Source organism: Streptomyces sp. NPDC056160, from assembly GCF_042268205.1.
Lineage (GTDB): Bacteria > Actinomycetota > Actinomycetes > Streptomycetales > Streptomycetaceae > Streptomyces.
Genome location: NZ_JBHJUW010000019.1, coordinates 1 through 57,671, shown reverse-complemented (window position 1 = coordinate 57,671; position 57,671 = coordinate 1). Strand labels below are relative to the sequence as shown.

The window sequence follows — 57,671 nt, the reverse complement described above, 5'->3', positions numbered from 1 at the left end:
AGGCCCTCGACAGCGACGGCGGCCGCAGCAGCGCGACGCCGCCCAGCACGAGGACCATCGCCGCCACCAGGGCGATGCCGGTCATACCCTGCTCGTTGTAGACGGCCAGCCAGCTGTCGTCGATGGGCAGCCCGCCGAACGACTTGTCGCCCAGACCCGTGCCGAACAGGTACTCCGAGGTCGTCCGGGGTGCTGCCAGCAAGGCGTCCCAGACCTTGGCCCGGCCGGTGAGGCTGCTGAAGTTCTCCTTGCTCTGACCGCGCAGGAACCACGCCTGCAGCGCGGGACCGAGCACCACCGCGGCCACCGCGGCGCACAGCACCGCCCAGGCGAAGAACCGGCGGGCGGCGGCGCTGGTCAGGACGAGCGAGCCGATGGCCAGCGTCAGCCCGATGAGCAGACCGAGCGTGGCCGTGCGGGTATGGGTCAGGGCGAGCAGGACGAGCGAGGGCACGATGACCACCGCCGCGCTGGTCCGGTCGGTCCGGCGGCCCAGAAGGAGCAGCACGGTGAGCCCGATGATCACCGCGGCGTACTGTCCGATCTGCGGCGGGGTGAGCGGCCACAACGCGCCGACCAGCCGCCCGCCGTAGAGGTCGGGCAGGGCGGCGCCCGGTGAGAGGACCGCGCCCGCGGCCACCGACCCGAGCACCACGAAGTACAGCCGGATGTGGTGCCGGACGAACGTCAGGCCGCCGTCCCACCAGCGGCTGAGCAGCCACAGCGTGCCGATGAAGAGAGCCAGCCTGGCGCAGCGGAACAGCGCGCCGAACCCGGACTCCAGGTGCACGCTGGAGATCACGCTCGGCACCAGCAGCAGGGTGAGCAGGAGCAGGAAGGCGCTGGCCCGGATGCGCAGCCGGGAATTGAGCGCGAGCGCCAGCGCGAACGCGGCGACCAGCGCGCCCATGGTGACCATCTGGATGAGGGAGCGCGGCAGCGGGACGATGGTCTTCGCCCCGGCCGAGCCGAGCGTGTTGAGGACCAGCAGCCCCCAGACCGCGCCGACGATCCTCGACGAGTGGTCCGTGCCCATCTCAACCACCGTCCTGCGCGCCGAAGGTGCTGCCCGCGTCCTGCTGGTAGGGCGCGCCCTGCCACTGCGCGGAGTCGAGCACCCGGCTCGGGTCGTGGGCGACGAACACCCACGGTCCGACGTACACGTTGTCGTGCCAGCGGTTGTGCTGCTCACGGGTGATCGCCTCGGCCACCCGCTCGCCCTGGTACGGCGACCAGTCCGGATACGTGCCGTAGTTGGCCAGCACCGCCATCCGGTCGCACTTCACCGTGCAGCCGACGACGGACTTGTCCAGCACGAAGCGGTTGCCGTGGATGTCCACCCGCTGGGTCTTCCACCGGCAGTCGGCGTACAGCGGCGCGGTGGCGATCGCCGGCCGGACGCAGCGGCGCGCGTCCTTCACCAGCAACGTGCAGTCACCGGAGGAGGTGTTGGCCGGGCTGTTGCAGAACCGGTCGGCGTTCTCCCACAGGGTGATCCCGGACCAGTTGTCCTCCAGCACGTTCCCGTAGATCTCCACCTTGTCCGTGCGGGCCCGGATCCGTGGTTCGCCGCCGGACTCGGACACGTAGACCGCCGCGAACGGGAAGGTGTCCCCGCGGTCGGCGTACCTGCGGCCCTCCACCCAGTTGTTCCGCCGGATCGTGTTCCTGCGGATGACCGCGTTGTAGCTGGTCTCGTAGATCAGCGCGGCGCCGTCGTTGGCCTCCAGCACGTTGTTCTCGATCCGGAAGTCGTTGTTGTCGGTGTCCGCCCACAGCCCGGCTCCGCGGTTGTCGTGCACCCAGTTGCCGCGTACGTCGGCGCCGTCGACGGCCCAGAACTTGACGCCGCCGGTGCAGCCGCAGCCCGGCCGCCGCCGCTCCCAGTCGTCCTTGTCGTTGCCCACGATCTCGTTGCCCTCGACCACCAGGGCGCTGATGCGGCCGGAGGCCTTGTACGCGTTCATGCCGTACTGACCGTTGCCGCGCAGGCAGCTGGCGGTGACCCGCTGGCGGGCGCCGGCCATCAGACCGGCGCCGGAGTTGTTCTGGACCGTCGCGTGCTCGATCACCCACCCGTCGGCCGAGTCGTGGTTGACCACACCCTCGTCCTGCGGCGCGACGAAACCCTGCACGGTCAGGAAGCGGATGGTGACATCGCGGGCGGTGCCGCCGAACGCGTACTGGTTGGTCCGGCGGCCGTCGAGCACCGCGCCCGGCGCGCCGAGGTAGCTGTCCCCCTCCTTGGGGATGACCTGGGCGTAGCGGTCCGGTTCGAGCACGTGCGTGCCCGGGCGGAGCCAGAACGTGGTGTGCGGAGGGCTGCTCCTGGTCTTCGCGGCCAGGTCACCGGCGACCGCCGGGTCGACCGGCACCGCGCCCGGCGGCGCCTTCGCCGGCCCGGCCGCGGGCTCTGCGCACACCCGGGCCACGGACGTGGACGGCGCAGCGGTCGGCTTCGGCCGCGCGTCCGGCGTGCTCTCGCAGCCGGTCACCGCCAGCAGGGCCAGCGCCGGCACAGCCGCCGGCACCACCCAGCGCCGCCACTTGATCCCCACTCGCCCCCCTAGCCCCGGAACCTGAGTACGGTCGTGAACCCCTGCGCGCCCTCGGCGAAACCGGTGCCGACCAGCGTGGTGCTGGGTTCTTTGCGGCCGAAGCCCGCGGAGTACCAGCCCAGCGGCGGGTCGCTCTCGCCGCGGTGCGCCCGCCAGGACAGCTGTCCTGGCAGGTCGAGCGCGGCGGAACGGTCCTCGCCGTCCCGGGCCCAGGTGAGCACCGCCCGGTTCCCCGTCAGGTCCGCGGCGATCGCCGGGCCTAGGTGGAACGCCAGGCGCACGGCCCGGCGCGGGCCGCGCACCTCGTCGATCACCCTCAACTCCTGGCTCGCCTCGGTCAGTTCCACCCGGCGGCGGTGCACGGAGGGCCGGTAGCCGTCGTGCTCGGCGCACCAGCGGGCCACCCCCTGGCCGGACGTGTCCGCGACCAGGATGCGGGTGCGGGCATGCCGGGTCCACAGGAACGGCCCGCCGGAGACCGACTGGTCACCGCCGTCCAGTTGCAGGGTGTTGTGGCCGAGGGTCGAGCGGAAGTACCGCCGCCACTCGGGCTGCCCGTGATAGCAGAACGTCCCCGGGTCGGCGAGCACGTCGACCCCGTCGTGCCGCACCTCCACGGACAGCGCGTCCGCGTGCGCGTGCGCGGCGATGGACAGGAAACCGTGCGGACCACCGTCGCAGCGGCACCAGATCCCCGCCGGACCCCGCAGGATGGTCATGCCCGCGTCGGCGAAACGGGCCGGTCGGCTCGCCGGCCGGGACACGGCCGGGGCGGTGCCCTTTTTCGGGTACGGCCGGATGAGCGCGGCCAGCAGCGGGGTGCGCGCATCGGTGCCGGTCACCGCCGGCCACCAGGGCAGAGACCCGAACACGGCGTCCCCGGTGGCCAGCAGCGAGGCCCAGCGGTCGGTTCCCTCGCCGTCCACGACCAGACCGTGCCCGTCGTCCGCGTCCCCCTGGCGCGGCGGCCGCAGCCTGTCGTCCACGACGGCCGCGAGTGCGTCGGTCATCCGCAGCAGTACCAGCCGGATCGTCGCGGGGACCGGCACACCGGCGGCGTCCGCCTCGGCCACCGCGGCCAGGCCCAGCTCCAGCACCAGGCCGTGGTACTCGGTGGCCAGCTCGCGGTTGAGGCCGGAACCGAAGGTGTTGCTGCGCAGGTGTCGCTCCAGCGACCGCAGCGCGTCGGCTCGCCAGCGCGCCGAGGAGGGGAACCAGCCGAACGCGCAGGCCGCGGCGAACTGCCCGGCGGCCTCGGCGATGACGTGGTTGTTCGCCGAAGAGCCCCGGCTGGGGAAGGCGGCCAGCCAGCGCTGGTGGTGCCAGATCTGCCGCAGCGCCACCGGGTTGCCCTCGAACAGGGCGGCCGCGCCCGGCCAGCCGTCGAGCAGCCGGCGGATCCACACCCACGACAGCAGCCGGATGCCCAGTTCGATGCCGCTGGTCCAGTGCACCCCGCGCAGCGGTGCGTTGGCCGTCCACCACGACCGCAGGTGCTCGGCCACCCGCTCGGCGTACCGCTCGTTCCCGGTGAGCGCGTAGGCGGCGGCGAGCACGGTGAGGTACTGGTGCCGGGACAGCTCCCAGATCTGCTTGACGTCCCCGACCGCGTCCTCGTCGCGGTACGGCACGTCGAAGGCGTAGCCCCACGGGGCCCGGCGCCCGGTCTTCGGGTCGTAGCACCAGTCCGGATCGGCCAGGTCGTCGCGTTCCACCCCGAAGAACCCGGCGTGCCCGGCCATCAGCCGGTCCGCCTCGGCGACGAGCCGTTTCGCGGCGTCCGGCGGCACCGCGGCGATCGCCCCCGCCGGCAGCGCCGCGGTGAACCGGGCGCCGGCCACGTCCGGGCAGCCGGGCCGCACCGTCCGCCAGCGCCGCCTGCGTACCGCGTCGCCCACCCGGCCGCCGACCTCCCGCGGCCCCATCCGGGACAGCCGCCGCAGGTACCAGCCCGCGCTCATGGTCATCGAGCCCCCGCCAACGTCACCGGCGCGCCGCCGGCCAGGCTGGCCTGCACGGCGAGGGTGGCCGCCGTGGTGGCGACCAGAGACTCCAGCGGCACCGGCATCGGCCCGCCGCCGCGCACGGCCCTGACGAACGCGGCCAGCTCGGCGTGCTGGCCCTTGTCCCGCGCCTTGGGCAGCCGGGAACTGACCCACCGCTCAGGGCCGTGGACCGAGGCACGGACGAAGTCGTCGAGCCGCAGCGCGCGGCCGTCCGCGACCAGGTCCAGCGTCTCCTTGGGGAAACCGGCCGGGCCGGTGGTGACGTAGCTGAGGGTGGCCGTGGACCCGCCCGGGTAACCCAGTACTACCTGAAGGTCCTCGTTGCCGGGCGTGGTGAGCGCGTAGACCGACACCGGGTCGGCGCCCAGCAGCCAGCTCGCCGTGTCGATGAAGTGACCGCCCTCGCCGGCGAACCGCGAACCCTCGGTGCCCTGCTGGAGGTACCAGCTGCCGTGGTCGAGGCGGCCCGCGTTGACCAGGTAGCGCAGGCTCGCCGGCCCGGTCCGGGTGCCGAACCGCTTCCTGGCCTCCCGCAGCAGCGGCGCGAAGCGGCGGTTGAAGCCCACCTGCAGCCGGTCGTTGCCGGACTCCTCCACCGCGGCGAGCACGCCGGCCAGCTCGTCCCCGGTCAGCGCCAACGGCTTCTCCACGAACACCGCCTTGCCGGCCAGCAGTGCCCTGCGGGTCAGGTCGGCGTGCGAGCTGTGCCGGGTGACCACGAACACCGCGTCGATGGACGGGTCGCCGAGCACGGCGTCGAGATCGGTGGTCGCCTGCGCGAAGCCGAACTTCCGCTGCGCGTTGGCCGCGGACAACGCCGTCGTGGTGACGACCGTGGACAGCTCGACGCCGTCGCGCCGGGTCAGGTGCGGCAGCAGCATCGACGTCGCGTAGTTCCCCGCGCCGACGAACGCCAGCCGCACCGCCCCCCTGGGCGAGCGGGCCGGGGCGGACACCGTGCCACCGCGGCGCACCGCGGGCACGGCGACCACTGCCGGAGCCTCGGCCTCCCCGGCTTCCGCGGCGGGTTCCGGGTACCGGAACAGCACGGCCACGGCCTTCAGGTCGCCGTCCTTCAGGCGTCGGTAGGTCTCGACGGCGTCGTCGAACTCGGCGACGTGGGAGATCAAGGGCTCCACGTCGACGCGACCGCGGGCGAGGAGATCGAGGAAGCAGGCCAGGTTGCGGCGCTCGGTCCAGCGCACGTGGCCGATCGGGTAGTCCCGTCCCTCCAGCTCGTACTCCGGGTCGTAGCGCCCGGGGCCGTAGGAGCGCGAGAACCGGACGTCCAGCTCCTTCTCGTAGTACGCGTTCCACGGCAGGTCCAGGCGGCACTTGCCGATGTCGACGACCCGGCCGCGGTCCCGGCTGAGCCGGGCCGCCAGCTCGACGGGCTGGTTGCTGCCGCCGCCGGCGGCCAGGTACACCTGGTCCACTCCGTGCCCGCCGGTGAGTTCGGCGACCGCGCTCTCCACGGCCGCGGAGCCGGGGTCGCCGCACGCCGCCGCGCCCAGGCGCTCGGCCAGCTCGCAGCGCGCCGGGTCGGGGTCGGCCCCGATGACGCGTACTCCCGAGGCGGTCAGCAACTGCGCCACCAGCTGTCCGATCAGGCCGAGGCCGATGACCAGGGCCACTTCGCCGAGGCGTGACTCGCCCTGGCGGACGCCCTGCAGCGCGATCGACCCGACGGTGCCGAAGGCCGCGTACCGCGGCGCGAGGCCGTCGGGCACCGGGGTGCAGAGGTTCTTCGGGACCCAGTTCAGCTCGGCGTGCAGCGCGTGCTCGTTGCCCGCGCAGGCCACGAGGTCGCCGGCCTTCACGTCGTCGATCCCGGCGCCGACCTGCTCGACCACCCCGCACAGCGAATAGCCGAGCGGCGTGTAGGAGTCGAGCTTGCCCATCACCTTGCGGTAGGTGGCGGGCACCCCGTTGGTGGCCACGCTCTGTACGACCTTGGCCACCTGGTCCGGCCGGGAACGGGCCTTGCCCAGCATCGACATGCCGGCCTCGGACACCTTCATCAGCTCGGTGCCGGTGGATATCAGCGAACAGACGCTGCGCACCAGCACTCCGCCCGGCTTGCACCCGGGCACCGGCACGTCGAGCAGTGCCAGCTCGCCGCTCTTGTAGTTCTGAACAACCTGTTTCACCCGAAGTCCTCTTGTCCCTACGCCGTCAACGAAGAGTTCTGGCCGGCCCCGGAGGTCGCGCCGCGGTACCAGTACTCGAGGGTCAGCACATGCCACAGATGCTTGGAGAAGTCCCGTTGCCCGGCGGCGTCCTCGGCGACCATCCGCGCCAGCGCCTCCCGGCGCAGGAACCCGGAACGGACCAGCACACCGTCGTGCACCACCTCGCGCACCAGCGGCGCCAGATCGCGGCTCATCCAGGCGCGCAGCGGGGCACTGAACAGGCCCTTGGGCCGGTACACGATCTCCCGGGGCAGGACCGAGACGGCCGCCTCCTTCAGGACCGCCTTGCCCTGCCGTCCGGCGATCTTGCGATCACCGGGCACGGCGAACGCCGCCTTGACCACCTCGACGTCCACGTACGGCACCCGCACCTCGGTCGACGCGGCCATGCTCGACCGGTCCGTGTAGGCGAGGTTCAGGCCCGGCAGGAACATCCGGGCGTCGCCCAGGCACATGCGGTTCACGAAGTCGTCCAGGTCGTTGTCCTGGTAGACGTCCGCGTGCTCGGTCAGCACGTCCTCGACCGTCCCCGCCAGGTCCGGGTCGATCAGGGCGAGCAGTTCGTCCTGGTCGTACAGGGTGTAGCTGCGCCGGAAGGCGGTCTCCTCCGGCAGGTCGGCGAAGGACAGGAACCGCTTCGCGAAGCGCACCGACCGGTAGCCCCGGCGGGCCGAGGCGACGGGCAGCCGGTCCACGGCCGCGGACAGACCGCGCCGCAGGGGCCGCGGGACGCGCTGGTAGCGCAGTGCGATCAGGTTGGCCAGGTGCTTGCGGTAACCGGCGAACAGCTCGTCGGCGCCCATCCCCGAGAGCATCACCTTGACCCCGGCCTCCCGGGCGGCCGAGCAGATCAGGAACGTGTTGATCGCGGCGGGATCGCCGATCGGCTCGTCCAGGTGGTACGTCATCCGCGGCAGCAGGTCGAGCACGTCCGGAGCGATCTCGATCTCGTGCAGGTCGACACCGAACCGCTCGGCCACCCGCCGGGCGTGGCGCAGGTCGTCGGGCATCGCCTCGAACCTGGCGTCCTCGGCGCGGAACCCGATCGTGTACGCGGAGATCCCGGGCTGCTCGCGGGCCGCCAGCGCGGTCAGGTAACTGGAGTCGAGCCCGCCGGAGAGGAAGGCCGCCACGGGTACGTCGGAGAGCAGGTGGCGCCGGGTCGACTCCTCGACGACGGCGGCGACATCCGGTACGTCACCGCCCAGGGCCCGCTCCCGGGCCTCGGCGGCGACGTCCCGCAGCTGCCAGAACCGGCCGCGCTCCACCCGGCCGTCGGAACGGCACCGCAGCCAGCTGCCCGGCGGCAGCTTCTCCGCCTCGCGGAACGCGCACCGCGAGTCCGGCACCCAGTAGTACAGCAGCGAGGCCACAAGGGCCGCGTGGTCCACCTGGAGCGACGCGCCGGTCACGGCGGCGAGCGCCTTCAGCTCGGAGGCGAACACCAGGCCCTCGCCGCGCCGGAGCAGGAACAGGGGTTTGACGCCGAGCTGGTCGCGGGCGAGCACCAGGTCACCGGTCCGCTCGTCGAAGACCGCGAACGCGAACATGCCGCGCAGCCGGGGCAGGCAGTCCGTGCCCCAGCGCCGCCAGGCCTCCAGCAGCACCTCGGTGTCGGAGGTCCCGCGAAAGCGCACCCCGGCCGCTGCCAGCTCGCCGCGCAGCTCGGGCGCGTTGTACAGCTCGCCGTTGTACGTCAGGGCCAGGCCGCCCGAGACCATCGGCTGGGCGCCGGTCCCGGACAGGTCGATGATGGCCAGCCGGCGGTGCCCGAGGTGCACTTCGCCGTCACCGGCCCGGTGGCTGTAGCGGCCCGCCCCGTCCGGACCGCGGTGGGCGAGGGTGTCGGTGAGCCGGTCGGTCACGGCCTTCCCGTCCGGCCACCGGTAAGTACCTGCGATGCCACACATGTCCTACCGTGCCTCCTGGTTGCTGTCCGGGACCCGTGCCGCCCCCAGCGGCAGCCGCTCCGCCCGCCGTCGGCCCTCTCCCACTGCCTGGACGGCGTGGGAGGTACCCCCACCGTTTCGCCGGGCCAGGCGCTCGTCGTGGGCGCGCAGCGCCGTGTGCAGCCCGTCCCACAGCGTGCCGTCGGTCCGGTCCCGCGGGTCGGGGCCGATCAGCACCAGGCCGATCACCGCGATCCGCTGGTCCGCGAGCTGCCGTGCCACGGTGTGCAGCCATGCGGCGCTGCCGTGCCCGGCACGCACGACGAGCACGGTCTGCGTCCCGAGGTACTGCAGGTCGGTCCACGCCGCGCCGGGCGCCACGGAGCCGACGCCGAGCCGGCGCTCCTGATGCGAAACGGCCGCGGCACGCTCGCCACTGACCACGGCCGGGTCCCCCGGCTCGGGGCGGCGGCCGGCGAGGTGCGGGCCGGGCAGACCGTCGATGACGACCACCGGCTCCTCGGCCGCCAGTGCCCGGGCGACGTCCAGGGCGAGCACGCTCGTGGCGCGCGCACAGCCCAGTTCCAGCAGCGACACCGGTTCGGCGGCGCCGCGCACGGTGCGGGCCAGGGACGTGACGAGCCGTTCGCGTGCCCTGCGCACCCGCCGGCGCCGCCATGGGCCGAAGGAGCGGCGGGGCAGCTCCGCGGTGACCGAGGCGCCGAGGTTCGCCGCGATCTCCCGGCGCAGCACGGGACGGTCCGCCACCACTGTGCCGACCGCGGCCACCGCGAGTCCGAGGACGAGTCCGAGGACGAGCCCGATCGCGGCGTCGGTGGCGGCGGTCTTGGGCAGGGAGTGCCGCACCACACGGGGGGCGTCCACGATCTGTGTGCCGGCGACGAGTTGGGGCGTGCCGACCCGCGCGTCCGCGGCGCGCTGGCTGAAATCGGTGATCCGCGAGGTGAGTTCGGCCCGGCGGGCGAAGAGCGACTCCATGTCCGCCGACGCCTTCGGCCCGCTCTGCGCCGATCCGTCCCCGATCGCCTTGTTGACCTGGGCGAGTTCGCCCCGCATGCGGTCACGCTGGTCGAGCAGGGCCTTGGCCTCGGCGTTCGCGGCGTCCCGGATCCGCCTCACGTGGTCCGCGACGAACGCGTCGGCCAGCGCCCTGGCACGGGCCAGGGCTTCCGCTTCGCTGCCGCCCGTCACCGTGATCTGCAGCATGTTGTTGGTCAGGCCGGCACCCTCGTAGTCCGGCAGGAAGTCCTCCGGCTTCTGGGAGGACCTGAGCGACCGCAGGGCGTCACCGGCGATCCGTGTGGTGTGCAGCACCGCGACGTCGGTACGGATCAGTGTCCCGGGATCGTTCGGCTGGTCCTCCTGGTGCGCGACCAGCACCTCGGTCACCGCGGTCGGGGGCGGCGGCAGCAGGACGGCCACCGCCACGCCGACGAGCAGGCCCAGCAGCGCCATGGAGCACCACAGACGGCGCCGCCTGCGCACCGCCACCACCAGAGCGTGCAGGTCCAGCAGGGGCGCGGCGGCCGGCGGCTCCGCAGTCGTACTCGTCGTCACCGTGAACCTCCCGTCGCGTACTCGCCGACCGTGAGCGCCGGCGTCGCGGCGTCGCGAGGACGGCCGGCCGAGCGCGTCGGACGCCGGACCGGGCCGGCGAGGACGATCCCGACGACCTCGTGCCCGGCGTCCGCACAGGCCTCGGCGATGCCGGCGAGTTCCCCCGCGGTCCAGCTGCCCGCGCTGAGCACGACCACGACACCGGACTCGTCACCGCTGTCCGGCACCAGCGGCCGGGACACCGGGACCCCCACCACCCGCAGCGTGGGACATCTCCTGCCCGACGGGCTCGCGGAAGGAGCGCTCCCGGCCTCGGCGACGAGCTGCTCGGCGGCCCGGCGGGCGATCGCGTCGCCGTCCGGTACGACGACCAGCAGCCGTCGGGGAGAGGGCAGCCGGTCGCGGAGGCGGGCGCACACCCGCCGGTAGCGGACCTGCCGGCCCGCCTCGTCGCCGGATGTCCGGGGGGTCGGTACGTCCCACCGCACGTCGATGCCCAGCAGCCGGCGGAGCCCGGCCCGCGTGCTGCGGCCCTCCGGCCGGTGCGCACGCCGTTCACCGGGCACGTCGACACTGCCCAGCAGCACCGAGCCCAGCGCAGCGGCGATCTCCGGTTCGGTGCGCAGCCGACGGCTCATCCGTGCGGCGGTCAGATGGCCGACGACCGCCAACAGGAAGAACAGCAGCGCCCCCGCGGCGACGAGTTGCGTCCTCGTCGGCGGCGCCTCGCCGGTCGGCCGGGCCGCCGGGCCCATGACGACCATGTTGGCCCTGCCGGCAGCGGGGTCTGCCTGCTTCAGCTTGGTGATGGCCTCCTGCAGCATGGTGCGCAGCTTCGCCAGCTCGGTGCGCGTCTGCACGCTCTCCACGCTCTGCCCCCGGCCGGCCGCGTCGGCCAGCTCGGTGATGCGGCGGCTGGTCTGTGCCACCGTCTGCTGCAACGTCTCGGTCTCCGCCGCCGCGTCGGGGTCGGCGGTGTCGCCCGCGATCCGCCCGGCGAAGGCGACGAACTGCTGGGCCACCTGGTCGGCGAGTCGCTGCGCGCGCTGCGGGGTCTCGGCCGTGCCCGAGATCTTGATGATGTTCCCGTCGGCGGCCGTGGCGCTCACCCGGCCCCGCAGCTCGCTGCCACTGACCCCGGACCAGCCGAGCGTGGCGGCCGCGCGGTCGACCACCACCGAACTGGTCGCGATCTCCGACTGGGTCAGCAGCTCGCGCTCCTCCCACGCCCCCGGCAGCAGCACCGATGCCGACGTGGTGTAGCGCGGCGGGAACAACACCGAGGCGCCGTAGCCGAGGAGCGCGCCCACCAGGGCGAGGATGATGAGAAACCGCCGCCGGCGGCGGATGATCCGTCCGATCGTGGCCAGGCGTATCGTGTCATCGCTCAACGGCGGGGCCTCCTTGCCGCCCGGCCCCGGTCTCCCGCAGCCGTCCGAGGGCGGTCACGGCAGGCGGCGGCGTAGGCGGCGAGCAGCGACGCCTGCGAGTTCCGCCAGGACAGCGGCCCGCTGATCCGCTCCTGGCCGATCTTGCCCATCCGGGCCCGCTGCTCCGGATCGTCCAGCAGCAGTGCGACGAGCCGGGCGAACTCGGCCTCGTCGTCGGCGGGGGCGTAGACGGCGCAGTCGCCGGCGGAGACGCGCGCCTCCCGGAGGTCGAACGAGACGATCGGCCGGCCCATCACCATGTACTCCAGGACCTTGTTCATGGTCGACACGTCGTTGAGCGGATTGCGCGGGTCGGGGGAGAGGCACACGTCCGCGGTGGACAGGTAGCGCACCAGGTCGTCGTCAGGGATGCGCCCGGTGAACTCCACCTGTTCCGAGAGCCCGAGCCGCCGCGACAGCGCCACCATCTCGTCGTAGGTGTCGCCGGCGCCGACGAACACCGCGTGCCAGTCGGTCCGCCCGAGCCGGTCGCGCAGCTGCGCAAGGGCCCGCAAGGCGTAGTCGACGCCGTCCTGCGGGCCCATGACGCCGAGATAGCACAGCAGATGAGGCTTGCCGCGCTTCAACTCAGGCTCGGGCGGGACGGGACGGAAACGGTCGGTGTCGGGCGCGCTGCGCACCACGAAGACGTCCGCCGGCCGCCGGCCGCCACGGCGCACCGCGACGTCCCGGTAGCTCTCGTTCGTGGCGAGCACGACGTCCGCGGCCCGGTAGGTCAGCCGTTCCAGCGCGCACACCCCGCGGTAGAGCAGGTCCTCGCCGCGGCCGAACCGGGAGAGGTACAGCTCGGGCACCAGGTCGTGCTGGTCGAAGACGAACCGCGCTCCGCGCCGCTTCAGCCACAGCGCCGGCAGGAACAACAGGTCGGGCGGGTTGCAGGCGTGGACCACGTCGACCGGGCCGACCTTCCGGGCCAGCCGGAGCGTGTGCCACAACGCCGATCCGTACTCCCGCAGGTAGCCGGCCGGCCCTCCGGTGGCCGCGCGCAACGGGTAGCGGTGGATCCGCACCCCGTCGATCAACGCCTCCGGCTCCGTGTCCCGCTTGCTGCCTCGGGGACAGATGACGTGCACCGTCCAGCCCGCGTCGCGCAGGGTCGTGCACTCCTGCCACACCCGCCGGTCGAACGGCACGGACAGGTTCTCCACCAGGATCAGCGCGCGCCGGCCGTGCCGGTCGCCCCCGGTCGCGTCACCAGGCAAGGCCCACGTACCCCGGTTCGGCCCGGCGCGTCTCGGCGTCGGGGAGGCGGACGAGGTCGACGATCACGGGCCCTTCGCCATGGGGAAGCGCCGACAGCACGGCCGGGTCCTTGGTCCCGACCAGGCACACCTCGGCGTGGTCGAGCACCCCCTCGACGGAGTCCGCGAGCAGGTGCGCGAGGTGCGGCAGCCGCGTCTCGATGTACTCGCGGTTCGCGCCGAGCAGCCGGGACAGGCTCACGTTGGCGTCGTAGATCCGCAGGTCGTACCCCTTGCCGAAGAGCCTCTCCGCCAGCTCGACGAGCGGGCTCTCACGGAGGTCGTCGGTGCCGGGCTTGAAGGACAGCCCGAACAGGCCCACCCGGCGCTTGCCGGTGCGCTCCACCAGCTCCACCGCGCGCTGCAGGTGGTCGGAGTTGGAGGGCAGCACGTGGGCGAGGATGGGCACCGAGACGTCGGCCCGCTGCGCCGCGTGGACCAGACTGCGCAGGTCCTTCGGCAGGCAGGAGCCACCGAAGGCGAAGCCGGGCCGCAGGTAGGCCGGGCTGATGTTCAGCTTGCGGTCGGCCAGGAACACGTCCATCACCTGGTGCGAGTCCACCCCGAGCGCCTGGCACACCGCGCCCAGCTCGTTCGCGAAGCCGATCTTGAGTCCGTGGAACGCGTTGTCCGCGTACTTGATGGCCTCGGCCGTGGGGACCGGCACCCGGAACACCTCGCCGGGCAGGCCCTCGTAGAGCGCCGTCACCGCGTCGCCGCTCGCCGGGTCGAGCTCGCCGATGACGGTCTTGGGCGGGTCGAAGAAGTCCCGTACGCTCGTGCCCTCGCGCAGGAACTCCGGGTTGACCGCGACCCCGACGTCCACTCCGGCCGTCCCGCCGACGTACTTCTCCAGGATCGGCACCAGCAGGTTCAGGCAGGTGCCCGGGAGCATGGTGCTGCGGAACACGACGGTGTGCCGCCCGCCGCGCCCACGACGGTCCGCCAGCGCGGCGCCGATCTGCTCGGTGACCCGCTCCAAGTACGTCGTGCACAGGCTGCCGTTGGGCGCCGACGGCGTGCCCACGCAGACCAGCGACACCTCGCTGCCCATGATCGCCTCGCGGACGTCACCGGTGGCGCGCAGGGCTCCGCTGCGCACGACCTCGGCCGTCAGCTCGCCGATCCGCTCCTCGACCACCGGGGCCTTGCCGTCGTTGACGAGGTCGACCTTCACGGGGTTCACATCCACCCCGATGACTTCGTGACCCCTGTCGGCCAGGCACGCGGCCGACACGCAGCCCACGTAGCCGAGCCCGAAAACGCTGACTCTCACGACCTGTTCCTCCCCCCAGGCAGGCCCTCCCGGCCTGCGTTTCGCGCGCCGGCCGGACGACCTCCGCGCATCAATAGGCCCCCTGCCCGTAGAGCACCGCACGCAGCGTCTTCCACAAGATCACGGTGTCCAGGGCGAGCGACCAGTCCTCCACGTACCGCAGGTCCAGCCGGACCGCCTCCTCCCACGGCAGGTCGCTGCGTCCGCTGATCTGCCACAGGCCGGTGAGCCCGGGCTTGACCAGCAGCCGGCGCCGGATGTCCGGGCCGTACGCGGCGGACTCCTCCGGCAAGGGAGGCCGCGGACCGACGAGCGACATCGACCCGGTGAGCACGTTGAAGAGCTGCGGGAGCTCGTCGATCGAGTACCGGCGCAGCACCGCTCCCACCCGGGTCACCCGCGGGTCCCGGCGGAGCTTGAACAGCAGCCCGGCGCCCTCGTTGCGGTCGGCCAGCGCGGCACGTGCCCGGTCGGCCCCGGCGACCATGGTGCGGAACTTGAGGATGGTGAACTCGCGGCCGTCCTTGCCGACCCTGCGCTGGCGGTAGAACGCCCCGCCCCGGCTCTCCGCCAGCACGAGCAGCCCGACGCACACCATCAGCGGCGCGAACAGCATCAGCAGGAGCGCCGCGCCCAGCCGGTCCACGGCCTCCTTGACCGCCCGGCGCCCCCCGGTGAAGGTCGGCATGCTGACCCGCAGCAGCGGGATCCCGAGCACCGCGTCCACGTGCAGTCGCGGGCCGGCCACCTCCATCAGTACGGGGGCCACGACCATCTCCGCGTCGCTGCCTTCGAGGTTCCACGCCAGCCGCTGGAGCCGGTCCGGCGACCAGTGCGGGTCCGGGGTGACCGCGACGACACGGTAGCCGTCGCGCCGGATGTGGCTGGCGACGTCCGCCAGCGGGCCTACGACCGGTACTCCGTCCAGTTGGTCTGCGCCGAGCCCGAAGCCGTCCGTCGTGCACACCGCGTCCACCCGCCAGCCCAGGTGCGGGAACTTGCGGGTCCGGCTGATCAGGTCCCGCACGGTTGCCGGACTGCCGGCGGCGAGCACCGGTCTCAGACACCTGCCTTCCTTCCGCTGTTTGTGCAGCCAAAGGCGCAGCAGATACCGCGCGGTCATGATGACGAGCGCGATCGCGGGGATCGCGACGAAGATCCAGAGTTTGATGTTGCGTGAGGTGAGCGCTATCCCGCCGAGCGCCAGGACGACGGTCGCCGTGAACAGTGAGCGCCCCAGCCGGCGGAATTCCTCGGCACCCTGACCGAGCACGGCCGGAGCCCACGCCCGGTTCACCGCGAGCGCCCCCAGCACCAACAGCTCGGTGCCGAATGCGAGAATGCCCCATTTCTCGTGCCAGTTGGCCGCGTCCCGCGCCCCGAAGAATTCGCCGATCGCCCCCACCACGACGGCTGTCGCCAGGGTATCGCTGGTGATCACGGTACGGCGGTACCGCTGCTCCCACTCGATCGCGGGCCGGCTGACCGCCCCGTCCGCCAGACGCCCGCGCGCCGACGGAAACGGGCTGACTAATCCCCCTTGCCGCACAGAACCCCCCAGGTCCGCAGTGGTTCGACGTGTTCGCCTAGCACTGTCCCTCGCCCCCCGGGAGGCCCCCGCCCCCCGCACCGTCCTCCCCCGGGAGGCGCCCCTGCCCCCCCGCGTCGCGCTGTTCCTCCCCGCGAGAGGCCCCCGCCTCCCGCGCACGACGTCCCAGCTGTTTCGGAGCTACTCGGACAACCCGCCCTGACGGCAGCTGACCCGCATGCGCTGCCGCCTTCTGCAAGTGCGCGGAACCCGCCGAAACCCCCGGGTGCTCCCCGCACCCGAGGCCCCCCCGCCGGGCCCGATGAATTGATCATTCCCCGGCACACGGCCGGGTAGAAGATGATCAGTGCTGGCTTTCCGTGGCGCTGGACCTAAAGATCATTTTTGGTGATCACTGTTGACGGCCGTCTCGTGTCCGAAGAGCTGAAGCAACGTCAATCTAGACCATCGGGACCGCTATGGAGAGGGGATGTGTGGAATTTGTGCTGAAGCTTTTTGAGACAGGTTCCACCGATCCCTGACCTCCCCGGACGCCTCACCGCCCCTGCCCCTTCCGGCGGCTCACCCGACCCCCGTCCCGCGGGTGCGGCTCCTCCGCAGTGGTGTTCGACTAGGCGCAACGTGCCTGCCAGGAAGCGCAGTTCGGCAACGACGCCTCGCTGCCGGGGGAGCGCAGTGCCGCATTGCTTCCGTTCCGGGTGCGCGCGGCCCGACACGGAGTCAGGAGACTCGGCCGGACGGCAAAAGGTGCGCGGGCCAGGTGCGTCCGGTCGCCGGATCTGGCCGGCATGAGCCCTTCCTGCATGAGCTTCCACGGCAGAAGGTGGCCGAGCGGGAGCCGAACGGGCCGAGCGGAAGGGTCCCCTCCGCCGTGATGACCGGCCCGCGATCACAGGGCCGGCTCCTGCCGCAGCTCGTCGTAGTGCTCCTCGTGGTGGTCGTCGTGGCGCTTCGCCGAGCGCGCGGCCGAGTCCGCTCTCATGGCCGGGGGACCGGCCGCGGCAGGCTTCTCGCGGTGGCCCGGCGAGCAGGCGGACGAAGTGTGCGCCTTGCGGTGACCGGTAATGTGTTTGACGCGACGCGATCCTCGCCGCGGAGAATCGGCTCATGACACTCCTCGTGCACACCTTCGTCTATGACTCCGACGGCGGCCACCATTTCCTGGAAGACCCCGAGCACGGCGACACCCTGGCCGGTTTCGAGAGCACGCGGACCCGGTTGTGGGGATCCGAGGCGTTCCGGGACCTGGGCTCCCGCTTCTTCCCCCAGCTCGACGGCAGTGACCTCTATGTGGAGCGGGAGGAGATCGACGACTTCTTGGCCGAGTGCGAGGCGATCCGTCCGCACCTCGGGCACCTCGCCGGACAGACTGGTTACGACACCGAATATGTCACGAAGCGCTTCGACAACATCGTCGCCGCCGCATTGCGAGCCAAGGCAGAAAGCGGCGGGATCGTCGTCTGGTAGCGCCGCCTTACGGTGCTCTTTTGAATCCGGCTCGGGCCGATCCCGTGAACCGTCGGCGCATGCGTGCCGGCAGAGGACGCCTGAAGATCAGAGAGCGGCCGGCTCCGCGACACCCCTCGGACCGGAGTACCCGCCCCCGGCCGCCGACGTTCGGCTGAGCCGGTCGCACTGAGCCGGTTCCGCGTCGCGAGCAGGTGACGGTGCGGCGCCGTCAGTCCAGGAAGGCCATCACCCTGTCGTTCAGCTGCTTCGGGTCGGTGAGGGGCAGGGAGTGATGGGTGGCTCCGGGGAGCAGCGTCACCTGTGCCCGCGGGAGCGTCCGACGGGCCCGGTCGGCGACCTTGGCGGCGTGGTGGGTGCGGCTGCGCTCCGCGAGCAGCACCAGCACCGGCATGGCGAGGTCGGCGGTCCGGGGGCGGCCGCCGGTGATGAGCTGCCGGCCGGGGACGGTGGTGGCCAGCGCGTAGAGGCGCTGCCACGTCTCGTCCGGGTGGGTGCCTGCCGTCTCCCAGGCCAGGAAGGCGCGGCCGCGGGCCTCGCTCGGGCGGACCAGCATGGGCAGCGCCCGCAGCAGGTAGCCCGGGCGGAACCCGGCGAAGAGCTGGGTGGGGTCGAGGAGGGCGAGGCGGTCGATCCGCTGCGGCGCGTGCAGTGCGTACCTGACGGCCGGCCAGGCGCCGTAGGAGTGAGCGCACACATGTGTGCGGGCGAGGCCCAGTCCGTCCAGGAGCGCGTCCAGCCAGGCCGTCTGATCGGCGGCGCTCTTCCACGGTGCGCCCCGGCGTTCGGTGCGGCCGGCGTCGCCCATCAGATCGACCGCATGCACGCGGTAACGCTCGCCGAAAACAGCTGCGTTGGCGAACCAGACCAGACCGGTGGCGGCACCGCCGGGCAGCAGGAGCAGGGGGCTGCCGTCCTTCGGGCCGTACGTATGGACCCGGGTGCGCCCGTACGGTGTGGCGACGTCGCGCTCCTCGGTGGTCTCGGGCCAGCGGGCGCGAAGCTCGTCATAGACGAGGTCGAAAGCGGAGGGGGGCACCGGCATTCCTCTCGCTGAGCGATAATCTCGGTCAGCGAGATATTATCAACCCTCTGAGGACGTGTGCATGGAAGAGCAGAGTCCGGAGATGCGGCTGGTTCACCTGCTGCGCGCCGTCACCGTGGAACTCGACCTGCTCGGCGCCGAGTTCGCGGCGCGCCACGGGCTGCATCCCACCGATGTACGCGCGCTGATCCACCTGCTGGACGCCGCTCGGGCCGGTACCCGGGCCACCCCCGGATGGCTCGGCGGGCAACTGCGCCTGAACTCCGCCGGGACCACCGCTCTGGTGGACCGGTTGGAACGGCTCGGGCTGCTGCGGCGCGGCCGGGACACGGCCGATCGGCGGCGGGTGCTGCTGGAGGTGGAGGAGAAGGCCACGGAACTGGGGTGGTCCTTCTTCGGGCCGGTGATCGGCGAAGTGGTCGGGGCCGCGGAAGGCTTCGAGGCGGACGAACTGGAGACGGTGCGTCGTTTCCTCACCGCGGTACTGGAGTCCACCGGACGGGCGCGTCCCCGATGACGGGGCTGTGACGCGGCTGCTTCCCGGTCCCGGCGAGGAGGGGCGCGACGGCGATGTCCCGCCGCCCCTCGCCCACGCCGTCCGGCACGTCCGGCTGTCCGGCACCGGCCGTTGTGCCGGTGGCCGCCCCGGCGCAGTTTTGCGGGGCAGGGTGAACCGCGTGACGAGCGTGGCTGTGCAGCCTGTGCACAGCCGCTGTGCTCCCTGCACAGGCACCGGTTAGCCTGCGCGGAAACGAACGGATCACGCGGCAGCGGAGGTGCTGACATGCCGGACGTGGAGGCGCTGTGCCTGGGGGAGACGATGGTGCTCGTGGCGCCCGGGGCCGGGCAGCCCCTTGCCACCGCGCGTGAGGCGGTCCTCTCCGTCGCCGGCGCCGAGTCCACCGTCGCCCGGTACCTGGCGGACCTGGGACACCGGGTCGCCTGGGCGGGCCGGGTCGGCCTCGACCCGCACGGCGAACGGATCCTGTCGGCCGTGGGCGGCGGCGGAGTCGACGTACGGCTGGTGGAGCGGGACCCGACCGCGCCGACCGGCGTGTTCTTCAAGGACCCGGCCGCCGACGGAACGCGGGTGCACTACTACCGGGCGGGCTCCGCTGCCTCGCGCATGACCCCCGCCTACCTGGACCGGCTGCCGGTCTCCTCGGCACGGGTGGTGCACCAGTCGGGCGTCACACCGGCGCTCTCCCCCCAGTGCGCGGAGACCGCCACGGCCCTGTTCACCCGGGCGCGGGAGGCCGGCGTACTCTGCTCCTTCGACGTCAACCACCGGCCCGGGCTGTGGGACGCCCGCCGGGCCGCCGGACCGCTGCTGTCCCTCGCGCGCCAGGCGGACCTCGTCTTCGTCGGCCTCGACGAGGCCGAACGGGTCTGGAGGACCGCTGCACCCGAAGAGGTCCGTGACCTCATCGGGCCCGGCGTGAGCGTCGTCGTCAAGGACGGGGCCGTCGGCGCCACGCTGTTCGCCCCGCACGCCGCCCCCGTGTTCGTGCCGGCCCGGCCGGTCGACGTGGTGGAGCCCGTCGGCGCGGGCGACGCCTTCGCCGCGGGCTACCTCTCGGCGTGGCTGCACGACGCCGACCCCGCCGCGCGGCTCGCCCTCGGCCACCGCACCGCGGCGCTCGCCCTCGGCTCGGTGGAGGACCACGCCGACGCCCGCGCCCTGCGGCCCGCGCCGGAGTCGGTGCGATGAGCCAGGCCGTGGAACGAGCGGTACGGCTGCTGGAGATGCTCAGCGAAGGACCACAGCACCCCGCGGCCGTGGCCGAGCGGTTCGGCGTCCACCGCACCACCGCGCTGCGCCTGCTGCGCGACCTGTGCGAGGGCGGTCTCGCACGGCGCCGGCCGGACGGCACGTACGCCGTCGGCTACCGTCTGGCCGGCCTGGCACAGGCGGCCGTCGAGCAGTTCGACCTGCGTTCTGTGGCGCACCCCTTCCTCCTCGAACTGTGCCGCAGGGTCCGGCTCACCGTGCACCTCGCCGCGCTCGACGACGGCCGGGTGATCTACGCCGACAAGGTCGAGCCGCCCGGCACCGTACGCCTGTACGCGCAGATCGGCAGACCGGTCGTGCTGCGCACATCCGGCGTCGGCAAGGCGATCCTCGCCTTCCTGCCGGACCCGGAACGCGCCTCGATGCTGGAGGGACACACCTTCGAGAGGTTCACCGACACCACGATCACCGACGCCGAGACCCTCGCCGCGCGCCTCGACACCATCAGATCCGCCGGCTGGGCGGAGGACGACGGCGAGTACGAGCCGTTCGTCAACTGCGTGGCCGTACCCGTACGGGACGGCACCGGCGCCGTACGCGCCGCCGTGTCCCTCGCCGCGCTGCGCGCCCAGATGGATCTGCCCGCCCTGCGCGCCCACCTGCCTGCCCTGCGACAGGCCGCGCGCGGTGTCTCACGAGAACTGGGATGGACCCGATGACCCCGCAGAACCCGCCTTCTTCGACGACGACCGCGCCCGGCCGGCTCTTCGAGCAGGCGTTCACGGCTCTCCCGCTCATGGTCATCCTGCGCGGCCTCGACACCGAAGCCACGGTGGCGATGAGCCGTCGCGCCTGGGACCACGGCATCCCGCTCGTCGAGGTCCCCGTCCAGGACGAGAGCGCCGTCGCGGCGCTCGCCGCGGCAGCCGCCGCCGGGCGGGAGCGGGGCGCCGTGGTGGGCGCGGGTACGGTGACGTCGACCGAGCGCCTGGCCCGGGCCGTGCGCGCCGGGGCCGCGTTCACCGTCGCGCCGGGCTTCAGCGCGGAGGTCGCCGAGGCCTCGGTCCGAGCGGGGCTGCCGCACCTTCCCGGCGTCTCCACCCCCTCCGAGATCCAGCAGGCGCTGGCCTGTGGCTTCACCTGGCTCAAGGCGTTCCCGGCCGCCGAACTGGGAGCGGGCTGGCTGCGCGCGATGCGCGGTCCGTTCCCCGAGGCCCGACTCGTCGCCACCGGCGGGATGACCGTGGCCAACGCCCAGGAGTTCCTGAGCGCGGGCGCGGACGCGGTGTCGCTGGGTTCCGCACTGTCCGACCCGGCGCAGGTGCGGCGGCTGCCCCGCCTCGTCACGGAGCTGACGGAAGGCGCCGCCCGGTGAGGCCCACGGCGGCGGTCAGTTCCTCACGTGGAACTCGTTGCCGCCCGCGTCGAGGAACTCGCCGCGCTCCCGCTCTCGATGGGTGACTTCCAGCCGCAGCCTGTTCCGCTCCACCTTCGGAGCGGCCGGCGGTCCCATGACCAGTGAGACCGTGCTGGTGGCCTGCCGGCGCAGCCGGACGCCCCCGCCGTGGGTCTCGACCACGTGCCAGTCGGCCTGGGACTGCCAGAAGGTCTCCTGAGCGCGAAGGTCATCCGCGGTGACGTCGAGGCAGAGCGCGACGAGGCCGGAGTCAGCGAGCACTCCGGGGTGTCCGGGACGCAGTACGCAGAACTCGTTGCCCTCCGGGTCGGCCAGCACGTCCCAAGGGACGTCGCCCTGGCCTATGTCGATGCGCGTCGCACCGAGCGAGAGCAGGCGTTCCACTTCGGCCTTCCAGTGCGGACCTGCGGCCAGGTCGAGGTGGAGCCGGTTCTTCGGGGCCGCCTTGGCCTTCGCGGTGGGCTCGAACCGCAACCGCAGGCCACCGGTCAGCCCTCGCGTCGCGTCCAGCCAGAATCGCTCCATGAGGGCGACGTCCCGCGCATCGATCACAATGCCGCTCAGCATCCCGTTTCCTCAACTCGTCCACTGCGTTCGCTTGTTCATTGTCGCTGCCGCCGCCGTGGGTGTCAGTGCCGCGTGAGGCGTCCCCATGGGTGTGGACACACCTGACAATGGATCTTGATGGTCCGAGGAAGAGGTGTCCTGGTGGGACGTAGGTCTCCGTATCCGCTGGAGTTCAGGAACGATGCGGTCGCGCTGTGGCGCGCGGCGGACGGGAAGCGCACGTACGCGTCGGTCGCGGCGGACGTCGGGGCGACCGGCGAGACGCTGCGGTCCTGGCTGCGTCAGGCCGACGAGGCGGCGGGACGGGTGCGCGGCGACGAACAGACGCCCAGTGGGCCGGGATGAGGAACTCGCGGTGCTGCGTGCGGAGAACGCCCGGCTGCGCGAGGCGGAGAAGGAGGGGGAGTTCGAGCGGGAGATCCAGCGAAGGGCGGCCCAGTATTTGGCGAAGGAGATGAGGCATGTCCGGTCGCTGGGACTTCGTCTCCGTCCACCGCGCCGACTTCGGTGTCCAGCGGATATGTCGGGTCCTCGGGGTTTCGCGCGCCGGTTTCTACCGGTGGCTTGCCGGTGCGGCCACCCGTGCCGAACGCCGGGCGGCCGACGACGCCCTGGTCGCGGAGATCCGTGAGATCCACACCGAGCACAAGGGGACGTACGGGGTACGCCGGGTCCACGCCGAACTGCGGGGCTTCGGTCATACCGTCAACCGCAAGCGGGTCGAGCGCCTGATGCGCGTCAACGGCATCGAGTCTTGAAGCCCTGAGCGTCCGGCCCGTCACCCGTTCGGCCGAGTGTCGTTGGTGGTGATGTTGACCATTGTCTGGCGCCTGGGGTGGGTTGTGACCTCGATCGAGCGGACCGCGTATCCGCGATTCAAGCCTTGGGCAGGCACAGACGAGGCTGCGGTCTTCCCGGATAAGGCAGGGCCCAGGCCGGTGCTGCGTCCGGGGCCCTGCCTCAGCCGACCGCTTGGCGGGAGCGGCCGCGATCAGCGCTGTTCGGGCGAGCCGGACGCCGGCATGGATTCGTTGAGCGGTACGACGTTGAAGTATTCCTCGATGCGGTCGATGAGGCCACCGTCGAACCGGAAGTACATCGCCGCGTGTACGTCACTGCGGGACCCGTCGGTCATGGTCAGGTGGAGTACTTGCTGCTGGAGCACTTCGTCGCCGTCCTGGAACTGCCGCACGATGTCGTACCGAAGTGTGTCGACGTCTGCGGCCAGCTTCTTCAGCAGTTCCATGTTCTCGTCGATCGGCTGGTCACCGCTTCCGTCGTTGTGCCACACGGTGGCGGTGTCGGTGCACAGGGATCGCATCGTGGCGTAGTCCCGCACCTCCCACTGCCGGAGGTAGTGCACCGCTGCTGCGCGAAGGTCCTGGTCGGGTGTCATTGTTTCTTCCTTTCGGGGTGTGCCGGTTGCGGCGGGTGTCAGACGGCGGGGCCGGTTGTGGTGCCGGGGGCCGCTTCTTCTTCGAAGACGGGGGCGCGCTCTCCCGCTTCGATGCGTAGAGGGAGGTGGTTCTCCCGGGGCGGCAGGGGGCAGGGGAAGGCCGCCGAGAACACGTGGTGGGGAATCAAGGCCCGGTTGAAGTCGATACGGACCGTATCCGTGGTGTGCCGGGGCCGAGGCAGGATCAGCCACCGGCCCATGCCGGGCGTGTCCGTGCCGCTGGTGTCGTCGGTGAACGTGATCAGCAGGGTGTCGCTGCCCACACCGAACGCCCGGAGCGTGTGCCGCTCGCCTTGCAGATCGAAGACGAAGTCGCCAGGGGCCGGGAGGGTGTCCCGCACGCTCGGGCTGGTCACCCGGGTCGCCTCCAGGAGGCGTCCGGCGTCCGCCGGGCGGTACTCCGCCTCGACGGCCCAGGCGGGGTCCCACGGCCACGCCTCGATTCCGCGCAGGCCGACGAGGGTGGGCGCGGCCGGATCCCACACGGCCAGGGCATGGGCTCCCTGCAGTTCCTCGATGGTGCCGCGCCGCCCGCCGGGGAAGGACAGGCGGCTGGCGCTGGTCAGTTCCACCGTGCCGTCCACGGCGTGGCCATCGACGGATACGTCCTGCGCACGGGCCGCGGTCAGCGTCAGGCTTCCCGAGAAGCCGGTGGACGTCCACCGTCCCGGAACCTCGGGGACTTCCTGCCCCGGTTCCGTGATCGGCCGATGGGCGATCAGGCTCGCTTTCCCTTCCGGGCCCGCAATCTCCTCCCATCGGCTCTGGCGCCACTTGTCGTACTCGGTCAACGCGCCGTCGCTACCGAAGCAATCGCTGGACACTGTGTTCTCCTCTGTAGGCGGCGGTCACCCGCGACCGCCGTCAGGACTTACCGCCGGCCGGGAACCTTGACCGGTTCGACGGCCGGTCGATGGTCTGGATGGTTCGCTCGCCCGGGAACATAAGCAAAGCTGTTTGCTGTTATGGCAAATATGGGAAGGGCGCCGTGCTGGTGATCGTGCTCTGACATCACCCTGGAGAACACGATCTCCGGGGGCCGCGCGATGTGCCGAACTGGCCCGGGAACTCGCGGAGAACGGGGTGCCTCGGCTACCTCGGCCCCATCGAGTTCGAAGAGAAGCACTACGTCAACCAGACAACTGCCGAACCAGTGAGCCTGAAACCACGTGAACCTGTCCTGAACGGCTAGGACTTGTCCGGGCGATCTCTGAGCAACGGCGCCTGACGCCGCGAATCTTGTTGTCGAAGGTGGTGCCGAGTGAGGTAGAAGGGCGGCATGGACACCGCCGTACTTGAACAGATGCTGGACGAGACCTTCGATCACGCTGTCGTGCACCACGGATACACCAACTACATGCGCGACTACGGGGTCATCGTCCACGCGACGGCTGATCCCAGTACCGGCATCACGCCGTCCCACCTGCGCCACCTCTTCAGATACTGCGTTGAGGCGCGATGCGAGACATCACTGCCGGCCGAGCCCTGGCGGGTCTCTTCGGACGACCGGCTCATCGACCACGAAACCGTCGCTCGCGCGGCGGGTTCACCACCAGGCTCCACCTGAGCGCGGACTGCCGGTGCCGCCCCCTGTCCCTGATCGTCACGCCCGGTCAGCGGGCGGACTGCACCCGGTTCGAACCGGTGCTGGAGAAGATCCGAGTCCCGAAACCCGGGCCGGGCAGGCGCCGCAAAAGGCCCGCCGGCGTCGCCGCCGACAAGGCCTGCAGCAATCGGCCCTGTCGTGAGTACCTGCGGCGTCGGGGCGTCCGGCACACGATCCCGGAGAAGACCGACAGCCAGGCCGCCCGCCTGCCCAGGGGCTCACGCGGCGGACGGCCACCCGGCTTCGACGAAGAGCGGTACAAGAAGCGCAACACTGTGGAACGGGCCATCCACCGGCTGAAGCAGCACCGGGCTGTGGCGACTCGCTACGACAAGCGCGGCTACGTGTTTCTCGGAACCGCGACCGCAGCAGCTCTCACCATCTGGCTCCGGACATGATCGACCGGACAAGTCCTAGGCGTCGCGCCGACCCGCCTCACGGCCGACGCGTCGGCTCACCCCGCCTGCGGCCGGGCCAGGCCGTGGTCATAGGCGAAGATCACCGCCTGGACGCGGTCGCGGGCGCCGATCTTGGCCAGGACGCGGCCGACGTGCGTCTTCACCGTGGACTCCGACAGGACGAAACGCGCGGCGATCTCACCGTTGGTCCAGCCCTTGCCGATGGCGACGAGGATCTCGCGTTCGCGGTCGGTGAGGGCGCTCAGGCGTGGGTCCTCGGCGGCGCCGTCACCGGCGGGCGGGACGAGGCGGGCGAACTCGTGCAGCAGGCGGCGGGTGAGCGCGGGAGCGATCACCGCGTCACCGGTGGCCACGGCACGGATGCCCGCGAGGAGTTCCTCGGGGCGGGCGTCCTTGAGCAGGAAGCCGCTGGCCCCGGCGCGCAAGGCCGCGTAGACGTACTCGTCGAGGTCGAAGGTGGTCAGGACGAGGACGCGGGAACGCTCTCCTGCGGCGACGATGCGGCGGGTGGCCTCGATGCCGTCCATGCCCGGCATGCGTACGTCCATCAGGACGACGTCGGGGCGGAGCTCGGCGGTCTTGCGCACGGCTTCGGCCCCGTGTCCGGCCTCGCCGACCACATCCGTCTCGGGGACGGAGTCCAGGAGCATGCGGAAGCCGTACCGCTGCAGCGGCTGGTCGTCCACGACGAGCACGGTGGTCATCGGGTACCGTCCTGCGGAGTCAGGTCGAGGGTGGCGCGCACCGTCCACCCCGCGCCGGCGGGACCGGCTTGGACGTGTCCGCCGTAGAGCGCCGCTCGTTCTCGCATGCCCACCAGGCCGTGCCCTTCCTCGTTCGTCGTGCCGGGGCCGTCGGCCGGGGTGGGGGAGCCGGAGTCCTGGACGGCGATGGTCAGCAGGGTGTCCTCGACCACGACCGCCAGGTTCGCACGCGCTCCGGCGCCGGCGTGTTTGAGGGTGTTCGTCAGCGCCTCCTGCACGATGCGGTAGACGGTCAGCTGCACCCCGCTGTCGAGGGCCTCGACATCCCCGGCCGTACGATAGACGACCTCCAGGCCGGCGGCGCGCACGCCCTCGCACAGCGCGTCGATGTCCGCGAGTCTGGGCTGCGGGCTCAGTTCGGGCTCGCCGCGCGAGTCGTCGGCCTCACGGAGCACGCCGAGCACCCGCCGCAGTTCACTCAGGGCCTGCCGCCCGGTGTCGCCGATGAGGTGCAGGGCCTCCTTGCCGCGCTCCGGCGCGCCGGCCGTGGCGTAGGCGCCCGCGTCGGCGAGCGTGATGATGACGGACAGGTTGTGGCCGACGATGTCGTGCATCTCGCGCGCCACTCGGGTCCGCTCCGCCGCGACGGCGAGTCTGTCGCGCTGGTCGCGTTCGATCTCCAGCCGGGTCGCGCGGTCCCGCAGCCCGGCCAGCTGGGCCCGCCGGATGCGGACCATCAGGCCGAGGGCGAGAGCCGCGGTCGCCGTGCTGAGCAGGAAGAACAGCGCGTCCCAGACCGACATCGCCGCCGAGACGCGCACCGCGACCAGGCTCAACGCACCCGCCATCGCCACGCAGGCCCACGGCAGCTGCCGTAGCCGCCCGTGCAGGGTGAGGCTGTACAGGGCGACGAAGAGCGCGATGTCCGCACGGAGCGCGGCGCCGATGGACCACTGGAGGACGAACACGGCCGTGACGGTGCCGAAGGCCGCGGCGGGGGCCCGGCGCCGCCACAGCAGCGGCAGCACCAGCCCGGCCTGCAGGGCCAGCATGCCCGCCACGGGCAGCCGGGTGAACAGCAGGCGGAGGCGGCGCGGGCCGTCGCCGTCGCCGTCCCCGTTGATCACGCCGAGCGCGTGCAGCAGGTCCGGCAGACAGAACAGCAGGAAGACCAGCACCACCACCGCGGTGTCCAGCACCCAGGGACGGGCCCGGTCGGCGTGCCGGAGCCGCTGGCCGGCCCGGCCGAGCCGGGCGACCAGCGGCCCCATCCCGCCGAGGTCATCAGGGGTCACGGTAGTCACGGATGTCACCAGCCCATGATGCGGGCTGCCACCGCTCACACGTCGCTGCGCACCAGCCGGTACGCCGCACCGGCCAGCGCCAGTGCCGTCCAGCCGAGGAAGACGAGCAGCCCGGCAAAGGGGGACAGGGCGGTCGAGTCATGGGTCAGCGCGAAGATCGACTCGCCCGCGTGGCTGGGCAGGTAGGGGTTGATGTCGCCCTGCCACGAGGTGGGCAGGAGGGAGACCAGCCCGGGTACCAGCATCAGGGCGCCGACCAGGACGGAGATGCCGCCGGCGACCGACCGCAGCAGGGCCCCGAGGGCGGTGCCGATCACACAGACCAGGCCGAGGTAGAGCCCGGCGCCCAGCAGACTGCGGACGACACCGGCGTGGCCCAGGCCCATGGCGGCGGGTGTGCCGGACACGATCCCGCTGCCGACGAGGAAGGCGACGAACGCGCCTGCGGTGGCGACCACCAGGGCGACCAGCCCGTACACCGCCGCCTTGGACCACAGCACGGGCAGCCGTCGCGGCACCGCGGCCAGGGTGGAGCGGATCATGCCGGTGGAGTACTCGCCGGCGGTGACCAGCACACCGAGCACGCCGAGCGCGAGCTGGGCGAAGTTCGTGCCGAAGAGGGACAGGCTCGCCGCCGTCGCGGTGGCGAAGTCGCGGTCCAGGTGGCGGCCGGAGCCGACATTGGACTTGTAGTGGCTCGCGGCGATGACGCCGAAGGCGATGAGGAACAGCAGCCCGAGACCGAGGGTGATCCAGGTGGAGCGCAGGGACCAGAGCTTGGCCCACTCGGCGGCCAGCACGCGCCGGCCGGTCACCCGGTAGGCGGGCCGGGCCCGGGTGGCCGGGGCGGACTCGGGGGTTCGAGGTGTGGCCGTGAGGGTGCTCATGCCGCGCTCCCGGAGGTCTCGATGCGGGTCGTGGAGCCGTGGTACTCCACGGCGTCCCGGGTCAGTTCCATGAATGCCTCCTCCAGCGACACCGCCTTCGTGGTCAGCTCGAACAGGGGGATGCCGTACTCGGCCGCCTTCAGCCCGATCTCGCGGGCGGACACCCCGGTGACCTGCAGTTCCTCGGAGCCGATACGGCCGGTGATGTCGACGCCGGGCCCGGCCAGCACGTCCCGCAGCCGCGCCGGGTCGTCCGTCGCCACCTTCACGGTGTCGCCGCCCGCCTCGCGCACCAGGTCCTGCACGGTCGTGTCGGCCAGCAGCCGGCCGCGTCCGACGACGATCAGGTGGTCCGCGACCAGGGCGACCTCGCTCATCAGGTGCGAGGAGACGAACACCGTGCGCCCCTCGCCCGCGAGGGAGGTGAGCAGGTTCCGGATCCACAGGACGCCCTCGGGATCCAGCCCGTTGACGGGCTCGTCCAGCATCACGGTCTGCGGGTCGCCGAGCAGGGCGGCCGCGATGCCGAGCCGCTGGCCCATGCCGAGGGAGAAGGCACCGGCCCGCTTCTTCGCGACGCTGCCGAGACCGGCGAGTTCGACGACCTCGTCGACCCGGCGGCGCGGGATGCCGTGGGTGAGCGCGAGGGCGCGGAGGTGGTTGTAGGCCGACCGGCCCGGGTGGATCGACTTCGCCTCCAGCAGCGCCCCGACTTCCTGAAGCGGTGCCTGGTGGCGTGCGTAGTGCTGTCCGTTCACCGTGACGGAGCCGTGCGTCGGCGCGTCGAGTCCGACGATCATGCGCATCGTCGTGGACTTGCCCGCGCCGTTGGGCCCCAGGAAACCGGTGACGGTGCCCGGCTTCACGGTGAAGTCCAGGCCGTCGACGGCGGTCTTCTCCCCGTACCTCTTGGTGAGCTGCTGTGCTTCGATCATCAGCGTTCCCTCTTCCGGACTCCGGCGCCCGAAACGCCTGACGCCTCTTCCGTCACGCTAAGCCCGCGATCAGCCCGATCCGGTGGTACCGGGGACCGAAGCCTGTGGCGCGGGTGGTACCGGGGTACTACGGCCGGGCGTGCTGTGGCCCGGTGCTCGTGCGGGGGGAACGCGCGCGGTCCGTGTCAGCGGGTGCGCGGGCGCCGCCGGCTCAGGGCCACAGCAGCTCGTGGCACCGGCCGGTGCCCTCGGCGCGGTACGCGACCCGATGGTGGACCCGGTCGGCGCTCTCCCAGAACTCCACCTAGGCCGGGGTGACGGCGTACGGCGTCCAAACTCGGCGGGCCCGGCACTTCACCCGCGTGGACGGTGCCGAGGCGGTCGGCGGGCACACCGGCGCGGTCGGCGGGTTGACCCGGCGGGTCAGGAACGGGGTCTGGGAGCTGGTGCGCACGGTGAGGCTGCCGTCGCCGTCGATCCAGGCGACGGCCCCGTGCGTCTCCAAGCCGGCGTGCTGGGCGCGCTGGGTGCGGAAGGTGTCCTCGAAGACGAGGTCGGCCTCGGCCCAATCCGGCCTCGGCGTCGCCGGTCTCGCCGTGCGCCTCGCCGACCGCGTCGGCGCGGGGGCGGGCGATCCGCGCGGTCTTCGCGCCCTTGTCGTGCACGACCGGCGCGCCCGGCCACATCGCTTCCTCCGGGTCCAGGACCGCGGGCAGGACGTCGTACGTCACCTGGACGCGCCGGCAGCCGTCCTCGGCCGCGGCCTCGCTGTCGGCCACGACGGCGGCGACGCGCTGGCCGATGCAGCGGACCGTGTCGTCCAGGACGCGGGTGTCGTCCGGGTCCTCCTCGGGGTGCTCGTGGCGGGAGGTGGAGAAGTGCCGTTCCGGGGCGTCGTGGTGGGTGAGCACGGCGTGGACGCCCGGCACGCGCAGGGCGGCGGAGGTGTCGATCGTGACGATGCGGGCGTGGGCGTGCGGGGAGCGCAGCAGTTTCATGTGCAGCAGGCCGGGCACGTCGAGGCCGAAGGTGTAGCGGGCGGTGCCGGTGACGACCTGCGGACCGGCCGGCGCGGGCAGGCTGCGGCCCACGGAGCGGCCCGGCTCGGGCTCCTCGACGTTCTTCACCCCGCGTACGGCGTCCTCGACCGCCCGGTAGCCCGTGCAGCGGCACAGGTTGCCCTTGAACGCCCTGGGCAGGTCGGTCAGCTTGTCCTCGTCGAGGGCCGCCGTGGTCATCAGGAAGCCGGCCGTGCGGAAACCGCACTGGAACCCTGGGCGTCCAAAGACTTCTGCTGGACGGGATGGAGTTCGCCCACCGGCGAGGCCAGACCCTCGACGGTGGTGACCGGGCGGCCGTCGGCCCGGAAGACAGCTGTGGACCGGCTTGCCGTCCACGTGGACCGTGCAGGCCCCTGCTGCTCGTGGTGCTGCTGCGCGACCGAGGACGCGGTGGGCCGAGCAGGCGAGCGGCACGGCGGTCACGGGGTGCGGTCTGGCGTCAGCGCGGTGACGTGCGACAGGAGGGGCGGACCGGGACCGTCGCCGGGTCCGGTTCGGCCCCCTGCGCGGGCAGTCCCACCTCGCCGAGCAAGTCCTCGGCCGCACAGGCGAGTTCACGCCCGACGGCCGACCGCAGCGACGGATACGCGTGGCCGTGTCCCACGAGCACGGCACCGAGCAGCACCCGCGCCTCGGAGTCCAGGACCAGCTTCGCGTAGCAGTCCCCGAGGCCGCCGTCCCCGGCCCCGCGGGTACGGCTGAACGTCACCGCTCCCGGAGTCCGGGCGTGGACGTCGCCGAGACTGGCCACCTCCACGCCGGGCACCTTCAGGACGGTCCCGGCCCCGTCCACGGCGGGCCCGGGACCGTCCTGCGCCCGGGCGCCCAGGAGCTGCCCGGCGACCGCCTCGGCCATGCGGTATCCGGGGGCCACCGTGCCGTGGCACCGCCCGTGCACCGCCGCGCAGTCCCCGATGGCCCACACGTCCGCGATGCTGGTCCGGCCCAGGTCGTCCACCAGGAAACCGCCCCGCTCGCCACGGGCCGGCCCGCCGGCCCGGGCCAGCTCGTCGCGCGGGCGGGTCCCCGCGGAGAAGACGACCAGCCCCGCCGGGATCCGCGACCCGTCCTCCAGCGTCACCCCGCACACCCGGCCGTCCGCCCCCGCGTCGACGGACCGCAGCGGGACCCCGCAGGACAGCCGCAGCCCGGCGCGCCGCAGCCACCCGGCGAGCAGCCGCGCCGCGGTGCTGTCGAGCTGGGCGGGCATCAGACGTGCGGCCGCCTCCACGACGTGCGGCCGCATGCGCAGACGGCGGCGCAGCGCCTCGGCGGTCTCCAGGCCCAGCAGGCCGCCGCCGACCACCACGACCGGCGCCCCGTCCGCGGCGGCGCCGCGGATCGCGTCCACGTCCGCGAGCGTCCGGTACGGGAAGCAGCCGGGCAGGTCGGCGCCGGGAACCGGCGGACGGAAGGCCGCCGCCCCCGTGGCCAGCACCAGCGCGTCGTAGGGGATGCGGGTACCGTCCGCGGTCAGGACGGTCCGCGAGGCTCGTTCGATGCCCACCACCGGGGCGGCCGTCCGTGCTTCCACGAGGGGATCGCGGCGTGTGCGGGGCCCGGCCAGTTCGAGGTCCGCCTCCGTGGCACCGGCGAGCCGGTCCGCCAGCGCGACGCGGTTGTACGCCGGCCTGGGCTCGTCACCGAGGACAAGAATGCGCCAGGCGCCCTCCCGGTCCCGGGACCGCAGCTCCTCGGTCAGCCGGTGCGCGGTCATGCCGTAGCCGACGATCACCAGGGTGCGGGGTGGCGTCATGGGCGTCATCGGCTCCTTCGTCCTCGTCGGTGGACGGCCCGCGACCGGGTGCCGGCTCCTCGGCGGCGAGCTGGGCGCAGAGCCGGCGGATCTCGTCCGCGCAGCCACCGCACCCGGTGGTGGCCCGGGTGGCGCCGGAGAGGGCGCGCAGGGTGCGGGCGCCGTCGTGCCAGGCGCGCGCGAGGGCTCCCCGGGACACGTCGTTGCAGCGGCAGACCACGTCCGAGGGCTCGGCGGACGTAGCCGGCGCCCGCCGGACGGCGGGCGCCCGGCCCAGCAGCAGGGACAGCCGGTCGGCGGGCAGCGGGCGGTGCGCGTCGTGGAGCTGGGTGAGCGCCGCCAGGGCCTCGGGCAGACCGACCACGACCGCCGACGCCAGCCGCCCCGCGGCGTCGACCGTCACGGTCGCGTACCGGCCCCGTGCGGGATCGCGGAAGGTCACGGTCTCGCGCTCGGCGGTGTTGCCGGCCGAGCCGGGCGCCGCCCCCAGCACACCGAGCGGCAGCCCGGCCAGGCGGAGGCGGAGCACGGTCCCCGCTCGCCGGCCCCCGGGCTCCTGTCCGGTCAGCGAACGGGCCAGCACCTCCGCCTGGTCCCACCCCGGAGCCGGCAGACCCGGGGCCCAGCCGGGGTGTTCGGCGCAGTCGCCGATCGCCCGGATCCACGGATCGCCGGTCCGCAGTCCGTCGTCGACCAGCACCCCGTTCCGCACCGCCAGACCCGCCGCGCGGGCCAGTGCGGCGCGCGGCCGCACGCCGGTGCAGCACACGAGGGTGTCCCAGGCCAGCGGGCGGCCGTCGTCGAGGACGAGCTTGCCCGGCTCGACCCGTACGGCCGAGCGACCGCACTCCAGCCGCACGCCCAGGCCGGACAGGTGGCGCACGAGGAGGTCCCCGGCGGTGGCGTCCAGCCGGCGGTCCAGCGGGTACGGCCCGCGGTGCACCACGGTGACGTCGCGGCCGGAGCGCCGCAGCGCCGCCGCGGTCTCCAGCCCGAGGGGCCCGCCGCCCAGGACGACGGCCTGCTCCCCGCCGACGCGGGCGCAGTCCGCGAGGGACCGCAGCGTGGTGACGCCGTCGAGCAACCGCCCGGCTGCCGTACGGATCCCGGGCACCGGCGGGACGAACGGCTCCGCCCCGGTGGCCAGGACCAGCGTGTCGTAGCGGTGCTGCTCGCTCGTCGCCGTGCGCACCCGCCGACCGGCGCGGTCGACGGCCGTCACGGTGGTGCCCGGCAGGACGCGGACGCCCGGCACCGGCGGCAGCCGCAGGGCGGCCGGACGGAGGCCGCCGTCCAGCACCGAGGCCAGCAGCGCCCGCTGGTAGGGGGCGACGGGTTCCGCGTGCAGCAGCGTGACGGTTCCCCGGTGACCGTGACGGCGCAGCCGCTCCGCCAGCCGGTGTCCGACGGGGCCCCCGCCGACGATCACGACGTCGCCCGTCGCGGCCCCCTCGCTCAGGTGCTGCCTGCCTTTGCTCATGGACTCGTGGCCCCCCTCGCCGTACCGCGGCCGGCGGGGTCGACCCGGACCGCGCTCACCTTGAATTCGGGCATCTTGCTGCGCGGGTCGAGAGCGGTGCCGGTGAGCAGGTTCGCCCGCCCGTCGTCCGGGAAGTGGAACGGCAGGAACACGGTGTCCGTCCGCAGCGTCGGCACCAGCCTGACCCGGGCCGTCATCCGCCCCCGCGCCGACCGCACCCACGCCAGGTCGCCCTCGGCGACACCCGCGCGGGCCGCCGTGTCCGGGTGGATCTCCACGGTCGGCTCGGGCGCCGCGCGCATCAGGTCCGGCACCCGGCGGGTCTGGCTGCCCGACTGGTACTGGGCGAGCAGCCGCCCGGTCGTGGCCCACAGCGGGAAACGGTCGTCCGGCGTCTCGGCGGGCTCCCGGTGGTCCACCTCCTGGAAGCGGGCCCGCCCGTCCGGATGGGCGAAGCCGTCCAGGAACATCCGCGGTGTGCCCGGGTGCGCCGGGCCTTCGGGGTTCTGGGGGCAGGGCCAGTACAGGGCTTCCCCGGCGTCCAGCCGCTCGTAGGTGATACCCGAGTAGTCCGCCCGGCCCCCGCGGGAGGCGCGCCGCAACTCCTCGAAGACCAGCCGCGGTTCCTCCGGGTAGCGGTCGGCCGGCTCGCCGAGCCGCACCGCCAGCTCCCGCAGCACACGCAGATCGCCGCGCGCCCCCGGCGGCGCGCTCACCGCCCGGCGCCTGCGCAGCACCCTGCCCTCCAGGTTGGTCAGGGTGCCCTCCTCCTCCGCCCATTGCAGGACCGGCAGCACCACATGCGCCAGCCGGGCCGTCTCGGACGGCACGAAGTCGGCCACCACCAGCAGGTCCAGCGCGGACAGCCGCCGGGTGACCCGGGCGGCGTCCGGCGCGGAGACGACCGGGTTGGACCCGAACACCAGCAGGGCCCGGGGCCCGCCGTCCGTACCGAGGGCGTCCAGCAGCTCGAAGGCGCTGCGGCCCGGGCCGGGCAGGCGCTCGGGCGCCACCCCCCACACCCGCGCCACGTGCTCCCGGGCCCGCGGGTCGGTGATGGACCGGTAGCCGGGCAGCTGGTCGGCCTTCTGGCCGTGCTCCCGGCCGCCCTGCCCGTTGCCCTGGCCGGTGAGGCAGCCGTATCCGGACCCGGCCCGGCCCGGCAGCCCGAGGGCGAGGGCGAGGTTGACGAAGGCCGCGACCGTGTCGGTGCCGTTGCTGTGCTGCTCCGCTCCCCGGCCCGTCAGCACGTACGCCCGCCGGGCGCGGGCGAGGATCCGCACCGCCTCGGCCTGCCGCGACGCCGGGACGCCGGTCACCCGCTCCACGCGCTCGGGCCACCAGGCCGCGGCGTGCTCCCAGGCCCCCTCGAACCCCACCGTGCGCCGCTCGACGGCGTCCCGGTCGTACAGCCCCTCGGTGACCGCGATGTGCAGCAGGCCCAGGGCGAGGGCCAGGTCGGTGCCGGGGGCGGGGGACAGGTGCACGGTGGCCCGCTCCGCGGTGGGGGTGCGCCGCGGGTCGATGACGATCGTCGCCTTCGCCCTGCCGAGGTGACGCATCAGTGGAGGCATGGTCTCGGCCGGATTGGCCCCCGCCAGCAGGACCGCGTCCGCCTCGGCGAGATCGGTCACCGGGAACGGCAGCCCCCGGTCCAGCCCGAAGGCCGCGGTGCCCGCCGTGGCGGCGGACGACATGCAGAACCGGCCGTTGTAGTCGATCTGACTCGTGCCCAGGGCCAGCCGGGCGAACTTGCCGAGCAGGTACGCCTTCTCGTTGGTGAGGCCGCCGCCACCGAACACCGCGACGGCGTCCGGGCCGTGCGCGGCCCGGATCTGGCGCAGGCGGGAGGCGACGCTGTCCAGCGCGTCGGGCCACGACGCCGGCACGAGCCGTCCGGCACCGTTGCGCACCAGCGGGGTGCGCAGCCGGTCCGGTGCGCGCAGCAGGGCGGGCGCCGTCCACCCCTTGTGGCAGAGTCCGCCCTGGTTCACCGCGAAGGCGTCGGGCTCCACGGTCACCGGCACGCCGGCCGGCCCGTCCCCGGGTCCGGCGGGGCTCAGCCGGGTGCCGCACTGGAGCGCGCAGTAGGGGCAGTGGGTGGCGACCGGGGCCTGCGGTGCGGCGAGCGGCGCGGACCGCTTGGACGGCGGTTCAGACATGGGCCGACTCCGGTTCTCGGACGGGCTCCGGATCGCCGCCGGCCGGCCCCGCGCCGGGGCGCCAGTACCTGACCCGGACGACGACGGCGCACAGGACGTAGCACAGGAGGAAGGCCCAGAAGGCCGGTTCGCCCGAGCCGTGGCGGTCGTAGGCGGCCCGGAAGACCAGGTTGACCGCCGCGCCGCCGAGGGCCCCGGCCGCCCCGGTGACGCCGATCACCGCCGCGGTCAGCCGCTGGGCCCGCAGCGCGTCCGCCTCCGCTCCACCGGGCTCCGGCGCCCCGGCTCCCGGTGCGTGGGACCGGCACGCCAGGACCCACGGGATCATCCGTAGACCGCGCCGTTGCCGGCACCGGTGAGGACGAAGAGCACGGTGAAGACCGTGACGAACAGCGCTGCGGAGGACCGGGCGGAGGCCACCAGCAGGACGGCCGTGCCCGCGCTCAGCAGTACGAAGACGGCCGCCGTCACCCGGGCCCCGCCCCAGCGGTCCGCCAGCCGTCCGCCCAGCGGCCGGGCCAGCGAGCCCAGCAGCGGGCCCACGACGGCGCAGGACGCCGCCTGCAGGGCACTGGAGCCGAACTGGGCCTGGAGAACCAGACCGAAGGCGAAGCCGTACCCGATGAAGGACCCGAAGGTGCCGACGTAGAGCAGGCAGATCCACCAGGTGTCCGGCTGCCGCAGCCCCTCCCGGATCACACCGCGGGGCACGGGGCCCGGGTCGAGGTCGTCCATCCCGGTGGCGGCGAGCAGCGTGGCGAGCACCAGCAGGGGGAGGTAGACGGCGGCGACGAGGGAGGGGCTGGTGTCCCCGGCCGTCGCGATGACCACGACCCCGACGGCCTGGACCACGGCGACGCCGAGGTTGCCGCCGCCGGCGTTGACGCCGAGCGCCCAGCCCTGGTGCCGGCGCGGATAGAAGCGCGCGATGTTGGTCATCGAGGAACCGAAGCTGCCGCCGCCCGACCCGGTCAGCGCGGCGATGACCAGGAACACCCACAGCGAAGTGCCGGGCCGCTGCACGAAGTACCAGGTCAGCGCCGTGGGGATCAACAGCAGGCCGGTCGTGAGCACCGTCCAGGTCCGGCCGCCGAAGCGCAGCACGGCGTGGCTGTACGGGATCCGCAGCAGGGCGCCCACCACGGTCGGGGTGACGACGAGCAGGAGTTTCTCGCCCGGGGTGAAGTCCAGCCCGGTGCCAGGGGACATGAACAGGACCAGCACCGACCAGATGCTCCACACCGAGAAGCCGATGTGCTCGGTCAGAACCGACAGGAGCAGGTTGCGCCGCGCGACGCGCCTGCCCCGGCCGTTCCAGAAGGCGGCCTGTTCGGGGTCGTAGCCGGTGGCCGGCCCGCGTGGTGCGCGCCGGGGGCCGCTGGTCATGCCGTCGCCCCACTTCGCGGGCCGGCGGGCCGGCGGGGCGGCCCAGGCCGTCGGCCGGCGTGCCCTCGGCCGCGCGCCCGCCAGTCCGGCGCAGGGCGTTCCCCCAGCCACCGCGCGGACTCGATGCGCCGCACCTTCACGGTGCCCCTGTGCGGCGGCCCGGCCGACGGCAGCACCACCGCCTCGGCGAGCAGCGGGAAGTGGCCCACCGGATGGCACCACCGGGCCGGGCCCGGCGATCGCGGGGACCGACGTCGCCCGTGCGCCGTCGGCGGCCGTCGCACCCCATCGCGAACGTTCCTCCCGCCCCCCTGGGGAACGTGCAGGTCGGCGGAAGCGGGTCCTGAGATGAGTACGGTGTCGTCCATGGCCATGGGACGGATCCTGCGGAGGCGCCCCAGGGCGGGGCAATCCGGCCGGAGTCAGTCCGTCATGTCTCCGGCCGGGACGCCCTGCGGTGGGTACGGGTCAGCCGACGAGCGGGGCGGACGGCGCCCGAGGGGCTTCGTCCGCCGCCGCCTCGCCAACCAGCCCGCCGCCCAGGCTCTGTTTCACGCCGGCTCACCTCGCCGGCAGGGACACCAGACCGTGCAGGGACCAGTGGTCGGACTTCCCGGACGTCGCCGAGACCCGGCAGTCGACGAAGTTCGCGTCCAGCGGGGCGAAGAGGTAGTCCAGCTTCCTCGTGGGCTTGCCTCCCGAGCCGTTGGCGGTGAACTCACCCGCACGGGGCTTCGTGGGGTCGTCGCCCTGGGAACATTCGAGGTAGTGGTCGTAGACGGGGACGAGCGCGGAACTCGGCCCGCCTTCGGGGACGCCCGCGCCGAGGGCGGGCGGTACGACGTTCATGTCACCGCCGAACACCGGGCGGTAGCCCCAGTCCTCCCACTGGTCCGCCAGCTTCCGCAGTTCCTGCCCCTGCTCGATGCGCCAGGAGCCGTCCTTGGTGAGGTCGTCGTAGGGCGGCCCCGCACTGAGGTGCCCGGTGCACACGACGACGGTCCGCGAGGGGATGGTCGCGCACAGCGCGCTGCGCTGCTCCTTGTCGGACGGGGAGGAGAAGTCGTAACGCTGGTAGAAGGTGTTCTCGTCGGGTACGGCGATCGCCACACCGTACGCGCCCCGGTCGAGCCGGTCCGGGGCCGGACCCATGGCGCACTGCTTCTGGACGTCGACCCCGTCCACCCGGTTGTGGATGGGCGCGAACCTCACGTCCCACGACCGGCCGGTCTCGCTCTCCAGCATCCGCTCCACGGGCTTGGCGTGCTTCTCGCAGAACTCCTGGAAGAAGACGGCATCGGGGTACTCCCCGTTCACCTTGAGCCGTGCCCTGATGGCATCGGTGAGTTCCACGGCCCCGGCGCGGTCGTCCGACCAGCCGCAACGATCGTTGTTGTTACCGCAGACGTTCCAGGTCATCACGTCGAGCCGGGTCCCGGCGACGGGTCCCTGAGGCACCTGGGGAGGTGTCCCCTGCCCAGGGTTGCGGGAACTGTACACGGGCTCCAGCAGGAACTTGACGGGCGTGTCGGACGTCGTCCGAAGCGTGCCGTCGGCGTCGATGCCGACGTACCGCTGGGCATACCCGTCCGCCACGGTCTTGAAGGTCACCCAGTGGGAACCGGCCTTCTCGCCCGGTCCGGCCGGCGAGAAGGCCGTCTCGAACTGCTGCCACGAGCCGAGATTTCCACCCCGGGCCCGCAACATGCCCTGCCGGTCACCCGCGTCGCCGAGTTCCGGCGTGGCGAAGAAGCCCGTGACCTCGGAGCGCAGGCTGGTGATGTTCTGCCCCGGATGGTTGGTGTGGATCGTGAACCGCTCCCACGACTTCACCTCGGTGCTCACCGCCCGCAACCGCCACTCGTACTGCCCGGTGTCGTTCATCTCCACCCGGACGTACTTGCCGTTGGGTGCCCGCAACGCCCATTTCTGGCCGGCCGACTTCTCCACCCACACGGCGTCCGCCGACACGTCGGTGGCCGCGGCGATTCCGGCCGCGGCCAGAACCAGCGCGGTCACCAGAGCGATGACGGATGTGAGTGCGCCTGCCGAACGACGCATGTTCCCCCCTTGATACCTGGTACTGATACCTGATGGCCGGCTCGGCCCAGGTGCGCCTGAGCACACCACAGGCGTGAGCCTGGAGGCGTGGCCTGGTTGATCATCCCCCGACCCAGCCTATCCGCGGGGCCGACCCAGGCGAGGGGAGCGGAGGGACCACCGGGACCACGTCTGAGGCAGGTGCTGTCCGGATCGGTCCCCTTGCTCCAGGGTTCCCTGGTGGTCGTACATGTCGTCCTGTCTCTGTGGTTCCGTCGCTGGGGGGAGAGGGCCGAGGACGGCGACTGCGGCCAGGACCGGCAAGGCGGTCTCCGCGTCGGCGGTGCCCGCGCCGGTGGCGAAGGCGATGCCGGGGGGCGGAGGCGCCATCACGCGGGAGGCGAAGGGGCGCCCTGCTCCAGCCGGCGGGGCTCGCGGTGCGCTCGGCCCCGGGACGAAGCCTCGCAGCCGTCCGTTCACCAGGCAGCCGGCCCGAGGTGAGCGTCCAGCGCGGCTTCGATGAGCCGGTCGGGGCCGCCATCGCCGGGGCCGCCGAGAGCGAGTTGCAGACCGTCCCAGGACCACAGTTGGGCGATGCCGTGCAGATTCGTCCACAGGGCGGCCGCGGTGACGGCCGCAGGAGGCTCCACCGCCTCTGCCCGGCACCGGGCGACGAGGTCCACGACGCGCTCGAACATCGGGAGCGTCGCCTCCCGCAGCCGGGGTCCGTCCCCCGCTTCGTGCTGCCGGTTCCTGTCGAGCAGGTCGTGACGGAACACCAACTCGAACATGCCGCGCCGCGCCGTTCCAGCGCATAGGTGACATACACCCGCGCCAGCGCCGCCAACTTCTCTCTCGGCGCGGCGGTTTCGGCCGTGGCTTCGGCGGAGCGCGCGCCCAGTTCCTCGAAGCCCCGGCGGGCGATGGCCGACAGCAGCGCCCGGTGCGTCGGAAAGTGGCGCCGCGGCGCACCGTGCGACACACCCGCACGGCGGTCGATCTCCCGCAGGCCGACGAAAGCGGTGCCCTCGGAGAGGGCCAGCTCCACTCCCGCGTCGACGAGCCGTTCCCGCAGCGCCCCGTCAAGGTCCATAGACAGCGTCCACCAGGCTCCGTGTGCACCGTCCAGTGCCCGGCTCGGCTCGCCTGTGGATCCAGCCGCGGGGAGTGAGTTCAGTTCGCGGCCGGGCGTGAAGCGCGGCTCCCGCGCAATTGCGGCGAAGGCCCTCGGGCCCGGTGCGTGGGCGTCATAACCATCGGCTATCACGACGGGTCTTGGACCGGCAACGGGTCGGGCTTGCAAGGTGATTCACGCACGGACCGCCGAGAACAGCGGATCACCCGGCACAAGGAGCGGAACATGCGCAGGGTACGGCCGGTGGCCGGGGCGAGCAGCGGGCTCGGCCGGGCGAGCTTCGAAGCGGCGGTGCCCGCGGACGACATCGTGGTCGCCCCCGGGCTCCCGTCCCGCACACCCACCTTCGAGAACGTCTCAGGAGCGCCCTGATGAAATTCCTGCTCAAGCCCTCCCGGGTCACCCGCCCCGCGGGCTCGGCTCCGAAGGCGGCCCGAGGCGGATCCCCGGCGGTGCTCGGTGCCGCTCTGCTGGGCTTCTTCCTCATCTGCCTGGACGCGTTGATCGTCACCGTCGCGCTGCCCGGCATCGGCCGCAGCCTCGGCGGCGGCATGTCCGGCCTGCAATGGGTGGTGGACGGATACACGCTGGTCTTCGCCGCCCTGATGCTCTCCGCGGGCGCCCTCTCCGACCGCATCGGGGCCCGGCGGGCGTACGGCGGCGGCCTTGTGGCCTTCGCACTGGCCTCGGCCACGTGCGGACTCGCGCCGAGCCTCGGCGTGCTGGTGGCGGCGCGACTGGTCCAGGGAGGTGCGGCGGCGGTGATGATGCCCACGTCGTTGGCGCTGGTCCGGCAGGGCTTTGCCGACCAGGCGAAACGGGCTCGGGCGATCGCCGTCTGGACGGTGGGCGGCGCGGTCGCGGTGGCGGCCGGGCCGGTGCTCGGCGGAGCGCTCACCGCCTCCCTGGGCTGGCGGTGGATCTTCTTCGTCAATCTCCCGGCAGGCCTGCTCGCGCTCGCGCTGCTGGCCCGCGTGCCGGCCTCTCCACGGCTGTCCTCGCGGCTGGACGCGGCCGGGCAGGTGACGGCGATGGTCACGATGGGTGCGCTGACGTACGGCGTGATCGAGGGCGGCGCGGGGGGTTTCGGCCGGCCGTCGGTGGTGGCGTCGCTGCTGGTGGCCGCGGCCGCGGCAGGTGCCTTCCTCGCCGCGCAGGCCAAGGGCGCGCACCCGATGCTTCCACTGCCGCTGTTCCGCTCGCGGGTGGTGGCGGTCTCCTTGGTGGTCGGCTTCATGCTCAACGCCGCCTACTACGGCGGGGTGTTCGTCTTCAGTCTCTACCTGCAGCAGGAGCGCGGGCAGACCGCGTTGCACGCGGGCCTGCTGTTCATTCCGATGACGGCACTGGTCGCAGTGGTGAACCTGGCCTCGGCGAAGCTGGCCGAGCTGTTCGGCCCGCGCGTGCCGATGGTGGCGGGCCAACTGGTCGCAACCGCCGGGCTACTGGCACTGCTCACCGTCGGCGCGCACACCGGCGTATGGTCGGTGGCGGCGTTGATGGTGCCGGTCGGCCTCGGCGGGGCCCTGGCGGTCCCGGCCCTGACCGCTTTGCTGCTCGACGCCGTGCCCGGCGACCGAGCGGGCACCGCGTCAGCCGTGCTCAACACCGGCCGCCAGGTCGGCGGTGCGATCGCGGTGGCAGCCTTCGGGGCGCTGCTGTCGGGAGCGGACACGTTCCTGACCGGCATGCGGTGGAGCATGTCGCTCGCGGCGGCCGGACTCCTGCTGACGGCGGGCGCGACGCTGACGCTGCCCCGGGGAGGGCGCCGGGCCGCGAAGTCGTGAGCTGCGCGGGGGAGTTCGGCGCGGCTGAGTTCGGCCGCGGACCGCACCAGCCCTCCCGTCCCGCGAACAGGATCGTCTCCCTTCAAGCGGGACGGCACCTGCGCAGAGACGATCCGGCAAGAGCTGCGACCGGCAGGGACACCAGAGGTCCTAGCCGTCGATGTCGAGCGCCGTGCCGTACAGGCGGTCCACCTTCAACCGGATGACGACCCGGCGCTCGGTGACCAGCTGCTTCAGGAACGCGCCTTCGTCCTCCGGCTTCGAGGCTCGCCGGATCATCCCGAGCAGCTCCCGGCCCACGGCGTCGCCGGGAACGGCCGTGGCCTCGGAGACCTCGGCCTCGCCTTCGGCGACGGCGAACGACCACACGTCGCCGCCCTCACATGAAGCGCCGCACGCGGGTTGCGCCGCAGATGCCCGACCTTGACCCGGTCGGCCGTCGTCGAGAACCGCACCACGCGGGCTTCGGGGTCCCAGCTGTACACCATGGTGGTCAGGTGGGGATGGTCGCCGTGCGCGGCCTGGTGCGCGGCCCGGTCGAAGTCGTCCACGGCGTGCCCGTGTGCCGGCCACGCCGACGCGCCGGACGTCCTCAGTCACGTCCAGCACGGACTGGTCCGCGCTGGAGTCCAGCATGCGCGGTGTGCTGCTCCGGCCGGAGCAGGCCGCCTACGAACAAGCCCGGCTCCTGGTCGACCAGCGCTTCGACGACGTCCGCCCCCGGGCCATCGCCTACCCGGCCGACGTCCATGACGTCCGCGCGTGCGTGAACTTCGCCCGGTCCGGCCGCGTTCCCCCGGCGCTGCGCCCGGGTGGGCACAGCTACGCCGGTTACTCCACCGGCCCCGGACTGCCGCTCGGCCGGTGCCCCACCATCGGACTGGCCGGGGTCACCCTCGGCGGGGGGCTGAGCGCGTTCACCAGAGCATGGGGGCCGGCCTGCGACCGCCTGCGCGAGATCGAGATCGTCACCGCCGACGGCCGAATCCGCCAAGTGCGCCGTGGGTGGGTGCCGAGTGGGGCGCGGTGGCCGGCGAGCGAGGCACAGCGGTGTGCCCGGCCGGGGCGTGGGCGGGGGAGGCGGAGCACCCGAAGGACGGCGGTGCCGGCAGGGCTTCGGGCGCCGGGGCCGTACGCTGCAGCGGCCTGCGTCGGGCGAACCACAGCACGGCCACCGTGTACAGCGCGACGCCCGCGAGGTCGAGCATGACGGTGGGCAAGGTCGCGTCGGCGGCCGTCTCGTCGCTGCTCAAACCGTCGACGACCGCCGCCGACAGGCCGAAGGCCAGCAGGTTGTTGACCGCGTGCAGACCGATGGTCGCCTCCAGGCCACCGGTGCGGACGGTCAGCCAGCCGGCGAGCATGCCGAAGACGACGAGCTCGGCGAAGCCCCACAGCGTGCCCCAGCCGTGAGCGGCGGCGAAGACAACGGCCTGCGGCGCCACCGCACACCACGGTGAGCGGACGAAGGCACCTACGGACTGGAGCAGCCAGCCGCGGAAGAGGTACTCCTCGGCGGCCGACTGCAGAGGAACGAGGACGACGAGCATCGCCAGCGCGGGCAGGAACACCTCCCAGGCCGCCCACCCGGACGGCGCCACGTCCTGCCCCGGCAGCAGCAGCACGACTGCGCAGGACAGGGCGAGAACCGGCAGCGCCACCAGCACGCAGACCCCCAGCCACCGCCACCGCAGCCCGCCGGCGACCGACGACGCCGTACCTGCGGGCCGGCGGCAGATCCAGCCGACGGCGATCAGGACGAACGGTATGACGGATGCGAGCAGCAGCAGATCGATGGCCGTGTTCGTCACCGGCCCGAAGTCGACCAGGCCGTCCTGGTCCTCCGGACGGCCCCAGAGGTCCCCCAGTACGGTGGAGGCAAGGGTGATCACCCCCAGAGCCGTCGTCCATGCACCGACGATGAACAGCGTTCCCGTCACCGGCCGCCACCAGCGGTGCAGACGCGAGATGTGGGCAAGCCGGTGAAACGGGAGCGGCGGTGCGGAGGGCGGAGGCGCAGACATCATGGTCACAGCTTGTCCGGCAGGCCGGCCTCCGTCGTCGGCCGCCCGCACGATCTGCGCCTCTATCGCAAGGTAGAGATGGCCTTGTTCGGCGAGGCGGGAGGGCCGGGCGTCGTGCCGTCCGGCGGCGCCGTAGGCTCGAGCGGGACATGGAGAACGCACGCAACTGGCTGCTTCCCGCACTGCTCGCGGCGGGCGAGGCCCTCTGGCTGGGGACCGGGGCGGCTCGGGCGGCAGAAGCCGTGCCGGGGCCTGCGGGCACCTTCGGCGTGCTGTGCGGCCTGACCGTCCAGACGGTCGCCCTGGGCCATCGCCGCCGGACACCGGTAGGGGCACTGACGTGGACGGCGGCCGCTTCCGTCCTGGGACAGGTGTCCTGGCCGGACGGTTACCTCGGCATCGGCACGCTGGTCGCGCTGTACTCCCTCGCGGTCCACTGTCAGGCGTCCGTGACCCTGCGGGCGGTCGCGGCGGTGATCGGCGTGGAATGGCTGCTGTCCCTCGCCCGTGTCGGCCCACGGCCCGAGTTCGTGCTGGAGATGGCGCTCGCGACGGTCCTCTACGCGCTCTGCGCGGGCCTCGGCGAGGGGCGGCGGCAATGGCTGGCCGGACGGCTCACCGCGGCCCGGCGGCTGGCCGCCGCCGAGGACCGCAGACGGCGGGCGGCCGAGACCGAGCGCGAGCGTCTGGCTCGGGAACTGCACGATGTGAGTGCCCATCACCTGACGTCTGTCGTCGTCACCGTGGACGCCGCCCGCCGGCTCGGTGACAGCAGACCCGGCCTGCGGGCGGACGCCCTGGCGTTCGCAGAACGCACCGGCACCGAAACACTCACCGCCCTGCGGTGGTTGGCCGGCTTGCTCCAGGACGCGGACCGGCCCGAGCCGTCGCAGCCGATGACCGCGCGTATCGAGGCGCTTGTCGCCGACTTCGGCAGGCTGGGCCGCCCCATCAGCACGGAGATCGCCCCCGACCTGGCGGGCCGGGCGGCTGAGGCCGCTTGGGGCATCGTTCGCGAAGCCCTCACCAACGCGCTGCGCCACGCGCCCGGGACAGCGGTGCGGGTGCGCCTGCGGCGCACCGGCGGGCAGCTCGTACTGACGGTCGCCAACACCGCGCCACGTGCCACCGCCGCACCGCATCCGGCAACCGCTCTGGGATCGGGCCGGGGGCTCGACGGCATGCGGAGGCGGGCGGCTGCGGTCGGCGGACAACTGACCGCGAGCCCCGGTCCGGACGGCGGCTGGCAGGTGCGGGCGACGCTGCCCGACGACACCGGTCCGCGGCCCGCGACCGTTCCACGCCCACGCCGACGCCGCGACGCACTGCGCGGACAGCGCCTGTCCGAGGCAGCCCTCACCGCCACCGCCGCGGCCCTGCCACTGTTCGTCGCGCTCGCCGACATGGAGAACCGGGCGGGCGGCAGCCACCGAGGGGGCATCGGCGGCTTGGCCGTCCTCGCCATGCTGACCACTGCGCACGCAACTCCACTGCTGTGGCGGCGGCGCGCCCCCCGGGCCGGCCTCACCGGCGTACTGGCAGCGGCCTGGCTGTGGCCGCCGGCCGTCGCCTGCTCCCTCCTGCCCGCCTCGATGGCGCAGTTCCTGGCCGCAGGCCTCGTCACCGAAGCACTCGCGGTCCACGCTGTCGCCGTGTACGGACCCGCACCCCTCAGCACCTGGTCACTTCCCCTCGTGGCCTCGACTGCCTCGGCGGTGGTGCTGCCGGTCACGGCCGGTGCCGACGGGACACTCGGCGGCCTGCCCGCCTCGTGGACGTCGACCCTCGTCATGGCCGCGGTGACATGGGCCCTGCTGACACCGGCGTTCGTACTGCTGTGGACTGCCGGACTCGCCGTCCGGCGCCGTCGGCTGCGCGTGCTGGTGCGCGAGCACCACGCGCTCGCCAGTTCCGCGTGGCAGGCCGGGGTGGCGGCGGAGGCCGAACGACGGCGACTGGCGGCGAAACTACGCGAGGCGGTCCTGGACCGCACCGCCCTCGTGGCCGAACTCGCCCGCCGAGGACGGCTGGACGACATCGCCGACGCGGCACGTTCAGCCCTCGCCGCGATGCGTGAGCTGCTCCACAGCCTCGACGGAGCCGACCGTCCCGGTCAGCGGTTCGCACCGTCCCCCACCACCGCCGACCTCGGATCACTCTGCCACGGGCTGCGGGCGGCAGGACGAGACGTACGGCTGCGCGGCCTGGCCGACACGGCTTCGGAACTGCCGCCGACGGTGGCCTTGCTGGCGTACCGGATCGTGGCGTCCGCCCTCGACGCCGGTGACCCGGGACCGGCTCGGGTCACGCTCCGGCGGCGCCGCGGCACCCTGCACATCACGGTCTCGGGAGTACCTCTCGCGGTCACCGGTCCGGTCGCGGAACGCCTGCGGGTGCAGGCCGACGCGGGGGAGGGGCGCATCACCTTCGCTCCGACCGGTACCGTACGAGTGTCACTGCCTGCCTCACCACATCGACCCTGGGCCCAGGAGGTGCCGCCGTCACCACACACGTAATGGTCGTCGACGACCAGTCGGTGGTCCGCGCCGGTTTTGCGGCCATGGTGGATGCCGAACCCGACCTGGCTGTCGTGGCGGAGGCGGGAGACGGGGCGTCGGCAGTGGAACTCGCGGCGGCCCACGCACCCGATCTCGTCCTGATGGACATCCGCATGCCCGGCATGGACGGGCTCACCGCCACCCGTTTCATCACCGCGCTGGAGACCCGGCCCAAGGTGCTGGTGCTCACGACCTTCGATCTGGACGAGTACGTGTACGAGGCGCTGCGCGCCGGTGCGTCCGGCTTCCTGCTCAAGGACGCTCAGCCGGAGGAACTGATGAGCGCCATCCGGGTGGTGGCCGCCGGTGACGGCATCCTCGCCCCTGGTGTCACCCGTCGGCTCATCGACACCTTCGCCCAGGTCGCACCGTTGCCGTCCCGGACCCCCGAGCCCCTGACCCGGCTCACCCCGCGCGAGCGCCAGGTGCTCCTGCACATCGCCTCGGGCATGACCAACGCCGAGATCGGCGCCGAACTCGGCGTGGCCACGGGCACGGTCAAGACCCATGTGAACGCGCTGCTGGCCAAACTCGGGCTGCGCGACCGGGTCCAGGCGACGATCCTGGCGTACGAGAGCGGTCTGGTCCGTCCCGGCGGCCCGCCCGCGGTGTGACCCGGGCGGGCCGGCACGGCTGGGCGGGGCACCCGGCGCCGGCCGGCCCCTTGTCTGCGTCCGGTACCGGCGCCGGTGCGCATCGAACCCGCGCTCCCGTGCACGCCGGAATGGGGGATGCTGCGTGAGGAACTCCAAGCGGCAGGCGTCGAGTTGGTGGTTTCTCCCAATGGGGGCGACCGCCGGTCGCTGACTAGCGTCGGGTCCTGGAATCGCCGGGTGTGCCGCCTGGGTGTGCTGTGCCACGGGTCCCTGCCCGGCCTGTCGGAAGTGAGAGCGAGCGTGACGAGCGCAACGGGCAAGCTGGGACACGCGTTGCGAGCGGGCGGAGTGACGCCGGTCCTGGCGGCCGCTTTCCTCTGGGGCACGGTCGGACCGGCCCAGATCCTGGCCCACAGCAGTGCGACGCCGGCGGCGATCGGCGCATGCCGGATGCTCCTGGGGGGCCTGGTCCTGGGGTTGATCACGGCGCGGCCGGCCGGCGTCCGTTCCCTGTGGCGGCCGGGCCGCCGTGGATGGATGGCGGTGAGTGTCCTGGTCACCGCGGCCTTCCAGGTGTGTTTCCTGGAAGCGGTGGACCGTGAGGGCGCCGCCCTGGCCACCGCCGTCACCTTCGGCACCGTCCCGGTCGTGTCCGGGCTGTGCGGGCGGGCGCTGGCCGGCGAACGGCTCGGCGGGGCGTGGGCCTGCGGCACCGTGTGCGCCGTCGCCGGTATAGCCCTGCTCCTGCTACCCGCCGACGGGCAATCGGCTGACAGCACGGGTGTGCTTCTCGGGGCAGTGGCCGGGGCCAGTTTCGGTGTGTACATAGCGGCGACCAAACAGCTCGGACAACGCGGAGCGGACACCGCTGCGGCCGCCCCGGTGAGTGTCTTCGGCGCCGGAGTCCTCGCGCTGCCGTGGGTGCCGGCCGGCCCGGACGGGCTCGCCGAGCCACGGGCGCTGCTCCTGATCGCCTGGCTGGCCCTCGGTACGACAACGCTGGGGTACCTGCTGTTCACCTGGGGCGTGACCCGGATCAGCGGGGCGACGGCCGGAACGCTCAGCCTGGCCGAGCCACTGGTCGCCACCGTGCTCGGGGTACTGCTGCTGGGGGAACGGCCGGGTGCGCCGGCAGTGGCAGGCTCGGCGCTGCTGCTCGGTGGGCTGGTCCTGGTCTCGCTGCCCGCCCGGCGCCCGCCCCCTCCGCGGTGACAGCCGCCGACCGCCGGCGGTGACCGCGGCCGGCCCGGGCGGCAGTGCCGGTCCCGGGCGACAGGACCGGCCCCGAACGGTGCGGGTGACCCGCCGCCGGGCGGTCCGGCGTACGGCCTCGCCCCTGCGTCCCCCGGACGCGGCCGATGTGGCCGACGAAGCCGACGAAGCCGAGGCGGGGGCCGTGGGGCTGTGGAGCGCCGCTCAGCGGTCCTGGTAGGAGGACATCGCCTCGTTCACCCGGCTGGAGAAGAACAGCGGCCCGATGGCGTCCGCCCAGGCCATCCCCTCCGGTGTCAGGCGCAGCAGGCCGCCGTCCCGGTCCAGCCAGCCGCGCTCGCCGAGGAGGGCGAACTGGGCGGGGAAGTCGTCCTGCGGCAGGGAGCCGAACCGGCCGCGGTAGAGCTCCGTGTGCAGGCCCTCCGCCTCCAGCAGCATGCTGAGGACGGACATACGGCGGCGTTCGTCGTCGTCCATGCGGAAGGACCACTGCGTGCGCCGGAACTCGTCCGTGGGTGTCGCGATGTAGTCGTCGATGATGCGCCTGACCTCCGGCACCGCGACAGCGTAGTCGGTCGTGTAGTGCAGGTCCGTGGTGAAGGACCGGGCGCCGACCCCCAGGCCCACCATCCCGGCCTGCTGGTTGTACTCGCTGATGCTGCTGTCACCGGCCGCTTCGACGGCGGCGGTGCCGATCCGGCTGAAGACCCGCATGGACGTCTGCCGGTAGCCGGCGGCGAGCAGGTGGTCGCGGCCGAAGCGGTACAGCCCGAGCCGCTGCTCGTCCCAGTCGGCGGTGCTCTTGTCGTGGCGGTCCATGAGCCCGGTCAGCGGCCTGACGTAGAGCGGGTAGAGGTATATCTCCTCGGGCTCCCAGCTGAGCGCCGCGTCCAGCGACACCTTGAAGCTCTGCTCCGTCTGACCGTCGATGCCGTAGATGAGGTCGATGTTGAGGATCGGGAAGGCGGCCTCCTTCAGCCGGGTGAGGGCTGCTTCCACCTCCTCCCGCTTCTGCGGCCGGACAGCGGCCCGTGCCTCCGCCTCGACGAAGCTCTGCACGCCGATGCTGAGCCGAGTGGCGCCGCGCTCGGCCAGGACGGCGAGGCGGTCGGGGGTGGCGGTGGCCGGAGAGGTCTCCACCGACCAGGGGATCGCGCCGAGGTCCGCGCCCATCACGTTCTCGCAGATGTCGCAGAGCCTGGCCAGCTCGTCCGCCGTGAGATACGTGGGCGTGCCGCCGCCGAACGCCGCCAGGGTGAAGCGCGGATCGCCGTTGGCCTCCAGCGCCTGCCGTGTCGCGCCTGCCTGCCGCTCCAGCGTGCTCAGGAACGCACGGGTCACGTCCTCGGGCGCGCCGGTGCGGGTGAAGAGGTTGCAGAAGCCGCAGCGCATCTCGCAGAACGGGATGTGCACGTAGAGGGAGAGCGAGTCGAGCCGTTCACCTGCCCACACGTCGGTCAGCAGGGGGCGGTCCGCTTCCAGCCGGTACGCCTTCTGGTGCGGGTAGGCGTACACGTACTGGTGGTACGGCGTCGTCGGCCCGTCGGGGACGGAGCGGGAGATGTGAAGGGGTAACGAGGTCGCCACTGAGCGATGCTTCCTTCCGGAGTTCGATCACGTTCGCAGGTCGCGCCGTGTAGCAGCTTGGTGGACGCAGGGTTACTGGCGACATGGGGCGAAGCGCCAAAGTAAATGGCCTCCCCTTTACCCAAGTTGGCGTCTTCAGCGACTTGCGGTGGCCCCGCGGGCATGACATGGGCGCCACCGGGACCAGGGCAGCAGTCCGTCACCCCCTGGAATCGGCGCCCCGCATGGGATACCTATGTCGCCCATGAAGCGACTTCTCTTGGCCGCCGGCGGCGGTGGTGACGCCATCACGACCGCCATGGTGCACGGCGCCCTCCACGGGCCCCACGAGCCCGCGCTGATCCTCACCTACGCCTGGGAGCGGCTGGTCGTCGACCCGGTGCCCGGCCCGCGCCGGCCGTCCGACTTCACCGGCACCGTCCCCGCGGGCCCCACGCTGCGGTTGGTCACCCCCGACTCCGCGCCCCGACCGCCCGCCGGGTCGCTTCTGCCCCGCCTCGCGGCCGACCTGCGGCCCGAACTGGGACTGCTGGACCCCCACGGAGGGGCGGTGGGGCTCGCGCGGCAGATCGGGGAGGCCGCCGCTCACTGCGGCGTCGATCACGTCGACGTGGTCGACGTAGGGGGTGACGTCCTGGCGCGGGGCACCGAGCCCACCCTCCGCAGTCCGCTGGGCGACGCCCTCGCGCTCGCCGCCTGCGCCCGCGCCGGGATCTCCGCCTCGGTGCACGTGGCCGGTCCCGGGCTCGACTCGGAGGTCCCGGAAGCCGCGCTGCTGCCTCTGCTCGGCAGCCCCTGGCACACCCTGACCGCTGCCGACACCGAGCCGGTGCGGCGCGTCTTCGACTGGCACCCCTCGGAGGCGAGCGCCCTGCTGGTCGCGGCGGCCCGGGGCATCCGAGGCGTCTGCGGGACACGTGATGCGCCGCGGCCGGTCACCCTGACCGAGGCCAGCCCCAACGTCTACCGGCTCACCCTGGACCGGTCCCTGGAGATCAACGCGCTGGCGGGAGCCCTCGCCGCAAGCGCCGACCTGCACGAGGCGGAGCAGGCGAGTCTGCGGGTGTGCGGGTTCTCCGAGATAGCCCGAGAGCGGGCCCGCGCCGCCCGGCTTCGCGCGCCCGCCGCCACACAGGCCGCGACGCGGGTCGCACCCGCCCCGGCCGAACACCTCTCCGTGGCCGAGCGCTTCGCTCAGTGGGAGCGGCGGACGGCGCGCAGCGGCATCGCCTACGTCACCACCCGCCGCATCGCCGAGGAACTGACCCTGGACCAGGCCCAACTGGCGCAACTGCGACGGCATCTCGGCACGGCTCGACCGGCCCGGCACATCCCGCCGCTGTGGCGCCTGGCCCCGACCGGGCGGTGAGGGCGGCGAAGCGGCGCCCAGAGCCCGAGTTCCGTCCGCCGGCCGCGGGTGTCACGCCCGGGCGGCGGGCGTGCTCGCGCAACTCGGCCGGAGGGCGGCCGGTCGGGCGCGGTCGGCCGTCCCGCTCCCCCCGCTGGCCTCCCGGAGGCACGGGAGGACTGCTTTCACAGCCGGGCAGGGTGTGCCTTCATTCCCGGTGACCGGCGGTCGTGAGGGTGCCCTCGATGAGGTCGCGCAACTGGGAGCGGGCGGTGATGCCCAGCTTGGGGAAGCTGCGGTAGAGGTGTGAGCCGACCGTGCGCGGGGAGAGGAAGAGCTTCTCGCCGATCTCGCGGTTGGTCAGCCCGCGGGCGGCGAGCCTGATGATCTGCTGCTGTTGCGGCGAGAGTTCCGCGAGCGCGTCGGGGGCCGTGTCCGTGACGTCGAGGCCGGCGGCGCGCGATTCGGCTCGCGCGCGCTCGATCCAGGGGCGGGCGCCCAGACGCCGGAAGGTCTCCAGGGCCTCGGTGAGCGGCGCCCGCGCCTCTGCGATGCGCCGACGGCGCCGCAGCCACTCGGCGAGGTCGAGCAGGCTCTGGGCGCGTTCGAAGGGCCAGTGCTCGAGCACCGGGTCGGCCAGGGCAGTCCGGAAGTGCGGTTCGGCATCCTCGGGGTCGGCCAGCAGGCCACGGGCCCGGCTGATCAGTGCGTGCAGCCGGGGTGAGGTGCCCTCGCCGAGCGATCGTGCGCAACGCTCGACGATCGCTGCGGCTTCCTCCCGGTGGCCGCAGCGCACGGCCGCTGCGGCGAGATCCGCGACGGCAGGGTAGGAGGCGTGGTAGTGCACGGGCGCGCCCTGCGCCGTGAAGACCGTGCGGAGCTGCTCGTAGGCGGTCTCGTACGCGCCCTCCGCGGCGGCCGCGGCACCGAGCGCACGACGGGCATAGACGAGGACCGAGCGGCTTTCCAGCGGATCGACCAGGGCCAGTGCCTCCTCGGCCCGGGCGCGGGCCGCCGCCGCGTCCCCCCGGTAGGCCAGCACGGTGGCATCCACCGTGGCCACGCAGGCCACGGCGTGGTCGAGGCCGGCCGCACGGCCCACCGCGGCGGTGCGGGCGCAGGCCTCGCGGGCCTCGTCCCACCGTCCTCGTTCCACATACGCCCAGGCGACCGCGCCACCCAGCCCGTGCGGCAGCACCCCCTGCTCCCGCCAGCGGTCGAAGGCCCCGTCGAAGGCCCGGACGGCCTGCGGGGTCTCGTCCAGCAGCCACGCCATGATCCCGACGGCGGTGAGCTGCTCCGGGCGGGTGTCAGCCTCGGCGGCCAACCACGGGAGCAGGGACACGAGTTCGGCCCGGTCGGCGAAGGGATCCGTCACGGCTCGCGCCCAGCTGCGCGAGCCCGTGGATGCCGCGCCCTCGGGAATACGGGCCAGGATGTCCTGGACACGGTGGCGCTGGGTGTCCTCTCCGGAGTAGAAGCGGACCACGGCGGCGCCGGCCAGGAGATCGAGTGCGGCGGCGGGCTGATGGTCCGCCAACTGCTCAGCGGCTGCGGTCAGCCGGGAGAAAACCGCGGCGTGGCGCGCGGTCAGGACCGCCAGCCGTCCGCTCTGCACGGCCGCGGACGCCAGCAGAGCCGGGTCGTCGGTGCGGTCGCGTGCCGCGGCGGTCAGTTCCTCGACCCAGGGGAGGTTCCCTGTGAACACGGCCGCTGACGCGGCTTCGACCAGCAGCCGGGCGCTTTCCTCGCGCCGCGGTGCGAGTTCCGCCGCGCGCTGCAGCGCCTTGGCCGCCGCCGCATGGCCCCCGCGCCGACGGGCCCGGCCGGCGGTCCGCTCGAGCTCCGCCGACACGGCCGCGTCCGGGCTCGCGCAGGCGGCGGCCAGGTGCCAGGCACGCCGGTCCGGTTCGAGCCGCAGCAGCTCGGCGAGCGCGAGGTGCGCCTCGCGCCGGGCCCCCGAGGACGCGGCGTGATACACGGCGGAGCGCACCAGCGGGTGGCGGAATTGGAGGACCTGGCCGGCCCGCCGGACCAGCCCGGCCCGCGAGGCGGGCAGCCAGACGTCGTCCGCGGCCTGCGGCAGCCCGGCAGCGACGGCGACCGCGGAGTCCACGCTGTCCATCGCGGCCAGGAGCAGCAGGGCGTGTGCCGTGGCAGCGGGGAGGCCGTGCACACGGCCGGCGAAGATCCCCTCGAGGCGATCGGTGACCGGGAGCGGCCCCGCGGCCGGCGCGACCCGATCCGTGTCCTGGGCGGTGGCCGTCCTCGTCAGTTCCACCAGTGCCAGCGGGTTGCCGCCCGCCTGGTCGAGGATCCGTGCCCGGATACTGCCGGTGGGGCTCGTCGGCTGCAGGTCCAGCAGCCGCTCGGCCGCGGCGTTGCCGAGCGGCCCCAGGGCGAGCGTCGGCGCATGACCGTCGAACCCGGGGAGGGGATCGCCGCCGCGGGCCGCGATCAGCATCGTGACCGGTTCGCCTTCCAGCCTTCTGGCGGCGAAGGCCAGTGCGTCCAGGGAAGCACGGTCGAACCACTGCGCGTCGTCGAGCACCACGAGCACGGGCCGTCCGTCGCCGAGGGCCGACAGCAGGCTCAGCACGCCGACTCCGATCAGCATGAGATCGGGCGGGCCCGACTGCCGGAGCGCGCCCGGCCCCGTACCGAAGGCGTCCTGGATCGCTGTGCGCTGCCTCTGCGGCAGTCGGTCCACCTCGGCCGACACCGGCCGCAGCAACTGGTGCAGGGCGGAGAACGCAAGGCTCGACTCCGACTCGCTGCCCTCGGCCCGCAGTACGCGAGCGCCACTGGCTGCGGCCCGGCGAACCGCACGGTCCAGCAGTGCGCTCTTCCCCGTCCCCATGCCGCCGACCAGCATCAGCACCGGATCGGCCGACGCCGAGTCCACCACCCGGAAGAGGCGTGCCAGCTCGGTCTCCCGGCCGACCAACGGTTCCCCCGAACCCGGCTCCGGTCTCGTGACCGCGCCGAGGTCGCCTGTGTGCTCGTCCACGGGGTCCGTCTCCAGGGATTGTGGCTCTTCGAACGGGAGCCGCCTTGCCATGCCCCACCCAGGCTACAAGCGACCGCCCCTGGCCGAGCTGCGCGCGCGGGTGCAGTCACGTGACGCGGGTGCAGTCACGTGACGGATACCCCGCCCGCCGAGCCCGCTCGTACGGTTCAGGAAATCCCCCGAATTCCCCAGGACACCCCATGAACCACATCACGCTCGGTAATGTTGAAATCACCCGGGTATGGGAATACTTCGGCTCCGTCGAGATGACGCCCGACACCTTTTTCCCGGAAAGCCCCAAAGACGTGTGGGACGACGGCGCCTCCTGGCTGACCCCGCATTTCCTGGATCCCCACACCAACCTCGTCAATTCCGCGATCCAGACCTGGCTGCTGCGCAGCGGGGGCAGGACCATCCTCGTCGACACCGGCGTCGGCAATCACAAGGAACGCCCTTACGCTCCGGTCTGGAGCCACCTCAAGACTGATTTCCTGGCCGATCTCGCCCGGGCCGGAGTCGAGCCCGAGGACGTGGACATCGTGATCAACACGCATCTCCACGTCGATCACGTCGGCTGGAACACATACCTGGACGGCCGGCAATGGGTGCCCACTTTCCCCAACGCCACCTATCTGATGCCGAAGGACGACTTCGATTTCTGGAATCCGGAGAACGGCCACGAACCGCTGCTCGGCCGGGGCAACCAGAACGTCTTCGAGGACAGCGTGGCCCCGGTGCACCAGGCCGGGCAGACGCTGCTGTGGGAGAACAGTCACCAGATCGACGCCGATCTGCGCCTGGACGCGGCCCCCGGACACACCCCGGGCTCCTCCGTCCTGACCCTCACCTCCGGGACGGACCGCGCGGTGTTCGTCGGCGACCTGCTGCACAGCCCCGTGCAGATCCTCGAACCGGACGCCAACAGCTGCTTCTGCGAGGACCCCGCGGGCGCCCGCGCCACGCGCCGCAAGGTACTCGGGTGGGCGGCCGACAACAACGCCCTCGTGATCCCCGCGCACCTGGGCGGCCACGGCGCGGCCGAAGTGACGCGTGAGGGCGGCAAGTTCGCCGTCAAGGGCTGGGCGCCCTTCGCGCCGTACACCGAGCAGGCCTGAGACCCTACGGAAAGACACCACCGTGAACCACCACCCCGACCCCGTCGTGAACACGGCGCAGGGAGCAGTCCGCGGCCTGCGCCGACCCGACACCACCGCCTTCGTGAACATCCCCTACGCCGCGCCGCCCCGCGGCGCCGGCCGGTTCGCGCCGCCGCGGCCGCACGAGCCGTGGCACGGCGTACGGGACGCCACCGTGCCGGGGCCCAACGCACCGCAGTCCGAGCGCAGGCTCGGCAGGGTGGACATGTCCCCCTACTTCGGGCCCGGTTGGGTCCGGGGCGAGGACTACCTCACCGTCAACGTCTTCACCCCCGAAGCCGCCGCCGGCGCCGGCCTCCCGGTCATGGTGTTCGTCCACGGCGGCGGATTCGTCGCCGGATCGACACGGTCCGCGCTCTACGACGGCTCCTCCTTCGCACGCGACGGGGTCGTCCTCGTCACCCTCAACTACCGGCTGGGCGTCGCCGGGTTCCTCGACCTCCCCGGCGCTCCCGCCAACCGCGGCATGCTCGACGTCGTCGCCGCGCTGCGCTGGGTGCGGGAGAACATCGCCGCCTTCGGCGGTGACCCGCACAACGTCACCCTCTTCGGCCAGTCCGCCGGAGCGACCGTCGTCGGCGGCGTCCTCGCCACCCCACATGCCGCGGGCCTCTTCCGACGGGCGATCGTCCAGAGCGGCAGCGGCCTGGGGGCGTTCACCGCCGAGCAGGCCGCCCGCGTCACCCGGGCGGCGGCCCAGGCCCTCGGCACCGCCCCCCATGCCGACGCCTTCGCGGAGATCTCCGACGAGCGCCTGGTCGAGGCCGCGTCCCGGCTCGCCGGCATCGACCTGCGGACCGAGACCCGTCACGACCCGCTGATCGGACTGAGCCCCTTCAGCCTCGTCCTCGACACCCAGCCCGCCGCATCGCTCGCCGCCGGCCTCGGCTCCGACGTCGACCTGCTGATCGGGACCAACACCGAGGAGGGCAACCTCTACCTGGTCCCGGTGGACAAGTACGCCACCTCGACCGCCGCCGACGTCGACGACGCCGCGGCGCGCTCCCACCCCGATCCGGCACAACTCGTCGACGCCTACCGCAAGGCACGCCCCGAGGCGTCTTCCGGCGAACTGCTCTCCGCCATCATGGGCGACGCACTGTTCGGCGCGGGAAGCCGGGCGCTGGCCGACGCCCATGCCGCCCGTCCCCGGTGCGCCACCTACGCCTACGAGTTCGCCTGGCGCTCCCAGGCCCTGGACGGGCAGCTCGGCGCCACCCACGCGGTCGAGCTGCCCTTCGTCTTCGACCTCGCACACCTCTCCCGACTGCACGGCCCCGCCGCCCTGCTCGGCCCCGACAACCCCCCCGCGGATCTCGCCGCCCGCATGCACCAGACCTGGATCCGGTTCGCCACGACCGGCAACCCCGGCTGGGACCCGTACGACACCCGGCGCAGGGCCACCATGCGCATCGGCACCGAGTGGACCCAGGTCGACGACCCCCGCAGCCAGGAACGACAGGCCTGGAGCCGACTGCTCGGGTCTGCCGTGCCTGCCCACCCCCTTCGAGGAACACCATGACCAGAACCGTCATCACCAGCGACCACGCCCCCGCCCTGCCGGCCCCCCTGTCCCAAGGCATCCGCAAGGGACCCGTCCTGCAGGTCTCCGGGCAGCTCCCGCTCGACCCGGACACGGGCGAGGTCGTCGGCACCACGGTCGCCGAGCAGACCGCACAGACCCTGCGCAACGTCACCGCCGTGCTCCGGGCGGGCGGCGCGGGCCCGGAGGACGTCGTGATGCTGCGCGTGTATCTCACCGACCCCGCCCACCTGGCCGAGATGAACGAGGCCTACGCCACCGCCGTCCAAGAGCCCTTCCCCGCCCGGACCACCGTCTACATGCGGCTTCCCCCGGGACTTCTCGTCGAGATGGACGCCCTGGCAGTGCTGGAGGACTGACCAGACCCGGCGGTCGTACGGGCCACGCCTGACCGGAGCCTGCCCGTCCTCCCGGCTCCCCGTGCGGAGGCGTCCGAGTCGGCTCCGGCTCCCCGGAAGCGGACCGGGCCGTCCGCGACGGCGGCGGGAGGTGTGCCACCGCAGGCCCCTTGCTCCGCCCCCGCAGGGCCGGGCCCCGGCCACCCCTGAGG

43 protein-coding genes and 4 pseudogenes (1 of these 47 running past the window's edge) are annotated in these 57,671 nt (G+C 73.0%); 18 read left to right on the top strand and 29 right to left on the bottom strand.

Translation table 11 applies throughout. The annotated features are described in order from the left end of the window. From ACFC02_RS09905 to ACFC02_RS09860, 10 genes are all read right to left on the bottom strand, one after another. A protein-coding gene (locus ACFC02_RS09905; protein WP_376354727.1) for an O-antigen ligase domain-containing protein crosses the window boundary here: on the bottom strand, positions 1-1,036 show its 5' portion. Its footprint begins 200 nt before the window's first position; the window shows 1,036 of its 1,236 coding nt (coding positions 1-1,036); the start codon lies at positions 1,034-1,036; its stop codon lies off the left edge, out of view. Between the two features lies 1 nt (position 1,037). Beyond that, entirely contained in the window at positions 1,038-2,558 is a 1,521-nt protein-coding gene (locus tag ACFC02_RS09900; RefSeq protein ID WP_376354724.1) for a right-handed parallel beta-helix repeat-containing protein, read from the bottom strand. Between the two features lie 8 nt (positions 2,559-2,566). After that, a complete protein-coding gene (locus ACFC02_RS09895; protein WP_376354721.1) occupies positions 2,567-4,525 on the bottom strand; it encodes an alginate lyase family protein in 1,959 nt (652 codons plus the stop codon). Next, positions 4,522-6,714, bottom strand: a complete 2,193-nt coding sequence (locus tag ACFC02_RS09890) for a bi-domain-containing oxidoreductase (RefSeq protein WP_376354718.1) — start codon at positions 6,712-6,714, stop codon at positions 4,522-4,524. The genes ACFC02_RS09895 and ACFC02_RS09890 overlap by 4 nt, the downstream gene beginning before the upstream one ends. Before the next feature lie 17 nt (positions 6,715-6,731). Then, a complete protein-coding gene (asnB, locus tag ACFC02_RS09885; RefSeq protein ID WP_376354716.1) occupies positions 6,732-8,666 on the bottom strand; it encodes an asparagine synthase (glutamine-hydrolyzing) in 1,935 nt (644 codons plus the stop codon). A 3-nt stretch (positions 8,667-8,669) separates the two neighbouring features. After that, positions 8,670-10,223, bottom strand: a complete 1,554-nt coding sequence (locus ACFC02_RS09880; RefSeq protein ID WP_376354713.1) for a Wzz/FepE/Etk N-terminal domain-containing protein — start codon at positions 10,221-10,223, stop codon at positions 8,670-8,672. Beyond that, a complete protein-coding gene (locus tag ACFC02_RS09875; RefSeq protein WP_376354710.1) occupies positions 10,220-11,614 on the bottom strand; it encodes a Wzz/FepE/Etk N-terminal domain-containing protein in 1,395 nt (464 codons plus the stop codon). The genes ACFC02_RS09880 and ACFC02_RS09875 overlap by 4 nt, the downstream gene beginning before the upstream one ends. Continuing rightward, positions 11,611-12,876: a glycosyltransferase family 4 protein gene (locus ACFC02_RS09870; RefSeq protein WP_376354707.1), complete on the bottom strand. Its 1,266-nt coding sequence runs from the start codon at positions 12,874-12,876 to the stop codon at positions 11,611-11,613. The genes ACFC02_RS09875 and ACFC02_RS09870 overlap by 4 nt, the downstream gene beginning before the upstream one ends. Further along, complete coding sequence (locus tag ACFC02_RS09865; protein ID WP_376354704.1) at positions 12,866-14,191, bottom strand: nucleotide sugar dehydrogenase; 1,326 nt, start codon at positions 14,189-14,191, stop codon at positions 12,866-12,868. Before ACFC02_RS09865 ends, ACFC02_RS09870 begins: the two co-directional genes overlap by 11 nt. A gap of 70 nt (positions 14,192-14,261) precedes the next feature. Then, positions 14,262-15,740, bottom strand: coding sequence for a sugar transferase (locus ACFC02_RS09860; protein ID WP_376354701.1), 1,479 nt, complete (start codon positions 15,738-15,740; stop codon positions 14,262-14,264). A gap of 1,107 nt (positions 15,741-16,847) precedes the next feature. Here ACFC02_RS09860 and ACFC02_RS09855 point away from each other — a divergent pair. After that, positions 16,848-17,207, top strand: a complete 360-nt coding sequence (locus ACFC02_RS09855) for a hypothetical protein (protein ID WP_376354699.1) — start codon at positions 16,848-16,850, stop codon at positions 17,205-17,207. Positions 17,208-17,418: 211 nt separating this feature from the next. Here the strand turns inward: ACFC02_RS09855 and ACFC02_RS09850 are convergent, their stop codons facing one another. Beyond that, positions 17,419-18,252: an alpha/beta fold hydrolase gene (locus ACFC02_RS09850; RefSeq protein WP_376354697.1), complete on the bottom strand. Its 834-nt coding sequence runs from the start codon at positions 18,250-18,252 to the stop codon at positions 17,419-17,421. Positions 18,253-18,313: 61 nt separating this feature from the next. Here ACFC02_RS09850 and ACFC02_RS09845 point away from each other — a divergent pair, with 61 nt between their 5' ends. The 4 genes from ACFC02_RS09845 to ACFC02_RS09830 all read left to right on the top strand — a co-directional run bounded on the left by ACFC02_RS09845 (position 18,314) and on the right by ACFC02_RS09830 (position 21,359). Further along, complete coding sequence (locus ACFC02_RS09845; protein WP_376354694.1) at positions 18,314-18,769, top strand: MarR family transcriptional regulator; 456 nt, start codon at positions 18,314-18,316, stop codon at positions 18,767-18,769. Positions 18,770-19,036: 267 nt separating this feature from the next. Beyond that, positions 19,037-19,963, top strand: a complete 927-nt coding sequence (locus tag ACFC02_RS09840) for a sugar kinase (RefSeq protein ID WP_376354691.1) — start codon at positions 19,037-19,039, stop codon at positions 19,961-19,963. Continuing rightward, complete coding sequence (locus ACFC02_RS09835; protein ID WP_376354689.1) at positions 19,960-20,703, top strand: IclR family transcriptional regulator; 744 nt, start codon at positions 19,960-19,962, stop codon at positions 20,701-20,703. The genes ACFC02_RS09840 and ACFC02_RS09835 overlap by 4 nt, the downstream gene beginning before the upstream one ends. Next, on the top strand, positions 20,700-21,359 hold the full coding sequence (locus tag ACFC02_RS09830) for a bifunctional 4-hydroxy-2-oxoglutarate aldolase/2-dehydro-3-deoxy-phosphogluconate aldolase (protein ID WP_376354686.1): 660 nt from the start codon (positions 20,700-20,702) through the stop codon (positions 21,357-21,359). Before ACFC02_RS09835 ends, ACFC02_RS09830 begins: the two co-directional genes overlap by 4 nt. A 15-nt stretch (positions 21,360-21,374) precedes the next feature. On the opposite strand, the gene ACFC02_RS09825 is transcribed toward ACFC02_RS09830, so the two are convergent. Further along, the gene (locus ACFC02_RS09825; protein ID WP_376354683.1) at positions 21,375-21,968 is read right to left on the bottom strand and encodes a VOC family protein; all 594 of its coding nucleotides are present in this window, start codon (positions 21,966-21,968) and stop codon (positions 21,375-21,377) included. A gap of 141 nt (positions 21,969-22,109) precedes the next feature. Here ACFC02_RS09825 and ACFC02_RS09820 point away from each other — a divergent pair, with 141 nt between their 5' ends. Both ACFC02_RS09820 and ACFC02_RS09815 read left to right on the top strand, forming a co-directional pair. Then, on the top strand, positions 22,110-22,313 hold the full coding sequence (locus ACFC02_RS09820; RefSeq protein WP_376354680.1) for a transposase: 204 nt from the start codon (positions 22,110-22,112) through the stop codon (positions 22,311-22,313). A gap of 116 nt (positions 22,314-22,429) precedes the next feature. Beyond that, entirely contained in the window at positions 22,430-22,726 is a 297-nt protein-coding gene (locus tag ACFC02_RS09815) for an IS3 family transposase (protein ID WP_376354677.1), read from the top strand. Positions 22,727-22,959: 233 nt separating this feature from the next. Here ACFC02_RS09815 and ACFC02_RS09810 read toward each other — a convergent pair whose 3' ends face one another. Next, positions 22,960-23,364, bottom strand: a complete 405-nt coding sequence (locus ACFC02_RS09810; RefSeq protein WP_376354675.1) for a nuclear transport factor 2 family protein — start codon at positions 23,362-23,364, stop codon at positions 22,960-22,962. Positions 23,365-23,402: 38 nt separating this feature from the next. Beyond that, positions 23,403-24,248 carry a DUF1684 domain-containing protein gene (locus tag ACFC02_RS09805; RefSeq protein WP_376354672.1) on the bottom strand — a complete coding sequence of 282 codons (846 nt, stop codon included), beginning with the start codon at positions 24,246-24,248 and terminating at the stop codon, positions 23,403-23,405. A gap of 455 nt (positions 24,249-24,703) precedes the next feature. Between ACFC02_RS09805 and ACFC02_RS09800 the strand changes: the two genes are divergently transcribed. Together ACFC02_RS09800 and ACFC02_RS09795 are read left to right on the top strand one after the other, a co-directional pair. After that, a complete protein-coding gene (locus ACFC02_RS09800) occupies positions 24,704-24,991 on the top strand; it encodes a hypothetical protein (protein WP_376354818.1) in 288 nt (95 codons plus the stop codon). After that, entirely contained in the window at positions 24,883-25,428 is a 546-nt protein-coding gene (locus tag ACFC02_RS09795; RefSeq protein WP_376354669.1) for an IS5 family transposase, read from the top strand. The genes ACFC02_RS09800 and ACFC02_RS09795 overlap by 109 nt, the downstream gene beginning before the upstream one ends. 56 nt (positions 25,429-25,484) lie before the next feature. On the opposite strand, the gene ACFC02_RS09790 is transcribed toward ACFC02_RS09795, so the two are convergent. The 11 genes and pseudogenes from ACFC02_RS09790 to ACFC02_RS09740 all read right to left on the bottom strand — a co-directional run bounded on the left by ACFC02_RS09790 (position 25,485) and on the right by ACFC02_RS09740 (position 40,257). Further along, the gene (locus ACFC02_RS09790; protein WP_376354666.1) at positions 25,485-26,153 is read right to left on the bottom strand and encodes a response regulator; all 669 of its coding nucleotides are present in this window, start codon (positions 26,151-26,153) and stop codon (positions 25,485-25,487) included. Beyond that, positions 26,150-27,424: a histidine kinase gene (locus ACFC02_RS09785; RefSeq protein ID WP_376354810.1), complete on the bottom strand. Its 1,275-nt coding sequence runs from the start codon at positions 27,422-27,424 to the stop codon at positions 26,150-26,152. The genes ACFC02_RS09790 and ACFC02_RS09785 overlap by 4 nt, the downstream gene beginning before the upstream one ends. Before the next feature lie 68 nt (positions 27,425-27,492). Further along, positions 27,493-28,344, bottom strand: coding sequence for an ABC transporter permease (locus ACFC02_RS09780; RefSeq protein WP_376354663.1), 852 nt, complete (start codon positions 28,342-28,344; stop codon positions 27,493-27,495). After that, positions 28,341-29,279, bottom strand: coding sequence for an ATP-binding cassette domain-containing protein (locus ACFC02_RS09775; RefSeq protein WP_376354660.1), 939 nt, complete (start codon positions 29,277-29,279; stop codon positions 28,341-28,343). Before ACFC02_RS09775 ends, ACFC02_RS09780 begins: the two co-directional genes overlap by 4 nt. Before the next feature lie 415 nt (positions 29,280-29,694). Further along, a pseudogene (locus ACFC02_RS09770) lies at positions 29,695-30,694 on the bottom strand (molybdopterin-dependent oxidoreductase); the annotation flags it as partial. Between the two features lie 85 nt (positions 30,695-30,779). Beyond that, complete coding sequence (locus tag ACFC02_RS09765; protein ID WP_376354657.1) at positions 30,780-32,096, bottom strand: NAD(P)/FAD-dependent oxidoreductase; 1,317 nt, start codon at positions 32,094-32,096, stop codon at positions 30,780-30,782. After that, entirely contained in the window at positions 31,981-33,576 is a 1,596-nt protein-coding gene (locus tag ACFC02_RS09760; RefSeq protein WP_376354654.1) for an FAD-dependent oxidoreductase, read from the bottom strand. The genes ACFC02_RS09765 and ACFC02_RS09760 overlap by 116 nt, the downstream gene beginning before the upstream one ends. Continuing rightward, complete coding sequence (locus tag ACFC02_RS09755; protein ID WP_376354651.1) at positions 33,573-35,738, bottom strand: molybdopterin oxidoreductase family protein; 2,166 nt, start codon at positions 35,736-35,738, stop codon at positions 33,573-33,575. Before ACFC02_RS09755 ends, ACFC02_RS09760 begins: the two co-directional genes overlap by 4 nt. Continuing rightward, positions 35,731-37,124 (bottom strand): annotated as a pseudogene (locus tag ACFC02_RS09750) (MFS transporter). The gene ACFC02_RS09755 and the pseudogene ACFC02_RS09750 overlap by 8 nt, the downstream one beginning before the upstream one ends. Positions 37,125-37,685: 561 nt before the next feature. After that, entirely contained in the window at positions 37,686-39,185 is a 1,500-nt protein-coding gene (locus ACFC02_RS09745) for an endonuclease/exonuclease/phosphatase family protein (protein WP_376354649.1), read from the bottom strand. A gap of 455 nt (positions 39,186-39,640) precedes the next feature. Next, a pseudogene (locus ACFC02_RS09740) lies at positions 39,641-40,257 on the bottom strand (TetR/AcrR family transcriptional regulator). 267 nt (positions 40,258-40,524) lie between these two features. Between ACFC02_RS09740 and ACFC02_RS09735 the strand changes: the two are divergent. Continuing rightward, complete coding sequence (locus ACFC02_RS09735) at positions 40,525-40,671, top strand: hypothetical protein (RefSeq protein ID WP_376354646.1); 147 nt, start codon at positions 40,525-40,527, stop codon at positions 40,669-40,671. Continuing rightward, positions 40,671-42,086 (top strand): MFS transporter, encoded by a 1,416-nt coding sequence (locus ACFC02_RS09730; protein WP_376354643.1) that lies wholly within the window; start codon positions 40,671-40,673, stop codon positions 42,084-42,086. Before ACFC02_RS09735 ends, ACFC02_RS09730 begins: the two co-directional genes overlap by 1 nt. Positions 42,087-42,236: 150 nt before the next feature. On the opposite strand, the pseudogene ACFC02_RS09725 reads toward ACFC02_RS09730, so the two are convergent. Together ACFC02_RS09725 and ACFC02_RS09720 are read right to left on the bottom strand one after the other, a co-directional pair. Next, positions 42,237-42,592 (bottom strand): annotated as a pseudogene (locus tag ACFC02_RS09725) (pyridoxamine 5'-phosphate oxidase family protein); the annotation flags it as partial. Positions 42,593-43,054: 462 nt separating this feature from the next. After that, positions 43,055-44,026 (bottom strand): lysostaphin resistance A-like protein, encoded by a 972-nt coding sequence (locus tag ACFC02_RS09720; protein ID WP_376354640.1) that lies wholly within the window; start codon positions 44,024-44,026, stop codon positions 43,055-43,057. Positions 44,027-44,259: 233 nt separating this feature from the next. Between ACFC02_RS09720 and ACFC02_RS09715 the strand changes: the two genes are divergently transcribed. The 3 genes from ACFC02_RS09715 (at position 44,260) to ACFC02_RS09705 (ending at position 48,476) form a co-directional block, all read left to right on the top strand. Then, positions 44,260-46,626: a histidine kinase gene (locus ACFC02_RS09715; RefSeq protein WP_376354637.1), complete on the top strand. Its 2,367-nt coding sequence runs from the start codon at positions 44,260-44,262 to the stop codon at positions 46,624-46,626. Beyond that, the gene (locus ACFC02_RS09710) at positions 46,626-47,282 is read left to right on the top strand and encodes a response regulator (protein WP_376354634.1); all 657 of its coding nucleotides are present in this window, start codon (positions 46,626-46,628) and stop codon (positions 47,280-47,282) included. The genes ACFC02_RS09715 and ACFC02_RS09710 overlap by 1 nt, the downstream gene beginning before the upstream one ends. A 282-nt stretch (positions 47,283-47,564) precedes the next feature. Next, positions 47,565-48,476: a DMT family transporter gene (locus ACFC02_RS09705; protein ID WP_376354631.1), complete on the top strand. Its 912-nt coding sequence runs from the start codon at positions 47,565-47,567 to the stop codon at positions 48,474-48,476. A 204-nt stretch (positions 48,477-48,680) separates the two neighbouring features. Here the strand turns inward: ACFC02_RS09705 and ACFC02_RS09700 are convergent, their stop codons facing one another. Then, entirely contained in the window at positions 48,681-50,063 is a 1,383-nt protein-coding gene (locus tag ACFC02_RS09700) for an STM4012 family radical SAM protein (protein ID WP_376354628.1), read from the bottom strand. Positions 50,064-50,307: 244 nt separating this feature from the next. Between ACFC02_RS09700 and ACFC02_RS09695 the strand changes: the two genes are divergently transcribed. Further along, positions 50,308-51,432 carry a DUF1152 domain-containing protein gene (locus ACFC02_RS09695; protein WP_376354625.1) on the top strand — a complete coding sequence of 375 codons (1,125 nt, stop codon included), beginning with the start codon at positions 50,308-50,310 and terminating at the stop codon, positions 51,430-51,432. A 187-nt stretch (positions 51,433-51,619) separates the two neighbouring features. On the opposite strand, the gene ACFC02_RS09690 is transcribed toward ACFC02_RS09695, so the two are convergent. Then, positions 51,620-54,421: an AAA family ATPase gene (locus tag ACFC02_RS09690; protein WP_376354623.1), complete on the bottom strand. Its 2,802-nt coding sequence runs from the start codon at positions 54,419-54,421 to the stop codon at positions 51,620-51,622. 200 nt (positions 54,422-54,621) lie between these two features. Here ACFC02_RS09690 and ACFC02_RS09685 point away from each other — a divergent pair, with 200 nt between their 5' ends. Genes ACFC02_RS09685 through ACFC02_RS09675 form a run of 3 tightly spaced genes read left to right on the top strand, consistent with a single transcriptional unit; the run spans position 54,622 to position 57,480 of the window. Further along, positions 54,622-55,536: an MBL fold metallo-hydrolase gene (locus tag ACFC02_RS09685; RefSeq protein WP_376354621.1), complete on the top strand. Its 915-nt coding sequence runs from the start codon at positions 54,622-54,624 to the stop codon at positions 55,534-55,536. Positions 55,537-55,558: 22 nt separating this feature from the next. Further along, positions 55,559-57,100: a carboxylesterase/lipase family protein gene (locus ACFC02_RS09680; RefSeq protein ID WP_376354619.1), complete on the top strand. Its 1,542-nt coding sequence runs from the start codon at positions 55,559-55,561 to the stop codon at positions 57,098-57,100. After that, positions 57,097-57,480 (top strand): RidA family protein, encoded by a 384-nt coding sequence (locus tag ACFC02_RS09675; RefSeq protein ID WP_376354616.1) that lies wholly within the window; start codon positions 57,097-57,099, stop codon positions 57,478-57,480. Before ACFC02_RS09680 ends, ACFC02_RS09675 begins: the two co-directional genes overlap by 4 nt. Positions 57,481-57,671: the final 191 nt, after the last annotated feature.

Excerpts from the sequence above, each read along its gene's own strand:
- ACFC02_RS09785 (WP_376354810.1), bottom strand. The coding sequence starts at position 27,424 with ATGGGGCCGCTGGTCGCCCGGCTCGGCCGGGCCGGCCAGCGGCTCCGG.
- ACFC02_RS09815 (WP_376354677.1), top strand. The coding sequence starts at position 22,430 with ATGTCCGGTCGCTGGGACTTCGTCTCCGTCCACCGCGCCGACTTCGGT.
- ACFC02_RS09710 (WP_376354634.1), top strand. The coding sequence starts at position 46,626 with ATGGTCGTCGACGACCAGTCGGTGGTCCGCGCCGGTTTTGCGGCCATG.
- ACFC02_RS09850 (WP_376354697.1), bottom strand. The coding sequence starts at position 18,252 with ATGCCGGTGCCCCCCTCCGCTTTCGACCTCGTCTATGACGAGCTTCGC.
- ACFC02_RS09685 (WP_376354621.1), top strand. The coding sequence starts at position 54,622 with ATGAACCACATCACGCTCGGTAATGTTGAAATCACCCGGGTATGGGAA.
- ACFC02_RS09895 (WP_376354721.1), bottom strand. The coding sequence starts at position 4,525 with ATGACCATGAGCGCGGGCTGGTACCTGCGGCGGCTGTCCCGGATGGGG.
- ACFC02_RS09835 (WP_376354689.1), top strand. The coding sequence starts at position 19,960 with ATGAGCCAGGCCGTGGAACGAGCGGTACGGCTGCTGGAGATGCTCAGC.
- asnB (WP_376354716.1), bottom strand. The coding sequence starts at position 8,666 with ATGTGTGGCATCGCAGGTACTTACCGGTGGCCGGACGGGAAGGCCGTG.
- ACFC02_RS09790 (WP_376354666.1), bottom strand. The coding sequence starts at position 26,153 with ATGACCACCGTGCTCGTCGTGGACGACCAGCCGCTGCAGCGGTACGGC.
- ACFC02_RS09840 (WP_376354691.1), top strand. The coding sequence starts at position 19,037 with ATGCCGGACGTGGAGGCGCTGTGCCTGGGGGAGACGATGGTGCTCGTG.
- ACFC02_RS09845 (WP_376354694.1), top strand. The coding sequence starts at position 18,314 with ATGGAAGAGCAGAGTCCGGAGATGCGGCTGGTTCACCTGCTGCGCGCC.
- ACFC02_RS09730 (WP_376354643.1), top strand. The coding sequence starts at position 40,671 with ATGAAATTCCTGCTCAAGCCCTCCCGGGTCACCCGCCCCGCGGGCTCG.
- ACFC02_RS09675 (WP_376354616.1), top strand. The coding sequence starts at position 57,097 with ATGACCAGAACCGTCATCACCAGCGACCACGCCCCCGCCCTGCCGGCC.
- ACFC02_RS09735 (WP_376354646.1), top strand. The coding sequence starts at position 40,525 with ATGCGCAGGGTACGGCCGGTGGCCGGGGCGAGCAGCGGGCTCGGCCGG.
- ACFC02_RS09810 (WP_376354675.1), bottom strand. The coding sequence starts at position 23,364 with ATGACACCCGACCAGGACCTTCGCGCAGCAGCGGTGCACTACCTCCGG.
- ACFC02_RS09825 (WP_376354683.1), bottom strand. The coding sequence starts at position 21,968 with ATGCTGAGCGGCATTGTGATCGATGCGCGGGACGTCGCCCTCATGGAG.
- ACFC02_RS09695 (WP_376354625.1), top strand. The coding sequence starts at position 50,308 with ATGAAGCGACTTCTCTTGGCCGCCGGCGGCGGTGGTGACGCCATCACG.
- ACFC02_RS09760 (WP_376354654.1), bottom strand. The coding sequence starts at position 33,576 with ATGAGCAAAGGCAGGCAGCACCTGAGCGAGGGGGCCGCGACGGGCGAC.
- ACFC02_RS09745 (WP_376354649.1), bottom strand. The coding sequence starts at position 39,185 with ATGCGTCGTTCGGCAGGCGCACTCACATCCGTCATCGCTCTGGTGACC.
- ACFC02_RS09755 (WP_376354651.1), bottom strand. The coding sequence starts at position 35,738 with ATGTCTGAACCGCCGTCCAAGCGGTCCGCGCCGCTCGCCGCACCGCAG.
- ACFC02_RS09780 (WP_376354663.1), bottom strand. The coding sequence starts at position 28,344 with ATGAGCACCCTCACGGCCACACCTCGAACCCCCGAGTCCGCCCCGGCC.
- ACFC02_RS09830 (WP_376354686.1), top strand. The coding sequence starts at position 20,700 with ATGACCCCGCAGAACCCGCCTTCTTCGACGACGACCGCGCCCGGCCGG.
- ACFC02_RS09765 (WP_376354657.1), bottom strand. The coding sequence starts at position 32,096 with ATGACGCCACCCCGCACCCTGGTGATCGTCGGCTACGGCATGACCGCG.
- ACFC02_RS09715 (WP_376354637.1), top strand. The coding sequence starts at position 44,260 with ATGGAGAACGCACGCAACTGGCTGCTTCCCGCACTGCTCGCGGCGGGC.
- ACFC02_RS09800 (WP_376354818.1), top strand. The coding sequence starts at position 24,704 with ATGGACACCGCCGTACTTGAACAGATGCTGGACGAGACCTTCGATCAC.
- ACFC02_RS09775 (WP_376354660.1), bottom strand. The coding sequence starts at position 29,279 with ATGATCGAAGCACAGCAGCTCACCAAGAGGTACGGGGAGAAGACCGCC.
- ACFC02_RS09795 (WP_376354669.1), top strand. The coding sequence starts at position 24,883 with ATGCGAGACATCACTGCCGGCCGAGCCCTGGCGGGTCTCTTCGGACGA.
- ACFC02_RS09855 (WP_376354699.1), top strand. The coding sequence starts at position 16,848 with ATGACACTCCTCGTGCACACCTTCGTCTATGACTCCGACGGCGGCCAC.